Raw genomic sequence first — 55517 nt, forward strand, 5'->3', positions numbered from 1 at the left:
GCCATTCGAGGTCTTCGAACGTATGCTCGCAACCGCTTCGATACACTCAGCTTCCATTCATTAGCCCCCTGTTGCGCTTCACTCTTGAAACCGCCGGCCCTTCGATTATGTACGGCGCCGCGATGCAATGGCTCAATCCGAAAGCGTGGCTGGCGTCGCTCGCCGGAATGGGCGCCTATGCGGTTGATGGCGGCCGCATGCAGATCTTCCGCTTCGCCGCGATCTATTTTGTGATCTGCTATCTGGCGATCGCGTGCTGGGCCTGGGCAGGAACGTTTCTGCGTCAGTACCTGAACGACGCGAGGCGTGTGCGGCTGCTCAATCGTGTGATGGCGGCGTTGCTGACTGCGAGCGCCATCTACCTGCTTTACGCCTGAACCGTCACTGTCTCGTTGCGATGTTCAGCCGCGGTACTGGTATTGCCCGGGCGTAGCGGCGACAAAGCGCTTGAATTCGCGTTGCAGATGCGCCTGATCGGAGAACCCGGCTTCGAGCGCGACGTCGGCAATCATATGGCCGCGCCTCAGTTGTGCGCGGCTGTACTGGATGCGGCGATTGATCAGATACGCGTGAGGCGTCATGCCGTAGCGCTCCTTGAACGCCCGGATCAGATATGACGCGGAAAGCCCTGCCGCCGCGCAGATTTCTTCAAGTTTCAGTGAGCGGGTGCAGTGCTCGGCGATGTACTCCGCTGCGCGGACCAGCTTATGGTTGGCCTCTGCGATAGGCGCAGGCGCGGGGTTGAGCTTTTGCTGGACCTCGGAGAAAAAGGCGATGGCCCCGTCCTGCTTTTGCAGATGCTCCGCGTGGGCGTCGGTGAGGATGGCATACAGACGATTCAGCCCGGCATACAGGCGGCCATCGGTGCTCATCGTTGCCGAGAAGGGCCTGAAGTCGAGGTTCTGGCTAAAGCCCAGTTCATGCTGGAGTTGGGTAAGCCAGCGCACGTCCACATAGAGCATGCGATACGACCATGGGTGATCGCCATCCGGATTGCAGGCGTGGACCTCTTCCGGGTTCATGACGACTACCGTGCCGGCGCCGATGCGTTCGCGCACCCGGCCGTTGAGATAGATGCTGCGGCCGCCCGTCACCATGCCGATCGAGAAGGTTTCGTGCGAGTGCCTGGCGTAACAGATCCTGCGACCGTCCTGGATTGAGCGGGCCTCGACAAACGGCAGCGCATCGTCGCGCCAGAATTTCGGAGCCGAAGGATCTTTCGCCGGAAGCGTCACGCCGTTCGCCTTGATGAGAGTGGGAGTTCAGGATGGGTCACGCACACTGTACCGCATGCCCGGCAGACAGACTACCCGGCGCACTCAGACGCTAGGTACGCCCGGCCTTCGCGCGGTACACGTCCAGCCCCTTTCTCGCCTGAAGCCGGATCGCGTTTTTCAGCAAGGGCGTCCAGCCGAGCAGGGCGCCCTTGATGCCCAGCGCCTGCTGTGACCAGTTCCATAGATCAAAGGTATCGCGCTGCTCAACGATGCGGCCGTGACGAAACCGGAAGCGCGACCGGACGCGATTGACGACCGGCCGACCGCTTTGCGTGAAGATGTAGCTCGCCACCCAGTTCGCGCTCCCTGCGTCGTCAGTCGCTTCGACGTTGCTGAAGGCCACCGAAAAACCCTGCGCGCGCTGCGTGAGCATGCGCCACATATCGCCGATCTCGCTGCCACGCAGCTCGCCGAACACCGGATCGCTGAACACCGCATCGGCGGCATAGCATTCGTTCATGCCTTCGGCGTCGAGCCGCTGAAATGCGGTGTAGAAGCGCTCGATCAGCTCTGCGTTGGCATGGCTCATTGTCGATTTCCCTGGTTGGCGGAACGCGCGGTGCGCATGGTGTGCGTGCGACGTGCCGCACGTCGCAAAGGTTGCCTGCAACGGCCGTGGCTGTCCAGCGTCGCTCATCCGTGGCCCCTGCCGAACGGGTTCCTTGAGCCGATGGTTATTGCGTGAGGGGAAACCCGCCAGCCGTGAACGCCGATCACGCACATCTGTCAGGACTGGTGCCGAATGCCTCAAGATTTTCGCAGTGCAGCATCCATGATGGTTGTACCACTTTGGCACCGGCAAGCAATGCCTGGCATGATCGATATTCGGTACCCGCCAGCCGAATTCGGGAGATTCTCCCGCCCGCGTCCATTGTCAAGCGCTGCCCCGATGGACTAAGTTGGATAGTGGGCCTGCTCGCTCGCTTACGCGCGGGTCCCGACTGCGAACAATATGCCGGAGACAACGATGCATCTCAAACAAACGGCCGCGCGCATCGCGCTTCTATCGGTCATTGCGGTGATCGGGACGGGCGCGACACTAGCGCGGGGCGCCGCGCCGACCGCCTATGTCACGAGCGAAACGGCGGGTGTCGGCGTGATCGATCTGGACCAGATGACGCTCGCGAAGACCTTTCCGGTCGGCGACGACGGTCCGCGCGGCCTGAGTCTGAACGCCGACGGCACACGGCTTTTCGTCGCCAACAAGAAGACGGGTGACCTGGCCGAAATCGACACGTCGACGGGCCAGGTCACCCGACGCGTGAAGATCGGCAAAAACCCCGAGTTCGTGCGGGTGCGCGGCGGCTACGCGTACGTGACCTACGAGCCAGGCGATACAGGCGCCCCGCCATCCGCGTCAGGTGGAAAGGATGATGACGACGACGCCAACAAGCCGCCCGCGGAGATCGCCGTCATCGACCTGAAGAGCCTGAAGGTGATTCACTCGGTGAAGAGCGGGCACGAGACGGAGGGCGTCGAATTCTCGCCGGACGGCAAGCGGCTGCTCGTCGCCAACGAAGGCGACGATACGGTGTCGGTCTATCGCGTCGGCACGGGCAAGCCGTTTCGCACCGTGCAGTTGCCCAAAGGCTCGCGCCCGCGCGGTATCAGGGCCTCGCCCGATGGCATGCAGTATGTGGTGACGCTGGAGAACTCGAACAAGTTCGTCGTGCTCGATGCGGGCGACCTGAAGACGGTCAAGACCGTCGATACGAAGCTCGGACCCTACGGCGTCGCCTTCGATCCATCAGGGAAGTATTTGCTGGTGGCGGCTGCGCGCGACAAGACGCTGCAGGTGTTCGATGCGAAGACCTACGAGCACATCAGCGACGCCGCGATCGGTCAGCGCTGCTGGCACTTCAGCTTCACGCCTGACGGCACGAAACTGCTGCTCGCGTGCGGCCGGTCGAATGGAGTCTACGTACTGGACGCCACGAATTACCAGACGATCAAGCAGATCGGCGATCTGCCGCTCGCATGGGGAATCGTGACCTGGCCGCGCAGCAACGGCTCAATCGAATCACACTGACAAGGCGCGCTGCCGAAAGAAACCCGCGCGGTGTCCGGCGATACCGGCGCCGCCCGGGTTGCTACTTCCACGCATAGCGCATTCCGACCCACACACCGCGCGGCGCCCCGAGACCCAGGAACTGCTCGTTCACCGGGTTCGCGCCGTCGAACGTGTGGTTCGGACCGTTGAAGAAGTTCTCGCCAAGGATGCCGAAGGTCGAGTACTTCTTGTTCAGCAGGTTCTTGACGGTCGCGAACACCTGAAGCTGTTTCGTGACGTTGTACGTCGTATCGAGGTCGATCAGGAAGTACCCCGAGATCGTGCCGTTCACATCCTGGTTGTTTTCGTCGCCACGCGCGAAGATGCTGCCGCGGTACGTCAGGTTGGTGCCGATATTCCATTTCGCGAACGGCATGTAGTCCAGCCGCAGCTTGACGGTATTGGCTGGAATGCCGGGAATGCGGTCGCCGGATTTCACTGTGATATTGCCGTTGGCGTCCGCGCTGGAGTTGCTCGCGCTGTTCTCGGTCCATGTAGACCGGTAGGTCGCGTCGACATAGCTGTAGCTCGCGCTCACGCCAAGCGGTCCAAACTGGGTTCGACCGGCCAGCTCGAGCCCCTGCCGGCGGGTCTTGCCGACGTTCTGGAAGAACCCGAGCGTGCTCGCCGCGCCGTTGCTGCTGACGAACTGGATGTCGTCGTCGAGCGTGGTGCTGTAGATCGCGGCACTCCATGTGGTCGACTGGCCGATACGCCCGCGTGCGCCCACTTCGAAGGTCTTCGAGATCACCGGCTTCAATGCGGGATCCGCGACGAAGTCGTTGGGCAGCGAGCAGGGCGCGGCGGGGTCGGCGCAGGCCAGTTCGATGGCGGTCGGCGAGCGCATGCCTTCGTTGTAGGTGGCATAGGCGGTGAAATAGTCGGTCGGGTTCCAGTTGAAGCCGATCGCCGGGTTAAAGCGGGAGAACGTATGGTTGCCGTTGAGCAGCGGCTGCACGCCGCTCTCGTCGCTGATCACGGCTTTGGCCCAGTTGTAGCGTCCGGCAAGCGTCATCGACCATGCTTCCGTGAACGACAACGTGTTCTCGAAGTAGATGCCGTAGTTCTCGTTGCGCGTGTCGGCGTTTGTGAGCTGTTCGAACGGGCCGATGCCGACCGTCGCGCGCGCGTCGGTAAAGAACGCGTCCTGCTGGGACTGCGTGAAATGCGAGTTGGCGAGATCGGCGGCGGCGCCGAGCACCAGCTGGTTGTCCATGCCCGCGATCCGGTTCAGCAGTGTCAGTTGCAGGCTCGCGCCGTAGCTGTCGGTGACGATCACCGACTGGTCGTTGGTCGCCTGAACGGTGTCCACATTGCCGGCGCTATCGACGCTGCCGAAGTCGTTATTGACGTTGCTGCTGGTGTTGGTGTTGCGATAGTGGCGGTAATACAGGTTGCCGCTCAGTTCGACGTTCGGCGTGAAGTAGTGCTCGCCCGACAGCGTCAGATAGCCCACGCTGTTGTGGTTCGTGTCCGGATAGGTATAGGCCTGGTCACGGTTGTCGAGAAACGAACGCGGGATGGTCTGCGACCCGTTGAGCGTGTTGTCGGCGCCTCCCATCGACAGCGACACCGTCGTGTCGGAATCGTGATAGCGCAGTTTGCCGAAGGCCTGGCGCAGGCGGCTCGAATTGTGATCGGCCCAGCCATCGTCGTTCGTCACATTGGCGGTGAAGTAGTAATCGAGGTTCTGCCCGATCGCGCCACCCTGCTCGATCTGCGCGACCTTGCGGCCCCACGACCCCAGGCTCACTTCCGCGTTGCCGCCCGGGTACGCGCTGCCGTTCTTCGTCGTGATGGCGATCGCGCCGCCCAGCGTATTGAGGCCGAAACTCGGATTCGAGCCCGGAATCAGCTGCATGGTGCTGATCGCGGCCTGTGGAATGAGGTCCCAGTTCACGACGTCGCCGAACGGTTCGTTGACCCGCACGCCGTCGAGGAACACCGAGAGCCCCTGTGGCGTGCCGAGGAGCGGCGAGGCAGTAAAGCCGCGATAGTTGATGTCGGTCTGCGATGGGTTGCCCTGCGCATCGGAGATGTCGACACCGGGCAGGTTCTGCGCGAAAAACTCGGAAAGCGTGACGGGGTGCTGCTGCTCGATTTCGCGCGCGCGGAAGGTCTGCACGTTGGCCGGCACGCGTTCGAGCGGCGTGCCGACGCCGACGAGGGGCGTGGTGCCGATCACGAGAATCGGCGGCAGCTCCTGCACGGCGGCCGCGGTGGCGGTCGCGGTGGCAGATGAGGCGGCAGCGGGCGTTTCCTGCGCCCACGACACGGCGCTCACGCTGGCGAGCGCGCCGCTGAAGCACAGGCGTAGCGCAGCACGAGGCTTGATCGAATGCCTCCAGGGTGGTTTGCGCGGCTTGCTCGTCATCGTTGTCTCCTGCCGGTACATTCGCTATCGTTGCCGGTATCGGCATGAAGCTGTCGGCGCGGCTTCATCGCCTTACAGAGAGCCTCGCACAAGCTGTCGCCACTGCCACGGGAGGTTTTCCCGATTGTGCGGGGAAGCGTTCCCAAACGCCGTTTCACACGCGCCGCGCATGCGATCAAGACGGGATCGATGAGTAGAATGGCTTCGTGATGCCACCAGAATCCTCGACCCCTTCCGCTGAGGGCAACGCCCCCGCGCCCCGCTCGACGGTGTGGCGCGATCTCGCCTGCGTGGCCGCGCTCACGGTGCTTGCCGCCGTGCTCGGCGCGTTCTTCGACTTCGGCGAGCGCGTCTACCAGTGGACGCGCAGCGCCGAGCGCTTTCAGCTCGACGAACTGCCCGCTACGCTCTTCGTGCTGGCGAGCGGCCTCGCGTGGTTCGCGTGGCGCCGCTATCACGAGTCGCAGCGGGAGCTGCGTCGTGGCCGCGCGCTCGAGCAAGAGGCCGAGCGGCTCCTCGCCGACAACCGGCGTCTCGCGTCCCAGGGTATCGATACGCAGGAGAGTGAGCGTCGTCATCTCGCGCGCGAACTGCACGACGAGCTAGGCCAGTATCTGAACGCGATCTCGCTCGACGCGGCGCGCATCCGCGATCTGTCGGCGGAACGCGAGCCGGAAATCCATCGCGTTTCGCTCGCGTTGATCCAGAGCGCGCATCACGTGTACCGGGAAATCGGCGGCATGATCCGCCGTCTGCGGCCGATCGGTCTCGATGAATTCGGTTTGCCGACTGCGCTCGAACATTGCGTCGATGGCTGGCGCGAACGGTTGCCGGGCGCGTCGTTTGCGCTGACGGTGGAAGGCGATTTCTCGGAACTCACCGACACGCAGAACATCACGCTCTACCGTCTGGTGCAGGAGGGGCTCACCAACGTTTCCAAGTTCGCGCGCCATGCACGGGTGGAAATCTATCTGGTGCGTACGCCGGCTGACCCCGGCGAAATTGTCGTCACCATGGCCGACGACGGTCCGGGCACCGATCTCACGAAGCCCCGCGCGGGGCTCGGACTGATCGGCATGCGGGAGCGCGTCGAAGCCCTGGGCGGCGAATTCCATATCGCCAGCAAGCCGCAGGGCGGCTTTCTGTTTTGCGCACGCGTGCCGGTTCAGGCAGGGTTGCCGGTGCCAAGCGCGCCGAACGATCCCGCCGGGCTTGCGAAGTCGGAGAAATGAAGTCCGAGGCGATTCGCCATCTGCGCGAGTTGCACGCCGTTGTCCGCGCCGAACTTTTGCCGGATCACCGATTGATGGTTGGCGACGGTCTTCTGGCTCAATCCCAGCCGCTCCGCGATGCTCGGCAAGGTATAGCCCTGCACCAGCAGCCGCAGCACCTCGAATTCACGCGCGGAAAGCTGTCGTCCCGGCGGCCCTTCCTGAAAGGTCGCACGCAACGCGAGCGCCTGGGAGACATCCGCGCTGAGATAACAGACGCGCCGTGCGACCGCGCGTACCGCTTCCACCAGCACATCGGGGGCGCTCGCCTTGGTGACATAGCCACGCGCGCCGGCGTCGAGCGCGCGGCGCACGAAGATGGTTTCCTCGTGCACGCTGAAGATCAGCACGTGGGCGTCCGGTTCACGCGCGAGCATCCGCCGCATGGCCTCGATGCCGCTTGCACCGGGCAGCGCCAGGTCCATCACGACGACGTCGGGCTTCAATGCGCAGAAGCGTTGATAGGCGAGGGCGGCGTCACCCGCTTCACCTGCGACGCGCACATCCGGGCTCAGTTCGAGCAGGCGCCGGTAGCCTTCGCGGACCACGGCGTGATCGTCTACCAGCAGGACGGAAATACCGGCGGTGGTCATGGGCGCGCTCCTGTAGGGGCCGCATGGCGAGACTCGCTTTCGCTCCCGGATGCGGCAGCCAGCCGTCGCGAATTGGCATCGTTGCGAAACAGAACCGGGTATTCGTTCGGATGGTCGTCCGGCTTGCGCGCCGCCGCGTCCCGCACAACCTGGACCACGCGTTCGTGCAGAGGGGACTTGTCGCAGACGGGATCGGCGTTCGCGGGGTCGCCGGTCAGCAGATACGCCTGGCAGCGACAGCCGCCGAAATCGCGGGCTTTTTCCTCGCAACTGCGGCACGGCTCCTTCATCCAGCCGAAGCCGCGGAAGCGGTTGAACGCGTCGCTCTCATACCAGATCTCGCGCAACGACGTCGCGGTGACATTGGGAAACGTGAGGCCCGGCAGCGAACGTGCGGCGTGGCAGGGCAGCGCCGCGCCATCCGGCGCAATGCCGAGAAACACCGAGCCCCAGCCGTTCATGCAACGCTTCGGCCGGGTTTCGAAGTAATCAGGGACGACGAAGTAGATCGTGCAGCGCTCGCCGATCTCCTGGCGATACCGGTTCACTACCGCTTCGGCTTCCTGCAGTTGCTCTGCGGTCGGCATCAGTTGCGCGCGGTTTGTGTGCGCCCAGCCGTAGTACTGCGTGTTCGCGAGTTCCAGATACTCGGCGCCCATCGCGAGGGCCATGTCGATGATCCTGTCGACATGCGGCAGGTTGTAGCGATGCAGCACGCAGTTGAGCACCATCGGAAAGCCGTGCGCCTTGATCGACGTGGCCACGCGCTTTTTCAGATCGAACGTGCGGGTGCTGCTGAGGAAATCGTTGAGTTCCTGCGTCGAGTCCTGGAAAGACAGCTGGATATGATCGAGCCCGGCGGCCTTCAACGCATCGAGACGCGCATCGGTCAGGCCGATGCCCGAGGTGATCAGGTTCGTGTAGTAGCCGAGTTGCCGCGCCTCGCCGACCAGCACTTCGAGATCGTCGCGCAACAGCGGCTCGCCGCCGGAAAACCCGAGCTGCGCGGCGCCGAGTGCGCGCGCCTGGCGAAACACGTCGATCCATTGCGCGGTGTCGAGTTCGCGGGCGTGGTCGGTGTAGTTCACCGGGTTGTAGCAGAACACGCAGTGGAGCGGGCAGCGATACGTCAGTTCCGCGAGCAGCCATAGCGGCGGCGCGACGGTGGGCGTGACGTCGTCTGCGTGCATCGCGGTCTGCGCGAGCGGTTCGGGTGGCGTGAGGTCGGTCATGCTGTCTATTCCAGCCAGCCGCGCGTCTTCGCGTGGTCGACGAAGGTCTGCACCTCGGGTGCGAGGCCGGTTGCGTTGAACGCCTTTTCGAGGTCCGCGACGAGCGACGCCATGTCACGCGTGCCGTCGCAACGCAAGAGGATCTGCGCGGCGCTCGGGTTCAGTTTGACCATGCCTTCGGGGTAGAGCAGAACGTGGGCGTCCTGCGCCGGCTCCCATTGCAGGCGGAACAGTTTCCTGAGTTGCGGACGCCATGTGGATGACGTGTCCGCTGCCGGGTGCTCGATCGGTGCGTTGTCGTTCATGTCGGGAAGGCCTTTTCGATGGCATCCAGCATGGTCCACAGGATGTCGAGCTTGAACTGCAGGATCTCCAGCGCGCGCTCCTGCTGCTCACGCGTCCTGAAATAATCGAGCGTCACCGCGAGACCGTGCTCCACATCGCGCTGCGCGAGCGAGATGCGCGAGCGGAAGTAGGTGAGGCCAGCCGGTTCGATCCACGGATAGTGTTGTGGCCACGTCGCGAGCCGGTCGCGATGGATCTGCGGCGCGAAGATCTCGGTGAGCGACGAGCACACCGCTTCCTGCCACGGCGCACGGCGCGCGAAATTCACATACGCGTCGACGGCAAAGCGCACGCCAGGCACGACGTGTTCGAGCGACCACAGCTCGTCGCGCGTGAGGCCCACCGCATCGCCAAGCCGAGCCCATGTTTCGATGCCGCCTTCGTCGTTGCCGTTGCCGTCGTGGTCGAGAATGCGCTGCACCCAGCGGCGGCGCGTCTCCCGATCGGGGCAATTCGACATGATCGCGGCATCTTTCAGCGGAATGTTGATCTGGTAATAGAAGCGGTTCGAGACCCAGCCGCGGATCTGCTCGCGCGAAGCGCCGCCGCTGTTCATCTTCACGTTGAACGGATGATGAATGTGATAACCCGCGCCTTTCGCACGCAACTGGGTTTCGAACTCCGCACGCGTCCACGCGGGCTGCGTGGGGTGATCGCGGGCAGTGCCCGGGTTCAGGTCCGTCGAGGCCGTCTGCAGGGCGGTAGAGGGTGCGTCGATTGAGTTCACCAGCAGGTCTCCGTCAATTGAAATCACAGGTCATGGTCAGAGTTCGAACGCCATGCCATCGCAGGCAACCTCGATGCCGTGTTCGGCAAGCAGGCGCCGCTCCGGACCATCTTCGACAAGAATCGGATTGGTGTTGTTGATATGGATCAGTACCTTGCGGACACTGGGACGATTGATGGAGTCAAGCACCTCGATCATGCCGCCCGGACCGGTTTGTGCGAGATGACCCATGTCGGCAGCGGTTTTCTTCGACAGACCGAGCTTGATCATCTCGTCATTGGTCCAGCACGTGCCGTCGACCAGCAGCAGGTCCGCGTCTTTCATCGCCGCCATCACATGCGGCTCGATCTTGCCGAGTCCCGGCGCGTAAAACGCGCGCTTGCCGGACGAGGCATCGGTGAAGGTGAGACCGATGTTGTCGCCCGGTTGCGGCGCGTTGCGGTGCGGCGAATACGGCGGCGCCTTGCTCGACAGCGCCAGCGCCGCGATGTCGACGCCGGAGAGCGCAGGGATCGAAAACCCGCCAGCAAGCGGGATGGCGTGCCGTTCCACGCCGCAGTAGTGCGACAGGATCGACGTCACCGGAAAGCCGCTGCTCAGGTCCTGCCAGACGACATCGGTCGTATGGAGCGGCAGCGGCGTATCGCGCTCGCGCAGCATCAGGAGGCCGGTCACATGATCGATCTGCGCGTCGATCGTCAGCACGGCAGCGATGCCGCTGTCGCGTGCGCGACGGGCGGGTTGAAGCTCGGGGTGCGCGGCGATCTGCGCAAGAATGTCCGGCGATGCATTGACGAGCAGCCAGTCCTCGCCGTTCGCACTGACGACGATCGACGACTGCGTGCGCGGCGTCGCCTTGAGCGTGCCGCGACGCACGCCGTCGCAGTTGCGGCAGTTGCAGTTCCACTGCGGAAAGCCACCGCCTGCGGAAGAGCCGAGTACGCGGATTTTCATCGCTTATCCTTGTGATGCCTGTGATTTCCGTGATACGGCGCAGCTTTCGTCATGGCAGCATCCTCGCAAGCAGTCCGTCGCGGTCGATCAGCTGATGCTTGAGCGCCCCTGCGATATGCAGCGCGACCAGCGCGATCAACACCCAGGCGCAGACGTCATGAATGCCGAAGAACAGGCTGCGCAGACCCTTGTCGTCCCAGCCCCACTTCGGCAGCGGGATACCCCAGAAGCGCGTGCCGTACTGGTTGAACGACGAGCCGAGATAGCCCGAGAGCGGCATCACGACCATCCCTGCGTATAAAAGAACCTGCGTAGTGCGCGCGGCGGCGCGTTGCCACGCTCGCATCGGCGGCAGGGCCGGTCGTCCGACGGCCATGCGCACTACCATGCGGATCAGCACCAGCAGGAAAACCGTCATCCCGAGCGACTTGTGGAAGTTGATCAGTGTCGCCTTGAAGGGCAGGCCCTTCGGCAGTCCGACCATATAGAGGCCGACGCCGAGCATCGCGATGATGATGAGCGCGATCAGCCAGTGCAGCACGATCAGCGACGGGGCATAGCGCGCCTCGGCGTCACCTGTATCGTGCGTCGCGACCGGCGTTTGCGCAGTGTTCATGTCGTCTCCTTTTTTATCGCCAAAGCGTCTGCCTCGGACGCTTCTTAGACTCTCTGTTTGTTCCTCTCAAGTCGAGCGGGCTATCCGGTTTACCCCGGGTTTGCGGCTCGCTTTGGCCCCGGGTCCAACCAGCCCGTCACCCGACGATCAGCAGTTCGCCCCTTCCGTCTACCGCCAGGTCGCCCGCGTAACGGCGCGGCAGCGAGGTGGCGCGTAACGTCGAAAAAGGCGCAATCTCGTTCGCGAGCGAGCGCACCAGCAGCGACCAGAACACATCGAATCCAAAGCCGCCTTCGGTGAAGGTCGGCGGCAGCCTGTCGGGCGCCTGCGTGAGCAGCAGCGTGCCGCGTCGCATGCCATAACCATAGTGTGCGCCGAGTCGCCCGGCGATGCCGAGCGTGCCCGCGACGAGGCGCGAAGCGGCGCATTCGCCCGCATCGCCGCCCACCAGCACGAGGCCGCGCCGCATGCGGTCGCCAAGACGCGCGCCAACGTTGCCGTGGATCGTCAGCGTGCCGCCTGTCATGCCTTCCATGTCGCCTGGCAGCGTCCCGGCGGCGAAGTCACCGCTGTTGCCGGTGATCGTCAGGCGGCCGCCGCTCATCCCGCAACCGCTAAAGGCGCCCGCATCGCCTTCGATGCGCAATTCGCCGCCAGCCATCCGGTAGCCGGCGTAATCCCCGCACGAACCATGCAGGGTGAGGTTGCCTTCGCCGAGATGCGCGCCGAGGCGGTCGAGCCAGCGCACGTCCCCGTCGATGGCGAGCGCGGCGGTTTCGCTGTCGGCGCGCGAAATCTCGAAGAGCTCGCCTGTCAGGCAGCTTTCATTGCCTGCTGGCAGCACGATGCGCGCAATCTCCGCGACCGGGAGCGGCGCGAGCTTCGCCGGCAAAAGTGGCGACGCATCCACGCGGAAGCCGGGCGTCTGTTTCAGGCGCAACGTGATCGCGCTCATCCCGGCCTCCCCACGACATCGCCGGCCAGCTTGTGCAGATGGAAGTGATAAGGCCCGAGCTTGCCGCCGTAGTTGCCCGCGGAGATGCGCAGCACGCCCGCCCGGTTGCCCCGCCCGGCGGCAGCGGCGATGCCCGCTGTCATCGCCGCGCCGACGTCGCTGTCGGTGAGGCCGTCGATCACGATCTCCATCACACAGCCCACATCGGCAGTAAGTTCGCTTTTCTTCGACAGGCCCATGAGGGTCGGGCAGAACGCGTCGTTGGTGGACGCCATGGCGCCGGCATATTTCGAACCGACCTTGGAGCCCGAGCGAACGACGCCGCCCGGAAACGGCATGATCACATTCGGCAGCGCGCGCATTGCGTCGGCGGCGGCCTCGGCCGCGGCGAGCGCTGCGTCGAGGTCGCGCGCGAGCAGCAGCAGGTTGCCGCCGCCCACTGCCTTGACGGTGAGCGTCGTTTCCTCGCAGACGAATTCGCCATCCATCACCGGCACGCGCCAGTAGCGCGTCTGGCCGATCATTTTCGAAATCTGCCAGCCGTCGCCGAAAAACCGCAGGCCCGCCCCGAGCGACGCGCGATCGGACAACGGCGCGCGGCTCGTCGCCGGATCGATGCCGCTATAGACGGCGGTAGTCGGGCAGGTCAGCACGCATTGCCCGACGCGCCGCTCGATCTGCTTCGCCAGTTCCTTCGACGACACCGCGAACAGCAATACCGCGACACCCGGCCGTCCGTCCGGGGTTTCGCTGGGGAGAAGCGTGCGCTCGATGCCGGCCTCGCAGCCGCAGCCGATCACCGATGTCGCGAAACCGGTCAGCGACTGCGCAGCGTGATTCGCCCACACGGGGGTGTGCGCGGTGATGACGAGCCGGGTCGCTTTCATCGGAAACGCTTCCGCGAAGGTGTCGTCGATCAGGGTGCCGTTGATGTCCATGGGCCGCTCGCTCGTCAAGGGTTCGCGAAGCAGGCGACGGGCAGCAGCTTGCCACCCCGGCAGCACGCGCAGATTTCGTCGTCGCTGATGGCGGCGTGCGCGAAGTTGCCCACCAGGTTGGCGTCGCTATAGGCGCGCAGCGTCTTTTCGATCCCGCGGTCGAAGTCCGGCGATACATAGTGAATGCCGCCCCTCGGCGTTGCGACCAGCGTCCCGTCCCGCGCGACCAGCTGGCCGTCCTTGAACACATACGCGGGCGACGTAAACATCCGCTCGCGATCCGGCTCGTCGCGATAGACGGCGATATCGGCCGCCGCGCCTGCGCCGAGATGTCCGCGATCTTTCAGGCCGAGGAGCCGCGCCGGTCCGGCACGCGTGATGATCGCGATGTCGTACAGCGACAGTTCGCGCTTCAGTTCGGGCAGGGCGCTGGCGACCTGGGCTTCCGGATGGAGCTTCGCGAGCTGTTCGTCGCGAAACGTCTTGTCCATCAGCAGGCGGATCAGATGCGGGTAGCTCGTGAACGGGCCGCCGTTAGGATGGTCGGTTGTCATCGACACGCGCCACGGGTCGTTCACCAGCAGGAAGATCTCGAGGCCGATGATCCATTGCAGCGCGTTCACGTAACTCTGTTCGCGATAGCGGAACGGCACGATGCCGCAGCCGGCATCGCATTCGATGTCGCCGACGATCCACTTGCGCGGTGTCGAGAGCGGCGCGTTTTTGAACTGCATCATCGTATCGCCGGACGCGGTGACGGTTTGTCCGAAGATGATCTGCCCGACGTCGATCGACACATTCGGCCGGGCGTTGACCGCATCGGCAATCGCGCGTGCGCCTGAAGAGAATTTGCGCGGACCTTCGACGCCGTAGCTATGAAACTGGATATGCGTGAGATGGATGGGGAGGCCGTCGGCGGCGTCCATCGTGGCGATCGTCGAATCGATGTTGCCGGGCACGCCGAGATTGCTCGCATGCACATGCAACGGATGGGGCACGCGCAGTTCGGTCAGCGCGCGCGACAGCGTGCGCAGCACCTCGCGCGGCGTGATGCCGTAGTGCACGTGGGCTTCGTCGACGTCGAGCGAACGCTGGTTGAACTTGAACGCCGAGATGCCACCCGGATTGACCACCTTCACGCCGAGCGCCTTGCTCGCGCAGAGCGTCCAGCCGACGTAGTCGCGCAGACGCTCGAAGGGGTCGCGCGCGGCAAGCATCTGCAGGAACAGTTCGTCGTTGCCGAGCATCACGTAGGCGCCGTGGTCGATGATCGGCGTGTCGCCCATTTCGAGGTGCGTGTGGCGCGCGTTGGACGGCATCATCGCCGGCTCGAATGCCGCCGTGTAGCCCATTTCCGCGTAACGGTAGCCGGTCGCGAGCGTGCCCGGCGTACAGACGCCGCACGAAGGCAGACGCAGATAACGGCCCGCGCCGTCCTGCACCCCTTCGTAAGCGGAATCGCGCACAGGGTCGTTGCGGTGATCTTCTGGCAGCAGCAGGCGCGACAGGTTGGTCTTGCCGCCGCCGATGTGCGAATGCAGATCGATGCCGCCTGCCATCACGATCATCCCGGTGGCGTCGTATTCGTGATCGACGGCGCCCGCGCTGGCCGGATCAGCGACGATGCGGCCGTCGCGAACGTACAGATCGCGGCGCTCGCCGTTCACGCTGTTGGTGGGGTCGTAGAGGATGCCGCCTTTCAGCCGGGTGAGGCTCATGGCACGCTCCGCCTTGCCTGTGCGAGCCGCGAGGACAGAAGGGTCGCGATGGTGGCCACCGTCGGAAGCTCGACCTTGCGCGCGGCGAAGAGCGGTACGACGACCGATCCATCGACGCGAAACAGATGCCCGCCGCAATCGATCCCTGTTGTCGCAACCGGGATGTAGACGGCAGGCGCGCGGCAGTTGCCACCTGCAGGGCTGCGCGCAAGCGCCGGGTGCCCCAGTACGATCGCCGGCACGTCCGGATCGAGCGCCTCGGGAAGCGGCTCGGGGCCGAACGCGGAGACCCACAGCAAGGCGTCGATTGCCCGGTCCGCGAGCAGACGCGCCGTCTGATAACGGTAGGGATCGTATTCGAGCGGCGGCTCGTCGGCGCGACGGGCGGGCCTTGCGACACGCGTGCGCAGCGGGAAGCCTGACAGCCACGTGAGCGTCTGGCTGGCGCTCAATGCGCCGTCGTCGCCGCCGAGCGGGAGGCCGCCTGCGCGGGTCGTCCGGTTCACGGCCTTGATGATCCGGTTCAACGCCTCGATGAGCAGCGCCGCATGTGGACCGGGCAGCGCCGCCGGCTCGTAGACGAACGCCGTATAGCGCGAGGCCGCCACCCGTTCGATCAGCAACGGGAGTTCACGGGCGATGCCGCTGTCGTCGCGCAATGCTTCCACCGTGCGGCCTTCCAGCAGCGCCGACCAGAGCGCGAGGACATCGTAGAGGTCGGCGCCCGCGAGGATCGAACCGGTACTTGCCTCTACGACGGCGGACGCCGCCGGGTCGACCGTGCAGCCGACAAAGCACAACGCCTGCTGGCGGCTGGTTCCAGCGAGCACGCGTTCGTAAAAGCGCGGATAGCGTGCCGACGGCTGGCACGCGAACACCACCACCAGGTCGGCGCGCGTGCGGACTTCGGACAGAGTCGTGAAGAACACGCCGCGATCCTGCAGCGCGAGCGTCGAAGCGGCCTGCGCATCGCCGTGCAGATGGTCGAGGATGGCGCCGCAGCCCGAGGCCAGTTCATACAGCGAGCGCGTGCCGGCGATGTCCGTGGCGAGTCCGCCGAAGAGCGGCCGGCGCGCGTGCGACAGGATCTCGGTGGCACGGGCCAGTGCGCTATCGAGGTCGGTGTCCTGACCGTCGATGGCCGGTTTGCACGAGGCGTCGGCGGCGCCATAGAGCGCAAGCGCTGCGGCAAGCCGCGGGCAGTCGGTGGCGGGCGCGCTCAGGCTCTCATCGGCGTGTAGGGTCGCCGCGATGTCATCGCAGTGCAGCGGGCAGAAAGGGCAGGTCCAGTCGGGCGTGACGAATACCGGGGTCCCCGCTTGACCGGCGCTCGAAGAAAGAGTGGACGAACTGTGCATGGCCGCGATTCAGCAAGGACCATGCCGGATTGGCGACGCGTCGAATCTTTCGACATTGCGCGATCGGTGCACCCGAGCGCGGCGATGCGAATAGCGGGGGCATCGCAGGGAGCGTGTAACGGGCCGCATCGCTTCACGGAAAACGCACAGGTGTCGGCGCGAGCCCCGGTCGCCGCGCGCAGCACAGTTTGTGCGTCAAGCTGAAACACTGTGTCACTTGCCGGTCACGCGCTGCAACACCTCACCTTGCCAATGCCTTACGCCCCTCTCGCGCCACCCACTGGCACGGATATTGTGTGGAGCGGCTACGTACGAACAGCGGCTGGGACGTCGAGCCGTCGGTCGTGAAGCGCCGAAGCAACCAGCCACGCGGCCGCGCCGCTCTTCATGGCGGCCGCAAGGTCGGCGTGGCCGCGGATGCCGCCCGCGCCGATCAGCATGCGCTCGCCGGCTTTGGCGCGGATCGCCGAGAAGGTCTTGAGATCGGGACCTTCGTAGGCGCCCACCTGATCGAGCGTCATCGCGATGATGCGTGACGGCCACCAGGCGGTCGACTGGCGAAGCGCGGCCTGATCGGCAGCCGGGTCGGCGAGCAGCTGGCCGGCGCGATGATCGAGCGACAGGATCGGCGCGAGACCTGCTGCTTCGGCGTCGTGCAGTGCAGCAGGGTCGCGTAGCGATTCGGTGCCGAATACCGGCACGAGTGTGGCGGTGGAACAGCAGGGTGGCGCGACGGAGGCAGGCCGGATGGATTCGATGTTCGCGTGGATGCGATCGAACAGGGACCGTACCGAAGCGAAGTCGGCAAAGCCGGCGTCGAGCCAGATTTCGACGCCGAAGTGGGTTTCAGAGAGAGCGTTGCAGAGGACGGCCAGGGTTTCAGCGTGGTCGCCCGGCTGTTGGATCGCGTTGAGATCTGCGACGTACAGCGTACGTGTGCCGGAAGCGCCAAGGAGGGCACGGGCGACGGTGAGCGGATCGCTGCCGTCGCACAGCATCGACTGGACTGGCCGGTAGCGCGCCCGCTCGCCGCGCACGGCCCGCACGGCGTGGCCGTCGAGCAGATCGAGAACCGGTATCACCTGCATGGATGACTTCCCTTGATCAAGCTATTTGTCTACGAGTATCTCACCGGCGGCGGCATCGACCCGGACCTGGCTGGCGAGGGTAGCCTCGCCGATCTGAGCGCGCTCATCGTCGAAGGCCGCGCGATGCGCGACGCCCTGGTGGCGGATCTGCTCGAACTCGACGGCGTGCAGGTGAGCTTCGCCGCCTCGCGCTTTGAGCGGGTCGATCCGGCGCGTGCTCACTTCATCGCCCGGCCCGGCGAGCCGATGATGCGCTTTGTCGGGCGCGTGGCGGCCGGGCACGATTATGCGTGGATCATCGCGCCGGAGTGCGACAGCCTGCTGCTGCAACTGCACGACGTGGTCGGCGCCAAACGGTGGCTGGGTTGTACGCGGCAGGCGATCAGCACGGCGTCGAGCAAGCGGGAGACCGCCGCGTGCCTGGCCGCGCAGGGCATCGTGGCGACACCGGCGCTCCTGCCGCATGAGGCTGTGGCGCACGAAGGCAGCCGCTGGGTCGTCAAGCCCGACGACGGCGCGGGCGGCCTGGACACTTTTCTGTTCGACCACCTGGACGACGCCTGCGCCGAGTACAACGCGCGCGCGGCGGCGGGGCGTAATCCGGTGCTGCAGGAGTGGATCGAAGGAGAGCCGCTGAGCCTTTCGCTGATCTGCGGCGAGCACGGCGCCGAACTCATCAGCATCAACCGGCAGCAGATCGGCGTGGCCGAAGCCGCTGCGTCGGGTCATACGGAGCGCGTGGTCGAATTCAGCGGTGTCGAGGTCGATCAGATCGATCGTCACGGCGCACGTGGCCGTGTCCTCGAAGCGCTCGCGCAGCGTGTCGTCGCTGCGCTGCCGGGTCTCTTCGGGTTCGCCGGGATCGATCTGGTCTGGCATCCGCAGCGCGGCCCGGTTGTGATCGAGGTAAATCCCCGGTTCACGGCGGCGTATGCCGGGCTGTCCGCGCGCCTTGGGCGCAACCTCGCGGGATGTCTGCTGGCCGTTCATGGCGTGGTTCTGCCGCATCGGCCTGCCGAAGTCGCGGCAGCAGCAGACCCGGACCCTGACGCCGTGGCGGTGCGCATGTGCGGAGCATCGTCGCGATGACAGCCTCCCTTCCCGCGACGGCGGCCTGTCCGCTTCTCGATTCATCCACCGCCGGGCCGGTGTTCGGCTGGGACGTGGGCGGCGCGCATGTGAAGGTGTCGATGGTGGATGCCTCCGGTTCACTGCTCGATGTCGCGCAATGGGCCTGTCCGTTGTGGCAGGGTCTGGAGCATCTGGAACGGGTGATCGATCTTGTGTTCGTCCGCTGGCCGGATGCGCGTGCCGCCACGGCACGGCACGCGATCACGATGACCGGCGAGATGGTCGATCTGTTCGCCGATCGCGCCGAGGGGGTACGCACGCTCACGTGTGCGCTTTCACAGCGGCTCGGCCCGGGCACGCTTTTCTTCGCCGGCGCGCAAGGGTGGCTCGCGCCGTCGGCATGCGCCGACGGCTGGCGTGCCGTGGCTTCCGCGAACTGGCTTGCCACGGCCGAATGGGTGGCAACCCGCGTGGCCGATGCGTTGCTCGTCGACATCGGCAGCACCACCACCGACATCATTCCGCTCGTCTCCGGCCGGGTGGCCGCGAGCGGACGCAACGACGCCGACCGGCTTGTCAGTGGCGAACTCGTCTACCAGGGTGTCGTGCGCACGCCGCTGTGCGGCGTGGCGCACCGCATCCGTTTCCGCGACCAGGCAGCGAACGTGATGAACGAATGGTTCGCGACGACGGCGGACGTCTATCGCCTTACGGGCGAACTGTGGCCGCCGCACGACCAGCATCCGAGCGCCGATAACGGACCGAAGACCGAGGCCGCGAGCCGCGTGCGGCTCGCACGGATGATCGGCCGCGACGCCGCCGAGGCGAGCGACGCGGAATGGATGGATTTCGCGAAGCGCTGGCGTCGCGAGCAACTGGCGACCATCGCGACGAATCTCGCACGGGTGCGCGCTGCGCATCCGGCGCTATCGACCGCGCCGCTGGTCGGCGGAGGATGCGGGCGCTTCCTCGTGGCGGCGCTGGCGCAGCAGGACGGCTGCAGCTATATCGATTTCGCCGCGCTCGCCGGCGTTGGGCAGGCGGGTGCGGAATCCCGTGAATGGATCGCGACCTGCGCGCCAAGTGTGGCGGTCGCCTTGCTGGCCGTGGCGGGCGCACGGCTCGACGTGCAGCGGGTTGCTGCGTCGGATCGACCAGCCGGGTAGCGGGTCACGTCATGGAGCGCGGAACGGAACGAATCACAGTGGGCCCGCGGAGCAAGGGTCTGTCGACGGGGTCGAACTGTAGCGAGGACAACGGTCATGTGGGTGGTGAAAATCGGCGGAAGCCTCAGTCACGACCCATTGCTGCGCGAATGGCTGACGCAGCTTTGGGAGCTGGGCGGGGGGCGGGTCGTGATCGTCCCGGGAGGCGGCGATTTTGCGGACAAAGTCCGGCAGTACCAGAGCGAGTGGCGCTTCGACGACCTCGCGGCTCACAACATGTGCCTGCTGGCGATGACACAGTACGCGATCCTGATGCAGGGCGTGCTGCCCGAACTGATGCTGGCGGCGAACGAGGATCGCATCCGCCGCGCGTTGCGTGAGGGCCGGGTGGCCGTCTGGGTGCCGACCGGCCTGATGCGCGACACGCCCGACAGCATGACCAACTGGGACACGACCTCGGACAGCCTCGCGGCGTGGCTGTCGACGACGCTCAATGCCGAGCGTCTGATGGTCGTGAAGTCGTGTCCGGTGGACGCGGGTATGCCGCTCGAAACGCTGGCGGAGACGGGCGTGCTCGATTCAGGATTCGTCAACTATGTGAGCGAGGCGAACTATGTGGTCGAGCTCTTCAACAAGGGCGACGTGGGCCTGATGCGAGACCGGCTGCTGCATGTGCCTGTTGCGTAGTCCGTCGCCCTTAAGCCCTTAAGCCCTTAAGCCCGCATACCCTGAACCGCAAGCACGGGCGGGCAACGCGAAGACCTAAGTCACGCGAGCTTCGTGCGGCGCGTGATGCAACGCTTCCGCCCATTGCGCGACGTTTTTCGCGCTGAGACGTGCAGTGCGTCCTTCGTCGCACAGCGCCGTGCGAAAGCCCGCGAAGTCCGGCGCGAGTGAGTGGATCTGCCCAAGTTGCGCCCACCCCAGCGACCCCGCGACACCCGTCATCGCGCCGTGTGCGCCGATCAAAACCAGGCAGTGCGCGAGCGTCGGCATGTCGACGCAATCGAACAGCGTGCGGCCGTTCTTGCTCGCCGTATCGAACACCACGCCGGCAAAGCCGAGCCTGGCGGCGTAGTCGACCAGATCGGCATCAATCCCTTCGTCGCTCAGCAGCACCGGCACCACGGCCGCCGGCAGGCCCGCCAGATGCGCGAGACAGCGACGCGCAGCCGGCCCCGGCGTCACGCCGACCTTGACGTAATCGACGCCCGCGTCGCTCACCCGGATCACCCGCGCGGCGATGTCGTCGAGCGCCTCGGTCGGCACGTCGCCGATCGTTGCGCTGATCGGCTTGACCGGGTAGTGCGCCCGCAGCGCGAGGACGATCCGCGCGATCTCATCGACCGGCATGCCGCCGAGCGCGCCGTCGTCCGGCTCCTTCAGGTCGATGATTTCCGCCCCTGCCTGCGCGGCGTCGAACGCTTCATCATGCGAGCGGACGCTCGCGAGCAGTGCGGTCATGTCAGTCTCCGGAACGGATGGTTGATCGGGCGGCGTCGATGAATGACGCCGTCAGGCGGCTTGCGATGGATTCGACGGCTGGCTCGACAGCGCGGCGTCCGCGCGATAACGCGCGATCGCCGCCATGATCCAGTCCCACGCGATACGTTCATTATCGCCGGCGGTCTTGTCGACGGCGATCTGCAGGTACGCAATCTCGCGATCGATCTTGTCGGCGGGCAGCATGAAGAGCCGGCTCACGAGAATCGCGCCTTCGACCACGGCGGCCTGCGCGCGATTGAAACCGGCAAACGGCGCATGCATTTCCCGATGCACGCATTTCATCCGCAGAACGGGCCGCTCGCCGCTGTCGCGCAACTCGTCGAGTTCCAGCTCCGTGTGCGCGAGCGCGCCGTCGAGTCTCACACCGAAGACGCGGCTTGCGGGCAGCGTGGGCCAGTCCCACTTCAAGCCCGTGACACAGCCGGCGAACACGCGTACGTCAGTCGTGAAATTGATCACGGCGGCACGGGTTGCGAGGATATTGTCGAGCGTGGCGGAGGGGCGAAACGGGGCGAGGATGGCGCGCTCCTCTTCGAAGCGCACGCCCATCGGAGCAATATGGGGCCGGCCATCACGCGCCGCAGTCGTAACGATCGTTTCGTGAATCATGGCGGGGAACGCTGGTTACTGCGGCGTGCTACTAGCCGGCAAATTTCGCTAGCGATTAACAACGAACCGCACGGCAGCCGCCCGTGGCGGCTCGTGCGGGATTAGCGGGTTGCGATATACATCGTGATTTCAAAACCAAAACGCATATCGGTATAACTCGGTGTCGTCCACTGCATAGTCACCCTCCACGGTTGTAACAACGGTTTGAGCCTTCGCAGCCCCACACCCTCAAGAGACGCCGAACCGCGTTAGCGCCCTGTGTCACGCAAGCGTCATGCCAGATTGCGCAGATTGAAGCAGACACAGGAGACATCGCTGGCTTACACGGATTACTGTCGCGGAAACGCAGCAAAGTGTTTCACCATCATACGAGCTTTTCGTTTCTGTGCACGACTGTATCGACACACTGGATAAGGGATCGTTTAGGTCTCACAAAGTAAATCGTGAATTCCCTTCGAGAGGGGGCGCGCCTACATTGCAGAAACAGCGCAGCCACTCAGCAACCGGACGCAGGCAGCCTTCCTGATATGGCGGCGGCCAGTTCTTCACTCTCGAGGACACGACATGAACGACAACAGCCAGGCCGCCGTCGAGCCGGCACGCAACGCGGCCGATCCGCGTTCCCGCTATGCGGCGGGCGTCATGAAGTATCGCGAAATGGGCTACTGGCAGCCGGATTACGCGCCAAAGGATACTGACGTGATCGCGCTCTTTCGCATCACGCCGCAGCCCGGCGTCGAACCTGAAGAAGCCGCCGCTGCGGTTGCCGGCGAATCGTCCACGGCAACGTGGACCGTGGTCTGGACCGATCGGCTCACCGCATGCGACATGTACCGCGCGAAGGCGTATCGCGTCGAACCGGTGCCGGCATCGAACCCCGCCGAGCCGCAGTTCTTCGCCTACATCGCCTATGAACTCGATCTCTTCGAAGAAGGCTCGGTCGCGAACCTCACAGCGTCGATCATCGGCAATGTGTTCGGCTTCAAGCCGCTGAAAGCGCTGCGACTGGAAGACATGCGCATTCCGGTCGCCTACCTGAAGACCTTCCAGGGGCCGCCAACCGGCATCGTGGTCGAGCGCGAACGGCTCGACAAGTACGGGCGGCCGCTGCTCGGCGCGACGGTCAAGCCGAAGCTCGGGCTCTCGGGCAAGAACTATGGAAGGGTCGTCTACGAAGGGCTGAAAGGCGGCCTCGACTTTCTGAAGGACGACGAGAACATCAATTCGCAGGCATTCATGCACTGGCGCGACCGCTATCTGTTTTCGATGGAAGCGGTGAACCGGGCGCAGGCGGAAACCGGCGAAGTGAAGGGCCATTACCTCAACGTGACCGCCGGCACGATGGAAGACATGTACGAGCGCGCCGAATTTGCCAAACAGCTGGGCTCATGCATCGTGATGATCGATCTGGTGATCGGCTGGACTGCGATCCAGTCGATGTCGAAATGGGCGCGCCGCAACGACATGATCCTGCATCTGCATCGCGCGGGACATGGCACCTATACGCGGCAACGCAATCACGGCATCTCGTTTCGCGTCATCGCGAAGTGGCTGCGCATGGCGGGCGTGGATCATGCGCATGCTGGCACCGCGGTCGGAAAACTCGAAGGCGATCCGCTATCCGTGCAGGGCTACTACAACGTATGCCGCGCGTCGCATAACGAGGTCGATCTGTCGCGCGGCATCTTCTTCGAGCAGCCCTGGGCGGGTTTGCGCAAGGTGATGCCGGTCGCGTCGGGCGGCATCCATGCAGGGCAGATGCATCAGCTCATCGATCTGTTCGGCGACGACGCGATCCTGCAGTTCGGCGGCGGCACGATCGGCCATCCCGCCGGGATTCAGGCCGGTGCGGTGGCCAATCGCGTGGCGCTCGAGACGATCGTGAAGGCGCGCAACGAAGGCCGCGACATCGTCAACGAGGGGACTGACCTGCTGGAGGCCGCGGCGCGCCACTGCACGCCGCTCAAGCAGGCGCTCGATACCTGGCGTGACGTGACGTTCAACTACGCCTCGACCGATACGCCGGACTTCGCCGCCACGCCTACCGCGGCTTGAGCTACATACAACTCCACTGTCGAACGAGAGGTCTGCCATGCGAATCACCCAGGGCACGTTTTCGTTTTTGCCGGAACTGACCGACGAGGAAATCGGCCTGCAGATCGCCTACGCCTTGCGCCAGGGCTGGGCATGCTCGGTCGAGTTCACGGACGACCCGCATCCGCGCAATACGTACTGGGAGATGTGGGGCCTGCCGATGTTCGACCTGCACGACGCTGCGGGCGTACTGCAGGAGGTCAATGCATGCCGCAGGTCGTATCCGGAACACTACATCAAGGTCAATGCATTCGATTCCGTGCGTGGCTTCGAGACGATGCGGCTCTCGTTCATCGTCAACCGGCCTGCTGTCGAACCGGGCTTCCGGCTCGAACGGCAGGAGGCAGAGGGGCGCGTGCAGCGTTACAGCATGAAGAGCTATGCCAGTGACCGGCCAGCGGGCGAGCGCTATGCGACCCGTAGTTGAATCGGGATTCGAACAAACGGTTTGGATGAACATCCAGGGAGATAACGATGTCCGTCGATGCTTCACTCGACCTGCCGATGCACGAGCGGGCGGAAGTGCCGGAAAGAGAGGAAGGAGCGCGCGCGCCCAACGGGTCGCGTGTCGATCTTGTCGGCCTCTTCCGCGAGTCGGGCATCGGCGATGTGCTGGCCGAGCTCGACCGCGATCTGGTTGGCCTCGCGCCCGTGAAAACGCGCATCCGCGAGATTGCCGCTCATCTGCTCGTCGAGCGGGCGCGCGAGACGCTCGGCATCGTGAGCGGCGCGCCGACGCTGCATATGTGTTTTTCCGGCAATCCCGGCACCGGCAAGACGACCGTCGCGCTGCGCATGGCGGAGGTGCTGCACAGGCTTGGCTATATCCGCCGCAATCATCTGGTTTCGGTGACGCGCGACGACCTTGTCGGCCAGTACATCGGCCACACGGCGCCGAAGACGCGCGACGTGCTCAAGCGGGCCATGGGCGGCGTGCTCTTCATCGACGAGGCGTACTACCTGTATCGCCCCGAGAACGAGCGCGACTACGGTCAGGAAGCCATTGAAATCCTGCTGCAGACGATGGAGAACCAGCGCGGCGATCTCGTCGTGATTCTGGCGGGCTACGAATCGCGCATGGAAACCTTCTTTCAGAGCAACCCGGGCTTTCGTTCGCGGATCGCGCACCACATCACGTTTCCCGACTTCGACGCCGTCGAGTTGCTGACGATCGCCGAACGCATGCTGGCGACGATGCATTACCGCCTCGACGCTGAGTCGCGCCAGGCATTCGCCGATTATCTCGACCGCCGTATCCGTCAGCCGAACTTCGCGAATGCGCGCTCGGTGCGCAACGCGCTCGACCGCGCCCGCCTGCGCCAGGCAAACCGCCTGTTCGCCGACGCGATGGGAGGCGCTGGCGCCGCCGATGCCGCGACGCTGACCCTGCTGTCCGCCACCGATATCCGCGCGAGCCGTGTGTTCGGCGACACCCCGCCGCCCGGGCCGGCTTGATTGCTGAATTGACCGTTTTGAGGAGATCGCCATGCAGGACGGACGAACCACGCTTTCGAAGTTCCTCATCGACACGCTTGACCGCAAGTCTTCTCCGGTCGCGGCAAGCGGGCTGTCGGCCTTGCTTATCGATGTCGCCGCGTCGATCAAGACGATCTCGGCAGCGCTCACGAAGGGGGCGCTCGGCGGCAACTACGGCTCGGCGGAAACCGTCAACTCGCACGGCGAGGAACAGAAGAAGCTCGACATCGCCACCAACGACATCTTCCTGCAGCACTGCGAGTGGGACGGCTTGCTCGCGGGCATGGTGTCGGAGGAAATGGACGAGGTCTACGCGATTCCCGACACCTGGCCGCGCGGTGAATACCTGCTGGCGTTCGATCCGCTCGACGGCTCGTCGAATATCGACATCAACGGCGTTGTCGGTTCGATCTTTTCGGTGCTGCGCGTGACGGGCGAACCGCACGACGCCGGCGTGAGCGACGCAGCGTTTCTCAGGCCCGGCCACGAACAGGTGGCGGCCGGCTACGCGATCTACGGGCCGTCGACGATGCTCGTCCTGTCAGTGGGTAACGGCACGCACGGCTTCACGCTGGAGCGGGACGTGGGCAACTTCGTGCTGACGCATTCCGATATCCGCATTCCCGAGGACAGTTGCGAGTTCGCGATCAACGCGTCGAACGAACGCTTCTGGGAGCCGCCCGTGCGACGCTATGTGCAGGAATGCAAGGACGGCCGCAGCGGTTGCCGCACGAGCGACTTCAACATGCGCTGGATCGCGTCGATGGTGGCGGAAGTGCATCGCATCCTGATGCGCGGCGGCGTCTTCATGTACCCGCGCGATTTCAAAACCCCGGCGATGGAAGGGCGCCTGCGGCTCCTCTACGAAGCGAGCCCGATGAGCTTTCTGGTCGAGCAGGCGGGCGGCCTCGCGATCACCGGACGCGAACGGATTCTCGATGTGGTGCCGCGCGCGCTGCATCAGCGAGTGCCAGTCATTCTCGGGTCGAAGAACGAGGTGGCGCGCATCGGCCGCTATCACAGCGAGTATGACCGTGGCGCGGACAAGCCGTATACATCGCCGCTCTTCAACGAACGCTCGCTGTTCCTGCCGGAAGCGCCGGCCTGACGGGCGCGTGAAGCATCGCGGACAGAGGCGACGCGGGCACTGCGTACGCATTACGCACGCACTACGCACGCGTGAACAAGAGGATCAGGGAGACAGCCCCATGTCAGTCAAACATCCGATCATCGCGGTGACCGGCTCGAGCGGCGCCGGCACGACGACCGTCATGAAAAGCTTCACCCACATCTTCCGGCGCGAGCGCATCAACGCGCAGATCGTCGAAGGTGATGCCTTCCATCGTTACGACCGCATGGGCATGCGCGAGGCGCTCAGGCAGAGCGAGCGCGACGGCGTGCTCAATTTCAGCCACTTCGGCCCGGAAGCGAACCTGCTTCAGGAACTGGAGTCTTTGTTCGCGAGCTATGGCGAAGCGGGTGCGGGCAAGTTTCGCCGCTACGTTCACGATGACGCCGAGGCGGCCGCATACAAACAGGACCCGGGCACGTTCACCCCCTGGCTGGATATCGCCTCCGGCACCGACCTGATGTTCTACGAAGGCCTGCACGGCGCAGCGGTGACCGACAAGGTCGATATCGCGAAGCACGCGGACCTGCTGATCGGTGTGGTGCCGATCATCAATCTCGAATGGATCCAGAAGCTGCATCGCGACCAGACGATGCGCGGCTATTCGCATGAGGCGGTCGTCGACACGATCCTGCGGCGCATGCCGGATTACGTGAACTACATCTGCCCGCAGTTCTCGCGCACGCACGTGAATTTCCAGCGCGTGCCGACCGTGGATACGTCGAATCCGTTCACCGCTCGCGAAATTCCGCAGCCGGACGAGAGCTTCGTCGTGATCCGCTTTGCGCGGCCGAAGGGCATCGATTTTCCCTACCTGCTGACGATGCTGCACGACTCGTTCATGTCGCGGCCGAATGTGATCGTCGTGCCGGGCGGGAAGATGGGTCTCGCGATGCAGCTCATCTTCACGCCGATGATCCTGCAACTGATCGACCGCCGCGCGCGGGCGTGACGGTGAACAGGCCCTAAGCATCACCCAGGAATCAATCGAAGGAGCGAACGATGGCTTTCATCGCATTGCGTCAGTTGCTGGACCACGCGGCGGAGCATGGCTATGGCGTGCCCGCGTTCAACGTCAACAACATGGAGCAGATCCAGGCGATCATGCAGGCCGCCGAGTCGACCCGTAGCCCGGTGATCCTGCAGGCTTCGGCGGGCGCGCGCAAATATGCGGGCGAGCCGTACCTGCGCCATCTCGTGCTTGCGGCACTTGAGGCGCATCCCGATCTGCCGGTCGTGCTGCATCAGGATCATGGGGCGAGCCCGTCGGTGTGCCAGCAGGCGATCCGCTCCGGGTTTACGTCGGTGATGATGGACGGTTCGCTGCTGCCCGACCAGAAAACGCCCGCGGCCTACGAATACAACGTCGACGTGAGCCGCCGCGTGGTCGAGGCGGCGCATGCGGTCGGCGTGTCGGTGGAAGGGGAGCTTGGCTGCCTCGGCTCGCTCGAAACCGGCCATGCGGGCGAAGAGGACGGCGTCGGCGCCGCAGGCAAACTGTCGCGCGAGGATCTGCTGACCGATCCCGAGCAGGCCCATGCGTTTGTCGAAGCGACCGGCGTCGATGCGCTCGCGATCGCCATCGGCACGTCGCACGGCGCGTACAAGTTCAGCCGCCAGCCGACCGGCGACATCCTCGCCATCGACCGGATCGTCGAGATACATCGCCGGCTGCCTGAGACGCATCTGGTGATGCACGGCTCGTCGTCGGTGCCGCAGGAATGGCTCGCGACGATCCGCGAGTACGGCGGCGAGATTCCCGCCACCTGGGGTGTGCCGGTGGAGGAGATCCAGCGTGGCATCGCCAACGGCGTGCGCAAGGTCAACATCGACACCGACATCCGCCTCGCGATGACCGGTGCAATGCGGCGCGCGCTGGCGTCCTCGCGCACGGAATTCGATCCACGCCATGCGTTGAAGGCGGCCACGGCGGCGGCGCGCGATCTGTGCATCGAGCGCTTCGAGGCGTTCGGCTGTGCCGGCCAGGCCGATACGATCAAGCCGCTGTCGCTCGACGCGATGGCGCGCCGTTATCACTGAGACCGGATTGAGGACGCCCGGCTTCTGCCGGGAAGGAGAACACGATGCGGGACTTTCTGATTGCGCCTTCGCTGCTTTCGGCCGACTTCGCGCGGCTCGGCGACGAAACCGCTGCGGTGGTGGCGGCCGGCGCCGACTGGGTGCATTTCGACGTGATGGACAACCATTACGTGCCGAACCTGACGGTCGGCCCCCTCGTCTGTGCGGCATTGCGGCCGCACACGGAGGCGCCCCTCGATGTGCACCTGATGGTGAGCCCGGTGGATGCGCTCGTCACGGCGTTCGCCGAAGCGGGCGCCGACGTGATCAGCTTTCATCCGGAAGCGTCGCAGCATGTGCACCGCACGATCGCGCTGATCAAGGCATCGGGTGCACGGGCGGGGCTCGCCCTGAATCCGGCCACGCCGCTCGCGGTGCTCGATCATGTGCTGGAAATGCTCGATGTGGTGCTGGTGATGTCGGTGAATCCGGGCTTTGGCGGCCAGGCGTTCATTCCTGGCACGCTGCAAAAGCTTGCCGCCTTGCGCGCACGGGTCGATACCGTCATTGAGCGCACCGGGCGGCCGCTCCTGATCGAAGTCGACGGCGGGGTCAGGCAGTCGAACATCGCGGAGATTGCGTGGGCGGGCGCCGATGTGTTCGTCGCGGGTTCGGCCGTGTTCGGCGCCGACGACTATGCCGCGGCGATCGGCGCGATGCGCGCCGAACTGGCCTCCGTGAACGATCGCGTGCCGGAGCGTATGCTCGCGGATTGAGACGGCAACCTTCGGCCGTCGATTTCAGGAGCGAAGCATGGCTACGGAATCTCCCACGGGTGAACTGGGCGTCGCCGCGCCCGCGTTCTCGCTGCCTGCCACCGACGGACGGACCTTGACGCTGGACGATGTGCGAGGCGAGCACGGTCTCGTGGTGGTGTTCATGTGCAACCACTGCCCGTATGTACAGGGCGCATTGCCGCATCTCGTGCGCGATGCGCGCGAACTGGCGAAGCTGGGTGTCGGCGTGGTCGGCATCAGTTCCAACGACGCCGCCACGTATCCGGACGATTCGTTCGAGCGGATGGCATGGCTCGCTGCCGATTTGAGTTTGCCGTTTCCTTACCTGTACGACGAAACGCAGCAGGTGGCCCGTGCCTACGGCGCGGTGTGCACGCCGGAGTGTTTCGGCTTCGATGCCGGTCTGCGGTTGCGCTATCGGGGGCGGGTCGATGCCTCGCGCAAGGAGCCGCTTGAAGATGCGCCGCGCGAACTCTTCGATGCGATGCGGGAGATTGCGCGGGCGGGAGTGGCGCCGGAGCCGCAGTGTCCGGCTTTTGGCTGTTCGATCAAGTGGAAGATGGGCTAGGGCCTGTTCACGCTAATAACGGGCTTGCGCTGGCCGCCAGAAGGGCCGAGCGCAAGGATTGCGACGAAGCGAATACTCGATGTATTCGCGAGGAGCATGACGCGGCGATCGGCCCTTCTGGCGGCCAGCCCCGCGAAGGATTTTTTAATCAGGGGAACGTGCCTTTCCGCCCGCATTGCGGCGTCGGGCGTCGCTTGTTTGGCTCGGCCAAACGGCGCTCCTTCCTCCTTGCACTGCGGGCGGAAAGGCACGTTCGCAAGCCCGTTATTAGCGTGAACAGGCCCTAGGGCACGTTCGCAAGCCCGCTATTAGCGTGAACAGACCCTGGGCGATCAAGGCGTGATGCGCGAAAGGAGATTCAGCGCTTCTTCTTTACCGTCGTGCCCGGTGCCTGCCATGCGCTGAGATCCTGCTCGGGCCGGTCCACCTCGCAGCCCCAGTCCAGCGGCTGATCCTGATCGAAGCGCTTGCCGAGCTGCCACGCGATTTCGGCGCGGGCAAGCTGAACGCCCATATAGAACGCGTGTCCGCCGTCGTTTTCCAGCTTCAGCCCCGGATACAGCGCAAACGGGTCCAGCGCGGTCTGATGTCCATCGCGGTTGTACACGTGGATACCGTCCGCTGCGACCTGCACGCGGAAATTCGGATCGCGCACCGCCCCGGCAAGTTCTTCGATTTCGCGGGCGTCGTACGGAAAAGGCCGCTTCGCATGCAGCGCGGAGAGGTCGCCCGAAATGCCTTTCGGCAACACCTGTGCCTCGCGAGCCGCATGCATCACACGCCTTGCGAGGTCGGCTTCGCGCACGGCACGCCGCGCATGCAGACTGACCGACGTAGTCAGTACCGCACTGACCCGCAACTCGGCCGCCATGCCAAGCAGCAGCGCGTTGATTCCGCTCGTATCGGCCTCAGTCAGCTCCGTCACGTTGCCGATCCCCATCATGATGCCGATCTCCGGATAGCGCTCGCGCAACGCGACATAGCGCGCGATCGACGCGGCCAGCCCAAATGGAATCGGATCGAGAATCGGATCGGCGAGAAAGGCGCGACCGCGTTGCGTCATTGCGTCGATGGCGGCATCCAGCGAGGCCGGATCGCGCGGCTCGCGCGCGACGAGGATCGGCGTCGACGGAACCTCATCCGCGATCCACAGCGTATCGACGTTCAGGCTCATCAGGTAGTCGGCGCCTGCGCGGCCGCCGCGCACGAGTTCAGCCGTCTGCATCGAGTCGACGCTCACCCGATAGCCCTGCGCCTTGAGCAGCTTCACCGCGTCTTCGAGATGCGGAAACGGCGTTTCCGGCAGACAGCCGATGTCGATCACATCCGCGCCCTGATCGGCATAAAGCCGTGCGCGCGCCGCGATGCCGTCGAGATCGAGCCGCGGCGCATCGACGATTTCCGCGAAGATGTCCGTCTCATAGCGCGACAGATCGAAGTGCTGCGCCTCGCGGCCGAAGAACTGCGGCAGATCCTTGACCTCTTCGGGCCCGCGTTCGACAGGTACGCCATAGTGCTCACTCAACGCGTCGAGATCGCCGCGGCAGCGGCCGGGGACGATCATTCTGGCCGCATTGAGCGGCAGCGGTACGCGCCGGCGCACCAGCTCGGCGGTCATCAGACCTGCGACCTGCAGCCCGATTTCGCGGACCTCCCACGTGAAGGGAGGCACGACCCCCGAGGAACTTCCCTCGCTGGGGGCGATGCCTTCCAGCACCTGCTTCAGGCTTTTTTCGGCCAGTCTGCCGGTCAGGAAGACGATGTGGTCCATGCGAGCTTGAGGTCTGCCAGCCGTTGGTCGAGTGCCGCTCTCAGTTCGTCGAGCGAACGCGCTACCGTCGTGTGTTCGATACGCGTGAGCCGCTCGACGTTGTCGAGTTCGATCGTGCGGGGACGCACCTCGACCCATTCGTGCGGACTTTGCGTAATCACGCTCGGTGCCGTGTCGCATGCGAAAACGATGCCCGGTATGCATTGCTTGCCGGCCTGCGCGTACAGGTTCGTCGGCAGCGTGTCGGAGATCCCGTATGCGCACTTCGCGACCGTGTTGCTCGTCGCGGGGGCGATCACGACGGTGTGGTATTCGCCGGTGTACAGCATGCCGACCGGCACGCTGCTCGCACTGTTGTCGCGCATCACCCGGAAATGTTCACGTAGTTTCGGCACGGTCCAGCCATAGAGCGGCAGCACTTCCTCGCCTGCCGCGGACAGAAACAGGTCCACGCCCGGCAGTTGCCGCGCCATGTCGATCGATTCCTCGAGCATGTGGCCCGAGCCGGTCACGCACCACGCGAACCGCGCGTCGGGCTTGAACTCGCCGAGCCGCCGGGCGGGCGTGGGGGTGCTCATGCCTCGGGCGATGAGTCCGATCCGTCGTGCGACAGCCGGATGTGCAGTCGGTGCATCTTCCGGTATAGCGTGTTGCGGCTGATGCCCAGGCCCTTGGCGACGTTGCTGACGTTCCAGCGATGCTCGTCGAGAAGCGCCAGCACGGTCTCGCGCTCCTTCAGCTGGATCGCGTTGAGGGCCGAGGTGTCGGCGTCGTCCGCGAGATGCGCGGGCTGAACCATGCAGGATATGCCCGATGGGCGGGTAGCCGTGGACACACCCGTGCCATGCACGATCTCGGCGGGCAGATGCGAGCAGCGAATCTCCGCGCCGTCGCACAGGGCGATTGCCATCTGCAGTACGTGACGCAGCTGACGGATGTTGCCCGGCCACGCATAGCTCAAAAGCGCGTGCTGGGCCTCGGCGCTCAGTGTGGGCGGATCGTCCGATTCGCTTTCGAGGATATGCTGCATCAACGCGAGCGCGTCGACCCGGTCACGCAGCGCGGGCAGGTTCAACTCGATGCCGTTGAGCCGGTAATACAGGTCTTCACGGAACTGGCCTGTCTGCACGAGTTCCATCAGATTGCGGTGGCTCGCGCTGATCAGCTGGAAATCGACCTTGATGGTGTTTTCCGTGCCGAGCGGCGTCACCTCGTGTTCTTCCAGCACGCGCAACAGACGCGCCTGCAGCGCCATCGGCATATCGCCGATCTCGTCCAGAAACAGCGTGCCGCCGTTGGCCTGCACGATCTTGCCGCGCCGGCCTTCACGCTGCGCACCGGTGAACGCCCCGGCGCGGTAGCCGAACAGTTCGCTTTCGATCAGGTTCTCCGGCAGCGACGCGCAGTTGACCGCGACGAACGCACCGGCGCAGTTCGGGCTGATGCTGTGCAGCGCAGTCGCGAAGACTTCCTTGCCGGTGCCGGTTTGCCCTTTGAGGATGATCGGAATCTTGCGCTGGATCACGCGTGCGGCGAGCTGGATCTGCGAGGCCATGCCCGGATCGCCGAATTCCAGATGCGACAGCTTGTCGAGGCGGCTGGTCTGCTCGCGCGTATCGCGCTGTTTGACGGTTCTGTTGCGCGCCACAGGCGAGATATCGCGCACGGTGGGGTCGGTCATCAGGATGCGCGTGGCGCTCGTCGCGGCGTCGCGCGGCGTTTGCGCAACGAGGAAAAAGCGGTTGTTCGCGTTCGCGCTGTAGACCGTCACCGGATGGAACGAGCCGCGTATGCTGCGCGCGATCATGTCTTCGAGCGACGAATTGAAGGCTTCTTCGATGCGCTTGCCCACCAGTTCGGTATGCGAGCGGAAGTCGAGCTGGAACAGCGCGCTGCGGCTGGCGGCCAGCACCACGCCGCTGTCGCTGACCGCGAGCTTGCCTGCATGCAGCGTGCTCACGAATTCAGGGCGGCTATGGAAGTGGATCATGTTCGCGTGGCGGTAGCGCGCATCGATCAGGCGGTTTTCGATCATCTGCCGCGACATGCCGACGAGCACGAGCGAATGCTGCTGCAGGAGCTTCGAGCGGCTCGTGACATCGAGTACGCCGGCGACGACACCGCGATCGTCGAAGATCGGCGCCGCCGAGCAGGTCAGCGACGTATAGCGCGAATAGAAATGCTCGTGCTGGTAGACGGCCAGGCAGTCACGTTCGACGAGACAGGTGCCCATGCCGTTCGTGCCTGCTTCACGCTCGCTCCAGAGCGCGCCCACGCGCAGCCCGTCCGCGCCAATCGCCTCGCCGAACGGCACCGAGGAAACCTGGTGCACGATCACGCCTTCCGCGTCGACCAGCACGACCGCGAGTTCAGGGTCGGCGAGCTGTTGATACAGCGTGGTCATTTCGAGCTTCGAGCAGGCGATCAGATCGCTGGCCGCTTCGCGGCGTGCCGCGAGTTCCTGCTGCGTAAGTATCGGCGGTGTCACGAAGCGGGCCGGATCGAGACTGAACTCGTTCAGGCATCGCGCCCACGACTGGGCCACGGAATCGCTGGTGGGGCGGGTGGCCAACTGGTGGTTGACGGTACTGAGCACTTCCCGGACATGTGTATTGATGTCAGCAAGCGACGGCATGGAGCGTTGTCTCCGTTGCGTCCGTTATCCGTGTACGACGTTTCGTGAACGGTTGCGGCGCATATATGTGTTTGTTCCCCCTCGGGCGCTGCGTTTTATAGGAGCACGCATGCGCTGCAATCGGGCCGCCCCTTGATCTGGAACGGACTTCGGGTCGGGCACAGACTCTCCCAAAACTCTACAACCGATGGCGCTGGTATTCAATCAATAGTCGAATGAATGGAGCATTTGAGCCCGGATTTTGCTTTGCTGTGCCACAACCTTCGCGGGACGAATGAAAATGCCCACGTGTTGCGAATTCGGGACACTATGTGCATGGGAAGACGCCCCTGTTCAATCTGCCAGCCTGGCCGCCACGCGGCGGAGGACCCCATGGACCGTTTCGATGCGATTCACCACAACGGCTTTTCCGCGGTTTCCGCCGCTTCCGATGCGGCAATGCAGCACGCTGTATTCGATTCTTCCGCCGGGCAGGCGAGCCGTGCGCCGATGGATATTGTGTATATCGAAGGATTCACGGGGCAGACCGTGATCGGCATCGATCATGGCGAATTGCACGCGCCTCAACCGGTGCGCATGAGTCTCGCAATCGGCGTGCCCGCGATTCGAGCCTGCGCGACCGATCGCATCGAAGATACGATCAACTATGCTGCAGTGCGCGAAGCCTTGCATGGGCTGCTTGCATCGCACGGCACCCAATTGCTCGAGGCGCTTGCAGAAAAGGTGGCGCAACTGCTGATCGCGGATTTCGGTGCGCACTGGGTGCGCGTTTCGCTTGCCAAGCCCGCCAAATTCGATGACGTCGAATCAGTGGGCGTGCTCATCGAGCGGCGCCGCGATGAAACCCGTGCTGTCTATGCGACGTGTGCTTCGCTTGGGGAAGGGCTGATTCCGAACTGAGATCCGGCGGGTTTCACACAGGCGGCAAATGGCAAACAAGGAACGGCAACGGCGCGACGGATCGCGCCGTTCCTGTCGTTGTCATCCGGCGCTAACGCCCGCCGGTCACTTCACCGCAGGCGCGGCAGTTGCAGCCTGTTTGGCGACGCCGCAGACACGGTACGCTTCGGCCTGCAAGGTAAGGAACTTCTTCGTCTGTGCCTTCGCGCGATCGACCCGGAACTCGGCGCCGCCCTCACCGCCGAGCGTGGCGTATTTCGCAAACGTCGACTGTTCGACGAAATCGTCGTAAGGCAGCACCTGCGCAATCCGGTCGATGACGCATGAGCATTTGTAGACGTTGACGAAGTCGTGCCCGTTGTCGTCCATGCAGCTGAGCACGTATTCGACGCGCCCCTGCGTCGGATAGTCGTGACCTTGCGCCGGGTTGCCACCCGCGGGGGCATCTTCCGCCACCGCCAGCGGTGCAGCCAGCGCAAGGCAGGCGAATACCAGCAACGCGCGACATCCTGGAGTCATGCCAGTGCCTCCATTGGGCTGCGATAGTCGATTGGGACGAGGCGTGCGTGAAGCCGCCTCAGTTGGGCGCAAACGGATGCGCGGCCGTGGCCTTCTTCGCCACCACTTCCGCCGCATTCGGCTCGCCCGCTACCGCGCGCTGGATCGCTTCGCGCGTGGCCTTGTAGTTGAACTCCTGGATCTTCTTGTCGTCATCGGCCTGCCAGTGAATGAAGACGCCGACGCAGACGAACAGGTCGTCGGCCTCGTCTTTCGGGATCGTCCCGTCTTCGACACTGTCCGCTACCGCCAGTGCTACGGCGTGCTGCGCAGGGCCGAACATCTGCACGGCCTGCTTGGCGCCCTTGATCGTCACCTTGTTGAACAGGATGGTATTGGGCTTGGTGAGCAGGTTCGGCGCAACGACGGCCAGCAGCGATGTAAAGCCGTCCTTGTTGTTGGTCAGCGCGTGGCAGAAGGCTGTCTCGGCAGCGGAGCCGCGCGGACCGATGATCAGGTCGATGTGGGCGACCTCGTTGCCGTCGCCGACCAGCGACTCTCCTACCATGACGCGGTTGATCTTGGCCATGCTGTTCCTCCAGTGAATGGATATTCGATGTATCGGACTGCGGTCAACTCGCGACGCCGTGAGGACGGCCGCGCAAGAAACGAATGAGCGGACTGCCTAACCCTGGTGTTCCTAACATGTTCCGTGCCAGAGTCAGATGCGCGTCGCCGGCCGACCCGTTTGAGTTCGTTCCAGCAGGTTCGCAACGAACAGGGTCGCGACCGTGAGATCTGCGCTCGTGCCAGGATTGATGCCGCGTGCCTTTAGCCCGGTGTCCCATGCGGACAGACGCAGCGCGTCGGGGACTTCCGCGGGACGGGCGAGCGCTCTGCGCCATTCTTCATGCCAGAGGCGCGCTTCGCGCGTGACACTTTGCGCCACCGTCTCACCGTGCTTGCGCACAATGTGCGAATCGGGCCAGCGGCCGAGAAACGTCAGAAACACATCGAGCGTCACGATGGCATCGGGCGTACGGGATGGCCACCCGCGCACGGCAGCGAGGCCTGTGTCGAACACATCGCTAAAGCCGTTCGCGTACTGGCGCGCAATGCTGTCGCGGAAAGCGGCCAGCGTCATCGCGGCGCGCAGGTCGACGGTGGGCGCTGCGTGGACGCTTTGCTCGGGCGCATCGGAGAGGCCGCCAGGATTCGCGAGCGCAATGGCGCGATAGGCGGCGCGGGCGTCGTCGAGATCGAGGCGGGCGAGGACGCGTTCGGTGGCCGCATGCCACGTGGCGGCCGTGGCAGCGCAGCCAGGTTCGTCGAGCGCTGCGGCGAGCGGCCCGGCGAGCAGCACGATGCCGAGATTGGTATTGCAGCCAACGGCCTCGCGGGTGCGCGTCACCGCGTCGAGAATGCGCGCGCCCGCGGGCGCACCCTGTACGAAGAGCGCGCCTGCCGCCGCCTCGGCACTTTCGATGAACTGCGCGGACGTCATGCCGTGTCCCGCGCTATGGACGCTGACGTTGCCCGGTTTTGCCGCTTCGACGTCGAGGCGGCAGGCATGCAGGAAGGCCTCGCGCGCGTCGGCGAGGAGCGGATTATCAGCTGCCTGCATGGCCACCTGCCAGGGGCAGCGCGACCGCCGGCGCGCAGGCCGCCGCGAGCTTGCGGTCCAGCAGGTCATCGACCAGCGCCGCGGCGATATCGAGTTGGGTCACCGATTGCAGTCCGCGCCACGCGGCAACGCCGTTGACTTCGAGCACCAGCGGGCGGGTGGCGTCGTCGGGATCGGGAATCAGGTCGACCCCGGCGTAATCGAGACCCAGCGCGCGGGTCGCACGCACAGCGCTAGCGGCGAGCGGGTCGTCCAGCGTCGCGGGCTGGCAGGCCGCGCCCTGCGCGAAATTGTGAATCCAGCCCTTGCCGCCGACGCGCCGCATCGCGGCCACCGCGCGTCCTCCGATCACGAGCACACGCCAGTCGAAACCGGCGCGCCCGCCATCGACATAGCGTTGCAGATACGCGACCTGCTGGTAGGTGCGCAGCGACGGCAGCGGCATCAGCGTACCGCCTGCAGTACCTGTGCTGCCACGTGTGCCGAGCCGCCGCAAGCCTTTGCCCTGTGATCCGAACAGCGGTTTGAGGACGACCTGGCGGCCAGCCGCCGCCTCGCGCATCAGTACGCGCTGGGCAAACGCAGTCGATTCGCCGGCCCATGTCGCGGGCGTCGCGATACCGTGAAGGTTGAGCAGAAAGCTGGTCATCGATTTGTCGACACTGCGCTCGATCGCGCGCGCGTCGTTGTACACCGGCACGCCACATTCGCGCAGCGCGTGCAGGATGCCGAGCCGCAGCGTGACCTGCTCGAACGTGCCGCCGGCGATGCCGCGCACGAATGCCGCGTCGGGCAGTGTATGGCCGAAACCGGGCAGGGCGAGGCCGTACGGCGCCCAGGTGGTGTCGATGCGGCAATCGGCGAGATCGACGCAGCGCGCCTCGACGTCCCGCGCGCGGAAGGCTTTTCTCAGGCGCGACGTATGCCAGCCGGTTTCGTCGGTCATGATCGCGATGCGCAGGCCGGCGGCGGGCGGCGTCCCGATCATGGCGCACCCCATTGGGCTTGCAGGAGCGCCGCATCGACTTTCCCGCCGTGATACGTCGCACCGCTTTCGAGGCTGCTGATCCACACTTCGGCGGGCGCGAAGAGCGCCGGGTCGATCTGGTAGAAGTCGTAGTTGAAGGCGGTGAAGATATCGGCGAACGGCCGGCCGTAATCGCGCGCATTCGACGACGGCAGTTCAGCCGCGAGGCGTCGTGCGACGGCATCGTGTTGCACCGTCAGATGGACGCGGCCGCCGTACAGGATGGCGTCGTTGGTGCGTCCCATCGCGGCGATGCCGTCGGGCGCGGGCGGTGGCAGGGGAGCGCAGCCGCTTCCTTCGACAACCTCCGCCAGATCCACGCCAAGCACATGCGTCTTGTGCAGTGCAACCTCGACGACCCGTGCCACGACCTGCACCGTCCCCGCGACAGAATGTGTCGGCGTGACAATCAGCGTGAGCCGTTCGGGCGCGAGCCCGCAATCGTTCACGACCTTGTCGACGATGACCTGCGGCGGCAGGCGGTCGACTTCCAGCACCAGCGCGCCATGATCGTGGCGGTCGCGGTAGCCGAGTTCGGTGAACAGATCCTCCTTGCCAGCGAGCGCGCGCGCCGGGCCCGAACCCAGCGAGAAAAACTTCTTGCCGCCGGTCTGTTCCTTTGTCGCCGACAGGCTCCAGCCCGCGTACTGGCTGCCGAGGCAGGCAAGCACCGGCCACGATGTCTGGACGTCGATCATGACGGGCCAAAGAGGCGTGTTTTCCGCGCTCATGCGCGTGCTGACGCGGCCCAGACCGCCCATGCAGATGCGCGCGATCAGCACGCCGGCGTCGAGGCTGCCGGGCGCGTCCACGCCTGCATCGGCAATCACGGTTCCGGCTTCAGTGCGGGAGATGGCGATGCGCAGGCTCGCGGCTTCGTCAACGAGTTGCGTGACGAGCCGTTCGCTGAGCGCGTTCACGCTGAGGAGCGGCGCTTGCGCGATATCGGAGGTGTCAGCCGGGGAGGGTGATGACGTCATGGCAGCGCTGGTGGCAGGTGTCAAGGCATTGCAAAAGGCGCGCGTGCTGCAGTTCCAGCGCGTCGCGGACGGCGTCGATGGCGCGCGCGATAACGACCAGCGTGCACACCGGCTGTCCCGCCTCGATGCGCGTGCCGGGTTGCGGCACGTCGCGGCAGACGGGGTCTGCAAGGCAGGCATCGCTGAATGCGGGCGATACGGTGAACGCGTGCGGGGCGAACAGGACGCGCTGGCCGGCGCGAAGCGCGGCGCGTGGCGGGCCTTCACGCGGCAGCCGGCCATGCAGACAGGCATCGATGTGGCAGGCGAGCAGTCCACGCGGCCACACGTCGGGCCAGACTGCTTCGTAAAGCGCCATCGTGGACGAAGGACGCGCATTGATCTCCAGTACCCGAATGTCATCGCCGTCGAGCAGGAAATCGATGCTGTTGATCCCCGTCAACCCCGTGCGCGCGACGATCGCGCGAATCGCCGCACTTAACTTCGCGACCACCTCAGCGGATAGATCGACAGGGCCGATCGAGCCCGTGTGCACAAAAGGCAGGTTGCCCATCGTCGACGTGAGCTGTTCCGCGAGGCCGATCACGGATGCCTGCAAACGGGCGCCGACGAAGAGCGCAGACATCGGCCGCCCTGCGCCGATGCGTTGAAAATATGTCTGCGCGGACGACGGCCAGGGAGACTGCAGGGTGGCCAGTTCGATATGCGTTCCACCGCAGCCGTCCGCGCGCTTGACGAGCCAGCCGTCCGGCTGAGCGGGGCGGATAAACGACACCTCGGGATGCGCGATGTCGAGTTCATCGAGCAGCGTGAAAAAGCGCCGTGGGTCGCGCACGGCCGCCGTGGCCCCGGCGCTGTTGCCGATGAAGCGCGGCAGATGGGGCGCTTCGGACAGCGCCTGCGCGAGCGGCTCGAGTCCGCTGCCGACGATGAAGCCCAGCATGTGCGGCACGCGTGCGGTGCGTTCAAGCGCGTCGATCAGGCGCTCGAGATCGACAGCGAGGCCGTCCCCGCGGCCGATGTCGAACCATAGCCCGGCGTGCTGCCGCGTATCGCGGTCGCCGAAAATATCCATCGCGACCACGTTCAGACTCGCCCGCGCGGCAGACTGCGCGAGCATCCGCGCCGACAGTCCGACGACCGCGACGAACGGCGCACGCGAAAACGCGGGGTACGCGGGTTTCATGGCCGGACTCAGCGACATGGCAGCGGGGGCGCGAGCGGAGCGGCCTCAGGCATGGCCGGAAGTGATTTCGCGCGCTTCGTCGAAGGCTTCGAGGAAGCCGAGATAGACCGGCTTGCCGCCCGTGCGCATTCGCACGAACAGCCGATGCTCGACCTGATACTTGACGTTGCCGATCGCGAGTGCGCCGATGCCGATGGCATCGGATCGCTTCGCGGCCGCCAGCGGTTTGCCGTCGTCCATCACGTTGACACCCGCGATCCCTTCGGGCGGCACAGCGTTGACGTCGGCGGCGATCAGCAGGTGCTTCGCGTGCGCGAGATCGGTGGCGCTCATCACCTGCACGCCGGCCGCCGCGGTCGCGAAGACGATCTCCGCGTGCGTCAGCGCCGCGAGCAGTTCATCGGGCGTGCCAGTGGCCACGCCCGTCGTCGCGATGTCGAAACGGCGATTGATCTCGTCGCTGACCTGCGTCGCGCGGGCGCGATCGCTATGGCTCGCGATGATCACCTCGGCGCCCAGCGATGCCGCCATCGCCGCCGCCACGCGGCCCACCGCGCCCGTGCCGCCGAGAATCAGCACGCGCTTGCCGCCCAGTTCCGCGTGGTGTTCCTTCTTCAGGTGGGATTCGACCAGTGCGACCAGCGCCGCGGCCGTCGTGTACGAGCCGCTCGGGTCCGCGAAGACGGAGACCTCGAAGGGCGGCACCATCGCCTGGCGGGCGAGGTCGAGCATGTCGGCGGCGAGCATCACGTCGCGCCCGCCGATGAAAATGCCGGTGCGCGATACGCCCTTCGGTCCACGCGAGAAGATCGCGTCCTGGGTCAGCTGGACGACGCTGTCCCGGCCGACGTTGCAATACGGCACGACGATCTGATAGCCGGCGTCGGCGGCCATGTTGACGTCGAACGGGCTCATCTGCGGCGTGGCCGTGAGCATGTGCAGGATATAAGGCCTTTCGGTGGCTTCGGGCATGGCAATAGGCTCGTATAGGCTCGTTTCAGGTTGGCATCCGGCAAGACGGAACGTGCTTCGCGGGATGCGGTCCGCGTGCCGTGCGGCAAGGGCGCTCGCTGCGTTTCATCCGGCGTCCACCCCGAATTTCTGCAACTCGACGGCGCGCGGCGTGGCGCCACGATTGCGGCCGGTGACGATCGAACACACGATGCCGGGCTTGCCCCGCGTCGCTTCCTGCGCGGTTGCGAGCGCGCGGGCGGCATCCGCCGCACCCGGCACGAAGGCGAACCCGGTCGGTCCCCAGGACGTCTGCCCGATGCCGGCCGTCTGCCGGCTGGCCACCGCTTCGAGCGCGGCCGCGACAGCCGGGCTCGTGAAGACGCCGCCTTGCACGGGCGCAAAGTATTCGCCGATGGTCTGCTGCATTTCGGTGATGCCGTCGGCGAAGGCGTCGAAATCGCTTTGCGCGACGCCCGGCAGGATACGCATCAGCACGAGATGACAGAGATGGGCTGCCAACGCCTGCGGGAACGGCGCCAGCGAAGCCAGGCCGCGCCGCTCGTCGTCGCCGTGCAGCCCTTCGCGGGTCGTGTCGTCGACCAGCAGAATGCGCCACGCATCAGGGAACGGGTGGCGGCACAGGAGCGGCGGCACGCTTGAGCGCAGCGTGCCGCCTGCGTCCACGACATGGCCGGGGCCGCCGTCGACCAGCAGGCCGCCGTAATCGAAGCCGAGCATGCCAATGCCGGAGCGCTTGCCGCGGCCGAGCAGTTGTGCAATTTCCGCTCCCGACGCAGACCGCCCGGCGAGGCTCGCAAAAGCGGCGCCGACAGCGAGCGCGAGTTGAGTGCCCGAGCCTAGCCCGCTGTGGGCGCGCGGTGCGCGCAGCAGTTCGAGCTCTATGGGCGGGCCGCCCCAGGCCGCCTGCAACTGTTCGAGATAGCGTTCGATGCGCGCGCGTTCCGCGTCGGTCCGCGTGCCCTCGACGCGCGTCTGTTCCGCGATTCGCATGGTGATCCGCGTGCCGCGTTCGTCGATGGTAAGGCCCACGCTGCCGAAGGGACGCCCGAGCGAGCCGTTCGGATCGAGAAAGCCCAGATGCAGGCGTGCGGGCGCTTCGACCGTCACGGCCGACAGCGGCGCGAAGCTACCGGAAGGGATCTGCATCGCGAGCGTTCCTCGTTCGCTGGTTCACGGCCGTGACGCTGCACGGTCCTGGCGAGGCTGCGCCAGCGCGCGTCCCGCGTGCGCCGGCAAGCTGTCCAAGGCAAGAGCCATACCAGATGCCTGTAACGTGATCACAGCGGAACATGCGCGCGATTGCGCAGTCCGGTTCAGGTTTTCGGCGCGTCGTACTTGATATAGCGGAAGCGCTGGTCGTCGGCGGGCGTGCCTTCCAGCGGACCGCCTTCGCGGCCAGGCTGCCACTGGATGACCTCCTCGATCTTCGTCGCGAGTGCGAAGTCCTTGTCGGTGATGCCTTTAGCCGAATGCGTTTTCAGCTTCACGACGACGAATGCATACGAGACAGTCAGGTCCGGATGGTGCCAGGCCGCTTCCGCCAGATGGCCCACGGTGTTGACCACCATCAGCGTGCCCTTCCAGCTTTCGGTCCTGTATTTGCGGCGCAGCCACCCCTCTTCCAGATACCAGTGCTGTAGCGGACCGGTCAGGCGCTGCTGGATCTCCTCGTCGGAATAGACCTTTTCGGGTTGAGTCATGGCAGGGCCTCCACATCGTCGGGTTAAACGTAAGGTAAGGCTGGCGCAGGCACTGCACCAGTGTCGTCACGCCCGCGGTGACGCGGCTTCGCGCAAACGCGTCCTTGACGGGCCACGGCGCGAGGCTCCACGTATTTCCTGTTGTGTTGTGTTGCGTCGCGACATGGCAGGGCGGCTACGCCGTATGCGGGTGAGCAATCCGCCGCGGGCGCGGTATCGTATTTGACACAGTATGTGTCGTAATCCGAATGATCGTGTCTCCGATCCGGACAATCCAGTCTTTATTTTGCGAGGCGTGGCCGACACCTGCGCCCGGCACGGCACATTCCGGCATGGAATATGCAAACGCTCTTTGCACGCATGAGCTTGGCAATGAATCAGGCGAAGCATGGTCGTTACCCGCATCGGACAGGCGCGTCCGGTGCGAGACGGTAGCGCGGTCATTCCCGAGTCGGACAGCTTCATCCAATCTGGAGGAGACATGAACTTACGCACCCTGGTTCTCGGACTGGCGGTGGTCGCGGCGACGGCCCTGAATTCCTTTGTTGCTCAGGCCGATTCACAACTCGACACGCTGATCAAGAACCCATCGAACTGGGCAGCTCAGGCGGGCGATTACGCGAATCACCGCTATAGCCCGCTCAAGCAGATCAATGAAAACAACGTCGGCAAGCTGCAGGTCGCCTGGACCATGTCGACTGGCGTATTGCGCGGTCACGAAGGCTCACCGCTCGTCATCGGCGACACGATGTTTATTCACTCTCCGTTTCCTAACAAGGTCATTGCCATCAATCTGAAGGACCAGACGTTCAAGTGGCAATACGAACCCAAGCAGGACGCGCAGGTCATTTCCGTGATGTGCTGCGACACGGTCAACCGGGGTCTCGCCTACGGTGACGGCAAGATCTTCCTGCAACAGGCGGATACGAAACTCGTCGCGCTGAATGCCCAAACCGGCGAAGTCGTCTGGACTGCCCAGAACGGCAATCCAAAGGCCGGCGAGACCAATACCAACGCGCCGCACGTGTTCGGCGACAAGGTGTTGACCGGGATCTCCGGTGGCGAATTCGGCGTGCGCGGCCGGCTCATCGCGTACGACATCAAGACCGGCAAGGAGGTCTGGAAGGCCTACAGCACGGGACCGGACAACGAGATGCTGCTCGATCCTGACAATACGATGACTTGGTCGGACGGCAAGATGGTGCCGGTCGGCGCGGATTCGTCGCTGAAAAGCTGGAAGGGCGATCAGTGGAAACTGGGCGGCGGGACGACCTGGGGCTGGTACGCGTGGGATCCCAAGCTGAACCTTATCTACTACGGCACCGGCAATCCGGGTACATGGAACCCGACACAACGCCCCGGTGACAACAAGTGGTCGATGTCGATCTTCGCGCGCGACCTGAATACCGGCAAGGCGAAGTGGGTGTATCAGATGACCCCGCACGACGAATGGGACTACGACGGGGTCAACGAAATGATCCTCTCCGACCTGCCCATCAACGGCAAGACGGTCCCGGCAATCGTGCACTTCGACCGCAACGGCTTCGGCTACACGCTGAATCGCGAAACCGGTCAACTGCTCGTCGCGAGCAAGTACGACCCGGCGGTGAACTGGGCGGACAGCGTCGATGTGAAGACCGGGCTGCCGGTCCGCAACGCAAGCTATTCCACGCAGAAAGCCGGTCCTGATCACAACGTGAAGGGCATCTGCCCGGCCGCGCTCGGTTCGAAAGACCAGCAGCCGGCGGCCTTCGATCCGGCCTCGAAACTGTTCCTCGTGCCGACCAATCACGTCTGCATGGATTACGAGCCGTTCGAGGTGGAATACGTATCCGGTCAGCCGTTCGTGGGCGCGACGCTGTCGATGTATCCGGGCCCGAACGAAAACGGCGCGATGGGTAATTTCATCGCGTGGGATGCGTCGAAGGGCAAGATCGCCTGGTCGAAGCCGGAGAAGTTCTCGGTGTGGTCCGGCGCGCTTGCCACCGCAGGCGGCATCGCGTTCTACGGCACGCTTGAAGGCTACATCAAGGCGGTCCGTATCAGGGATGGCAAGGAACTGTGGAGGTTCAAGACGCCGTCCGGGATCATCGGCAACGTGTTCACGTATGTGTACCAGGGCAAGCAGTACGTCGGTGTTTATTCCGGCATCGGCGGCTGGGCTGGCATCGGCATGGCGGCGGGTCTCGAGAAGCCGACGGAAGGCCTTGGCGCGGTCGGTGGCTATCGTGAACTGGCGAAGTACACCGCGCTTGGCGGCACGTTGTTCGTGTTCGCCATTCCCGGTGAGAAGGGCTGAATTGCCGGACGGCAGGCAGCCGGCAACAGGTGCTGAAGACGACCGTCACGCTTGACGCTCCAGTCGCGGGGCGGCGGGCGGCGTCTTCGGCCTTGCAGTGTTTGAACGTTGTTTCGTTTCGCATGACGCTGCGCTCAAAGCCACGCTTGAGCGCAGCGTGCGCAACCCATAACCCGATGGAGACGAATGCATGAAAGGCCGATCACTTTTGCCACTCGCGATTGCACTGTGTGCGCTGCCCGCAGCGTATGCCCAGACCAGTGCCGGGCAGATGAAGCCGGTAGCCTACCAGGTCGTCGATGGCAACAAGGTCGACAACAACACGCTGCAGGGCTGGAGAACGTGGCGCGCGCTTGCCTGCGAACGGTGCCACGGAGCGAAGCAGGAGGGGCTCGTCGGCCCGTCGCTCGTCGATGCGTTCAAGACGCTCGACAAGAACGAGTTTCACCGCACGGTGTTCGGCGGACGCGTGGACAAGGGCATGCCCGATTTCAGCTCGAGCACGATGATGCAGAAGAACTGGGAAAACCTGTATGCGTATCTGAAGGGACGCTCCGATGGCAAGATCAACCCCGGCGACCTGCAGGCCATCGATGCGAAATGACGTTCGGGCCTGAGCCTTCGTCCGTATTGGTGATCTTCGCCGCTCATTGCATCCAGCGCCCGCGCCCTGTTGTTTCGGAGGTATCGATGTCTGATCGCAATGCAAGTCTCGCCAGATTCGTCCGCGCGCTCGCCGCGCTATGCTGCGCCGCTTTCGCGGCCCACTTCGCTTACGCCGATCCGGCGTTGCCCAACAACGACGGCGCCGACGGCGTGCTGCGTGTCTGCGCCGACCCGAACAACATGCCCTTGTCGAACAGCAAGGGTGAAGGCTACGAAAACCGTATCGCGAGCCAGATGGCGAGCGATTTCGGCTACAAGCTGGAATACACGTTTTTCCCGCAGCGCATGGGTTTCGTCCGGCGCACGCTGCGCGACAAGGTGCCCGATACCGGGAACTTCAAGTGCGACCTGATCATCGGCGTGCCGAAGGGCTATGACCTGACCGCGACCACACGGCCCTGGCTGCATTCAACCTATGCGATGGTCTTCACGAAGCGGCCCGAGTTGGCGAACATCAAGACGCCCGACGATCTGCTGAAGCTTCCACCTGAAACGCTGCACAAGCTGCGCTTCGGCATCTTCTCGCAGACACCTGCCGTCGACTGGCTGCTCGGCCATAACCTGATCGAGCAGGCTGTCTCGTACCAGGCGCAAAGCGGCGACCCGGCGGCCTTTCCCGGCGAGATGATCGAACACGATCTGGCAGCGGGCAATGTCGATGTCGTGTTCCTGTGGGGGCCGATCGCGGGTTACTTCGCAAAGCGTGCCGGCGACAGCGTGAGGCTCGTGCCGTTTCCGCCGACCCCGGGCATCCGCTTCGATTACGAGATTTCGATGGGCACCCGCTACGGTGAGAAGGCCTGGAAGGACAAGGTCGACCAGTGGATCGGCTCCAACCAGGACAAGATCGACAAAATCCTCACGAGCTATCAGGTGCCGATCCTGCCGGTTGCCGGCGCGACGGCCGCATCGCAATGAAGCGAGGGTTGCGGCTCGACGCGAGGCGCGGCGTGCGCATCGCGGCGGCGCTTGGCACACTCTGTCTCACAGGCATCGCGGGCATCGCGGGTGTTCCGGGTTGCGTGGGCGTGAGCGTCGCCGCTTCCACGGCGGGTGACGAGATCGCGCCGGCCGAGCGGCTCATTTTCATGACGACGCATCTGGATGGCGTCGAACCGCAAACGGAGCTGGATTACGCGGTCGACTTTTCCGGGCCGCCAGTCAAGGTGACCGACACGGTTCGCGTGCTGGTGTTGAGTCCGGGCAACGGCAAGGGTGATGCGCGGATTACTGATCGCACCGGCAAGGTGGAGGTGCCGGGCGAGGGGTTGCCGTGCAATCCGGTCATTCTCTATTTTCTCGAGCACGATATCGCTGAAATGGAGCAGTTGACGGGCGGTCAACGGCGTTATTTTCAGCGTCGCGTGCGCCTCGCGCTCGCGGCGGGACCGCCGCTTATGCCGGTCGTCGCACAGAGTGGCGGCAAGACCGTGAAGGCGCAGAAGATCGTGATCCAGCCCTACGTCGACGATCCCAACGCCGCGCGTTTCGCGCAGTACACGGGCAAGCGCTATACGTTCCTCATCGCCGATGCCGCCGTGCCGGGCCGTGTCATGCAGATCCGCACCGAAGTGCCGGGCGCGGGCAACGATTTCGCACACCCGTTGCAGACTGAAACGTTGACCTTCGCTGGTGCGCTGCGCAGCCTCGCGCCCGGCAAGCCGGGAGGGCCGCCGCCCGTCAAGTCGCCGCAGGCGCCACGCGCCAGCCGCTGAGAAGGCGCGTCTCGCACCTATGCCTTTCCTATCGCAACGTGGCCGCGCATCGTGAACTTCATCCGCTCGCTGACATTGCGCCAGTTGCAGATCTTCGTGGTCGCGAGTCGCTATCCGAGCTTTGCGCGGGCGGCCGAAGAACTGCATCTGACACAGCCGGCGGTGTCGATGCAGATCCGGCAACTCGAAGAGGCGATCGGACTGCCACTCTTCGAGCGTGTCGCGCGCAAGCTCGCGCTGACGGAAGCGGGCGAGCGGCTGTCGCATCACGCGAGCCGCATTCTCGGCGAGATCAAGGATGCCGAGGACGCCATGACCTCGCTCACGCAGGCCGATAGCGGTTCGATTGCCGTGAGCATCGTCAGCTCCGCCACCTACTTTGCGCCGAAACTGCTCGCGCTGTATTCGCAGCAGTATCCGAAGGTCGACGTGCGCTTCTCGGTCGGCAACCGGGAAACGCTGCTGCGTCTGTTGCAGGACAACGCCACCGACCTCGCGATCATGGGCCGTCCGCCGCCCGAACTCGGCACGACGGCCGAGCCGCTCGCCTGGCATCCGCACGTGATCGTCGCGCCGCTGTCGCATCCGCTGTGCGGTGCCCGCCGCTTCGATCTGCAGGAGCTGGCGGGCGATACCTTCCTGCTGCGTGAACCCGGCTCGGGCACCCGCGCGGTGGTGGAACACACGTTCCGGCAGCATCTGTTCGTACCGGCGCGCACCGTGACGCTCGGCAGCAACGAGACGATCAAACAGGCCGTGATGGCCGGCATGGGGGTGAGCCTGATTTCGCTGCACACGCTGGCGCTCGAGTTGCGCACCGGCGAGATTGCGCTGCTCGATGTGAACGGCACACCGATCGAACGCACCTGGCAACTCGTGCATTCGCGTTCGAAGCAGTTGTCGCCGACCTGTCTCGCGTTTCGACGCTTCCTGCTCGAACATGCCGAACCGTTCCTCGAGAGCGAATATTCGCGCTTTTCGTTGCGGCCCTCGAAGCGCGCGGCCCTCAAGCAGGACGGCACGGGGGCAATCGATACGGGCGCGAGGAGATGACCTGCGTGGCCCGGCGTGCGCTGCGGCATCTCTTGCTGGCCGCGGGGCTGCTGGTGGCGTTTGCCGCGACAGCACATGCCGTCACCGCGCTGAAGGTCACGCAGATCGTGCCGGGGCTTTATGTGCATCGCGGACACGACGACGTCGCGACGCGCGCCAATGGCGGCGATATCGCCAATATCGGTTTTATCGTCGGGCGGCGCTGCGTGGCCGTGATCGATACGGGCGGGACGGCAGCCGAAGGACGCTCGCTGCGTGCCGCGATCCGCGCGGCGACGCCGCTGCCGGTCTGCTATGTGATCAACACCCATATGCATCCGGATCACATCCTCGGCAATGCGGCGTTCAGGGGCGATCGTCCGCAAATTGTCGGCAGCGCTGCGCTCGCCGAAGCGGAAGCGTCGCATGCCGAGAGTTATATGCGCGTCCTGCATCGCGAACTGGGCGCGCTCGCGGACGGCAGCGAAATCATTCCGCCGACGCTTGCTGTGAACGGCAGCATGACACTGGACCTGGGCGGGCGCGTATTGAAGCTTCAGACATGGAAGACGGCGCATACGAACAACGACCTGACGGTCTACGATGAGAGTAGCGGCACGCTGTGGCTCGCGGATCTGCTGTTTGTGCAGTGCATTCCCGTCATCGACGGCAGCGTGACTGGCTGGCTTGCCGATATCGCGACGATTCGCCAGATGAACCCACGCCGGGTGGTGCCCGGCCACGGGCCGATCGATACGCCCTGGCGCGACGCACTCGACGCCGAGGAAGCGTATCTGTCAGCGCTGGCGCGGGATGTGCGTGCAGCAATCAGGGCGGGGAAGACGATGCAGCAGGCGGTCGATACGATCGGGCTCGACGAGCGCAAGAAATGGCGCCTCTTCGATATCTATCACCAGCGCAATGTGACTGCAGCGTATGCTGAACTCGAGTGGGACCAGTAGTGGGGGAAGGACGGAGGGACATCATGATTACTACAGGAGCGACCAGGCGGGCGGTATTGCGAGGTTTGCTCGCGGCGGGCGGAACACTGGCCCTGCTGGCTACGTTTGCGATCCATCCTGCGCATGCGGCGCAGCCCGGCGATGACCCGGACAAAAATGCCCGCTGGCAGGACTTCCGGGAAGGGATGTTCAAGGGCCGGCCAGTCGATACGCACGGCGACGCCGTGATCAAGCTCGACGCGCCCGCGCGTGCCGCTGACGCAGCCGTGGTGCCGATTGCGATTGCCGCGCAGTTTCCGCAGACGCCATCGCGATACATCAGGAAGCTCTACCTGTTCATCGACGAAAACCCTGAGCCGTATGGCGGCTCGTTCGAGTTCACGCCGGACTCCGGCCTCGCGAGCCTCGAGACGCGCGTGCGTGTCGAGGACTACACATTCCTGCGCGTGATCGCGGAGACCAACGACGGGCACCTGTACAGCGCGGTGCGTTTCGTGAAGGCATCGGGCGGCTGTTCGGCGCCCGCCGGCAAGGACGATGCTGCCGCCGAAGCGGATGCCGGCCTCGTGCGTCTGCAACCGCAAGGCAGGACGGTGTTCGGCAAGCCGCAACTCGTGCAGCTGATGGTCCGGCACCCGAACCGCACCGGCATGGCGATGAACCAGGTGACGCGGCTGTATTCGTCGGCGTACTTCATACGCAAGGTGCAGGTGACGTATGCGGACAAACCCGTGATGACCGCGAACGTCAATTTTTCGATCAGCGAGAACCCGAATTTCCGCTTTTACTTCACGCCGCGCGCGAATGGTGATCTGAAGGCGCACATCGAGGACACGAAGAACCGGCAGTTCGAGGCTCAGGTTGCGATCAGCTCGCAGCCTGGCGCACAACAAACCTCGTCGACGACGCCTTGATGCGAATACGGTGGAAAGCGGCAGCGAGGGGCAGGGCTCCGGCTGTGATCGCGATGCTGATGCTGATGCTGGTGACCTCTGCCCGGCCCGTGTGTGCGGGGCCCGGCGACATGCCGGTGCCGGTCGCCGTGGCGCAGGGCGTGTACGTGATGCAGGGCAGCGGCGATGCGGTGGCGCCGGCCAATCGCGGCATCGTCGCGAACAATGGTTTTATCGTCGGCGCGAGTGGCGTGACCGTCATCGATACCGGCTCGTCATATCGATACGGACGCGCGCTGATCGAGGCGATCCACAAGGTCACGCCGTTGCCGATCGAACTCGTGATCATCACGCATCAGGCTGCGGAGTTTGTGTTCGGCGCATCAGCGTTCCGCGATCAGGATGTGCCGATTCTCGCGCACAGGCGCACGGCGGAACTGATCCGCGAGCGCTGCGCGATCTGTCTCACGAAGCTGCGCCGCACGCTGGGCGAAGAGGAAATGGCCGGTTCGCGCGTGACCGTGCCCGATCGCACGGTGGACGGCTCGACGCAGATCGAGTCGGGCGGTCGTCAGCTCGCGTTGCTGCATTTCGGCCCGGCAAGCACCCCCGGCGATCTGGCCGTGCTCGACACGTCGACCGGGGTGCTGTTTGCCGGCGGCCTTGTCAGCGTCGGGCGGATTCCCGAGTTGCGCAACGAAAACATTCCGGGCTGGCTCGACGCGCTGCAGCGCCTGCAGGTCACGGATGCGCGCATCGTCGTGCCGGGCTTCGGGCCGCTCGTAGAGAAGCAGGACGTCGCGCAGACGGGCGTGTATTTGCGGCAGCTGGATGCGGGCGTAAGGCGCGCCTACGAGGCCGGTGTCGGCCTCACGGAGGCGATGCGCAGCGTGCAGGTGCCGGACTTCAGCCGCTACAAGCTCTATGCGGTGGCACAGCCGCAGAACGTGCAGCGTCTGTATCTGCAACTGGAAAACCAGTGAGGTGGTGAGCGTCGATGCCACGCGCGATTTCGTGGCGGGAAAGGCCGATGAATGAGCGAACGCGCGACACCTGCATCACGCGGCTTTTTGCAGCGGTTTCAGTTCAACGTCCAAGGAGGCAACATCATGGCAAAACTCGTCGTGCTCTATAAAAACCCGGCCGATCCGTCGGCATTCGACGACTACTACTTTTCGACCCACGTGTACCTCGCGAAGAAGCTTCCCGGGCTGCAGCGCTATGAGGTCAGTTCCGGGCCGGTGAAGGACCTGCAGGGGCAATCGGCGTATCACCTCATCGCGACGCTCGAGTTCCCTTCATCGGAAGCCGTCAAGGAGGCGTTAGGCTCACCCGCAGGCAAAGCCGCTGCGGGCGATCTGGCCAATTTTGCTCAGGCAGGCGTGGAAATGTTCGTCATCGAAACGAAGGTCGTTTGAACCCTCGCGCCGCCGTGCGGGTCGCTGTCGCGCGATATCGCGCGCGCTTCGACGCGTGGCCTGGGGCGCTTTTGCGAACGCGCCTTGCCTGCGCGCCTCGTGGTTCTCAGGGCGCTGCCGCCACCACGCCGACACTCGCACCGACCACGAACAGGGTGCCGAGGAGTTGCAGCGCCGTCATCGGCTGATGCAGCACGACAAAGCCGGCAAGCGCGCCGATCGCTGGCTCGACGCTCATCAGGATGCCGAACGACGAGGCCGGCATATGGCGCAGCGCGACCATTTCCAGCGCGTACGGCAACAGGGGCACCAGCACCGCGAGACCGGCAGTCGCCGCGAGCTGTGCGAGCGGCAGGTGGCCGCCGCTTTGCAGAAGCCCGAAAGGCGTTGCCGCGATGGCCGCCGCGATCAGTGAAACCGACAGCCCTTCGAGGCCGCTGAACATCGCGCCGGTCTTCTTCATCAGCACGATATAGACGCCCCAGCCGGCGGCGGCGCCAGATGCAAGCAGGACGCCGAGCGGTTCACCGACCCAGCCCGCGCGATCGTGCGCGAGCAGCAACACGCCGGCGAGGGCCAGCAGCGGCCAGAGCAGCGCACGCACGCGGCGCACGCCGATCGTGGCGACCGTGAGCGGCCCGAGGAAATCGATCGCAACGGCGAGCCCAAGCGGAATGCGCTGGATGGCGAGAAAGAAGCAGAGGGTCATGACGGCCATCGCGACACCCAGCACGCCAGCGGCAAACCAGTGCTGGCGCGAATAGGTGCGCACCTTGGGACGCACGATCAGCGCCAGCACGACCGCCGCCCAGCCAAGCCGCAGCCAGGTCGTGCTGAACGAGCCGAACGCATTCATCGTCGGCGCGGACAACGCCGCGCCGAACTGCACGCTCGACATCGACAGCACGCACAGCAGGGCCGCATTGCCGGCTGCGCGCCCCGACTTCGGCCCCGTCGGGGCAGTCTCGGGCTGTGGACTGGCGGCGGCCGGAACCGGAGTCTCGACCAGGGTCGTCTGTTTCATGTTGCTTTCCATGCGGCCGGTTTTGCGGTCGTTCGGGGTCTCGGGTGACGCCATCATAGCGGGCTACATCGAAATAAAATAAGCTGATATTTCTTATGGGCATATCAGGAACGTTAATAATGCGAGACCTCGATAGCACTCTGTTGCGCGCCTTCGTCACCGTGGCGGAGACCGGCGCAGTCAGCGCCGCCGCGATTCGCCTTGCGCGGACGCAGGCGGCGATCAGCATGCAGTTGCGAAGGCTGGAGGACGACCTTGGGCAGCGCCTGCTCGACCGCTCGCCGCGCGGCGTCCAGTTGACCGAGGCCGGACATCTGCTGCTGCCGTACGCACACACGATACTCGGCGCAGGCGCCGATGCGCGGCGCGCGCTGAGCGCGGGGCAGGTGGCGGGCACGGTGCGTCTGGGCATGCTCGAAGACATTGCGGTGGGTCGTCTGCCGCGCGCACTCAGGCGGTTTTCCGCGGCGTATCCGCAGGTCGCGCTGGAAATCGTCGTCGATAGCAGCGCGGCACTGTCGGCCCGGCTGGCCGATGGCGAACTCGATCTGCTCGTGGGCGATCCGGCGATCGTCGCAGCACCGCCGCTCATGACGTGGACGCAGCCGTTGTACTGGGTCGGCGCCCGCGGCTTCGTTGCGTCGCCCGACACGGCGCTCTCGATCGTCGCGTTCGGCGGCAGCTGCCTGTGGCAGCAGCAGGTGCTGACGATCCTGCGGCGTGCCGGGATCGCCTGGCGGGTGGTGTGTACCAGCACCAGCCTGCCGGCCGTGCAGTCGGCGGTCGAGGCGGGGCTGGGGGTGTCCGTGCTGCTCGAGGGCAATATCCGCCACGAATCGATGCGCGTGCTGGGCCGCAACGACGGCTTGCCGGATCCGCCCACCGCGGACCTGGGACTCTTCACGCGCGCCGCGCCACACGCGCAGGCTGCCGCCGTGCAGACGTTGCAGACTTTCTTGTGTGAGGAACTGAATATTGGGTTGCCGGAGGGGCGGTTGGCTGAGACCTCGGCCGTGACGTTTTAGACCTCGATCTGAGCATGTGAAGCCAGGATCCGGCGAAGCGCGGTCATGGCCATCCGCCCTATGCCATTCGGTCAGGATTTGCGCGCGTCCAGCGACGTGTGAAAATACACACGACTACACACTTTTCTTGATTTTCTTTGATCGGTGTGTAGAATTACACACAAGACGTACGGAGGCCTGATGAATTCATCAATGCTCATCCGGATGCTCGAAGAAGATGGATGGAGAGAAGTGCGGGTTACGGGCAGCCACCATCACTTTAAACACTTTTGGAAAAAGGGCCTGGTGACGGTTCCGCATCCGAAAAAGGACCTTCCGGTCGGGACGGTAAAGAGCATCCTGAAAAGCGCCGCCCTTGATTGAGCGGTAGTTTTCACCAACACAGGGTGCATTCGTAAATCGTAGCGGAGAATCAGTAATGGAATTTCCCATCGCTGTCCATAAGGACGATGGGAGTGTCTATGGAGTGACTGTGCCGGATATTCCGGGCGTCCATTCCTGGGGCGACACCATCGATGACGCAATCAGAAACGCAAAAGAAGCAATCGTCGGCCATGTCTCAACCCTGGTTGAACTCGGTGAGGACGTTGGCTTTACGTGTTCCACTGTGGAAGAACTGGTGGCAAAGCCGGAGTATGCAGGGGCTGTATGGGCTCTTGTCGATGTCGATCTGTCACGGCTCGATTCAAGGCCGGAACGGATTAACGTGAGCCTGCCACGGTTTGTATTACATAAGATCGATGCTTATGTTGAGGCTCGTCATGAAACCAGGAGCGGGTTTCTTGCGCGTGCAGCCCTGGAGGCGTTAGCGCATAGCTGACTCGCTCTCAAGGGAACGTAATGGATTGAGGCACGTGATGCATGTGAGGCCCGCTCAGGCGGGCCTTGCTTTATCCGGGACACGCCGCAGCGCTACCATGACGTCAGATGAAGCGGGATCTAACCGTCCGGCGGTTTCAAGGTTGGTCCACGCGCGCTTCGAGGCGCTCAGTCCGCTTCTGCCGCTGGCTTTTGATTGCAAGCCAGAAATCGATCTTCCGGCGCCAGCTGGAACCCTGTCGTTTCCCGTGATCCTGCCGCCCGATCAAGCAGGCGGTGCAGACTTCATGTACTGTATGGGTGTACAGTATGGGCCGACAGTCTGCCGACCCTAACCCCTCTGTGTTTATCTGACCCGTTCGTATGCGATGGCGGGTTTCAGGGCTGGGAACCGGTGTGGACATCACGCTATAACCAACTGATTCGAAAGCACAAAT

57 protein-coding genes and 1 pseudogene (1 of these 58 running past the window's edge) are annotated in these 55517 nt (G+C 64.7%); 28 read left to right on the forward strand and 30 right to left on the reverse strand.

What is annotated here, in order from left to right; translation table 11 throughout:
• Nucleotides 1-95: 95 nt before the first annotated feature.
• Nucleotides 96-377, forward strand: a pseudogene (locus tag P3T23_RS35545) (LysE family translocator); the annotation flags it as partial.
• 24 nt (nt 378-401) lie between these two features.
• On the opposite strand, the gene P3T23_RS35550 reads toward P3T23_RS35545, so the two are convergent.
• Entirely contained in the window at nt 402-1235 is an 834-nt protein-coding gene (locus P3T23_RS35550) for an AraC family transcriptional regulator (protein WP_429320741.1), read from the reverse strand.
• 91 nt (nt 1236-1326) lie between these two features.
• Complete coding sequence (locus P3T23_RS35555) at nt 1327-1806, reverse strand: nuclear transport factor 2 family protein (RefSeq protein WP_429320742.1); 480 nt, start codon at nt 1804-1806, stop codon at nt 1327-1329.
• 423 nt (nt 1807-2229) lie between these two features.
• Between P3T23_RS35555 and P3T23_RS35560 the strand changes: the two genes are divergently transcribed.
• Nucleotides 2230-3306: a beta-propeller fold lactonase family protein gene (locus tag P3T23_RS35560; protein WP_429320743.1), complete on the forward strand. Its 1077-nt coding sequence runs from the start codon at nt 2230-2232 to the stop codon at nt 3304-3306.
• A 61-nt stretch (nt 3307-3367) separates the two neighbouring features.
• Here P3T23_RS35560 and P3T23_RS35565 read toward each other — a convergent pair whose 3' ends face one another.
• Nucleotides 3368-5701: a TonB-dependent receptor gene (locus P3T23_RS35565; protein ID WP_429320744.1), complete on the reverse strand. Its 2334-nt coding sequence runs from the start codon at nt 5699-5701 to the stop codon at nt 3368-3370.
• 209 nt (nt 5702-5910) lie between these two features.
• On the opposite strand from P3T23_RS35565, the gene P3T23_RS35570 reads away from it, so the two are divergent.
• Nucleotides 5911-6933, forward strand: coding sequence for an ATP-binding protein (locus tag P3T23_RS35570; protein WP_429320745.1), 1023 nt, complete (start codon nt 5911-5913; stop codon nt 6931-6933).
• On the opposite strand, the gene P3T23_RS35575 is transcribed toward P3T23_RS35570, so the two are convergent.
• From P3T23_RS35575 to P3T23_RS35625, 11 genes are all read right to left on the reverse strand, one after another.
• Nucleotides 6867-7565 carry a response regulator gene (locus P3T23_RS35575; protein ID WP_429320746.1) on the reverse strand — a complete coding sequence of 233 codons (699 nt, stop codon included), beginning with the start codon at nt 7563-7565 and terminating at the stop codon, nt 6867-6869. The genes P3T23_RS35570 and P3T23_RS35575 overlap by 67 nt on opposite strands.
• Entirely contained in the window at nt 7562-8797 is a 1236-nt protein-coding gene (pqqE, locus tag P3T23_RS35580) for a pyrroloquinoline quinone biosynthesis protein PqqE (RefSeq protein WP_429320747.1), read from the reverse strand. Before pqqE ends, P3T23_RS35575 begins: the two co-directional genes overlap by 4 nt.
• Before the next feature lie 5 nt (nt 8798-8802).
• Nucleotides 8803-9102: a pyrroloquinoline quinone biosynthesis peptide chaperone PqqD gene (gene pqqD, locus P3T23_RS35585; RefSeq protein ID WP_429320748.1), complete on the reverse strand. Its 300-nt coding sequence runs from the start codon at nt 9100-9102 to the stop codon at nt 8803-8805.
• Nucleotides 9099-9839, reverse strand: coding sequence for a pyrroloquinoline-quinone synthase PqqC (pqqC, locus tag P3T23_RS35590; protein WP_429320820.1), 741 nt, complete (start codon nt 9837-9839; stop codon nt 9099-9101). Before pqqC ends, pqqD begins: the two co-directional genes overlap by 4 nt.
• A 66-nt stretch (nt 9840-9905) precedes the next feature.
• Entirely contained in the window at nt 9906-10823 is a 918-nt protein-coding gene (pqqB, locus tag P3T23_RS35595) for a pyrroloquinoline quinone biosynthesis protein PqqB (RefSeq protein WP_429320749.1), read from the reverse strand.
• Between the two features lie 49 nt (nt 10824-10872).
• Nucleotides 10873-11439, reverse strand: coding sequence for a cytochrome b (locus tag P3T23_RS35600; protein ID WP_429320750.1), 567 nt, complete (start codon nt 11437-11439; stop codon nt 10873-10875).
• A gap of 136 nt (nt 11440-11575) precedes the next feature.
• Nucleotides 11576-12394 carry a formylmethanofuran dehydrogenase subunit C gene (locus P3T23_RS35605; protein WP_429320751.1) on the reverse strand — a complete coding sequence of 273 codons (819 nt, stop codon included), beginning with the start codon at nt 12392-12394 and terminating at the stop codon, nt 11576-11578.
• Nucleotides 12391-13332, reverse strand: a complete 942-nt coding sequence (gene fhcD, locus P3T23_RS35610; RefSeq protein WP_429320752.1) for a formylmethanofuran--tetrahydromethanopterin N-formyltransferase — start codon at nt 13330-13332, stop codon at nt 12391-12393. The genes P3T23_RS35605 and fhcD overlap by 4 nt, the downstream gene beginning before the upstream one ends.
• A gap of 14 nt (nt 13333-13346) precedes the next feature.
• The gene (locus P3T23_RS35615) at nt 13347-15050 is read right to left on the reverse strand and encodes a formylmethanofuran dehydrogenase subunit A (RefSeq protein ID WP_429320753.1); all 1704 of its coding nucleotides are present in this window, start codon (nt 15048-15050) and stop codon (nt 13347-13349) included.
• Complete coding sequence (locus P3T23_RS35620) at nt 15047-16408, reverse strand: formylmethanofuran dehydrogenase (RefSeq protein ID WP_429320754.1); 1362 nt, start codon at nt 16406-16408, stop codon at nt 15047-15049. The genes P3T23_RS35615 and P3T23_RS35620 overlap by 4 nt, the downstream gene beginning before the upstream one ends.
• 305 nt (nt 16409-16713) lie before the next feature.
• Nucleotides 16714-17496: a HisA/HisF-related TIM barrel protein gene (locus P3T23_RS35625; protein WP_429320755.1), complete on the reverse strand. Its 783-nt coding sequence runs from the start codon at nt 17494-17496 to the stop codon at nt 16714-16716.
• A gap of 12 nt (nt 17497-17508) precedes the next feature.
• On the opposite strand from P3T23_RS35625, the gene P3T23_RS35630 reads away from it, so the two are divergent.
• The 3 genes from P3T23_RS35630 to P3T23_RS35640 all read left to right on the forward strand — a co-directional run bounded on the left by P3T23_RS35630 (nt 17509) and on the right by P3T23_RS35640 (nt 20420).
• On the forward strand, nt 17509-18585 hold the full coding sequence (locus P3T23_RS35630) for an ATP-grasp domain-containing protein (protein ID WP_429320756.1): 1077 nt from the start codon (nt 17509-17511) through the stop codon (nt 18583-18585).
• Nucleotides 18582-19733, forward strand: a complete 1152-nt coding sequence (locus P3T23_RS35635; RefSeq protein WP_429320757.1) for a hydantoinase/oxoprolinase family protein — start codon at nt 18582-18584, stop codon at nt 19731-19733. Before P3T23_RS35630 ends, P3T23_RS35635 begins: the two co-directional genes overlap by 4 nt.
• A gap of 96 nt (nt 19734-19829) precedes the next feature.
• A complete protein-coding gene (locus P3T23_RS35640; protein ID WP_429320758.1) occupies nt 19830-20420 on the forward strand; it encodes an aspartate kinase in 591 nt (196 codons plus the stop codon).
• 75 nt (nt 20421-20495) lie between these two features.
• On the opposite strand, the gene P3T23_RS35645 is transcribed toward P3T23_RS35640, so the two are convergent.
• The 3 genes from P3T23_RS35645 to pqqA form a co-directional block, all read right to left on the reverse strand.
• On the reverse strand, nt 20496-21197 hold the full coding sequence (locus P3T23_RS35645) for a (5-formylfuran-3-yl)methyl phosphate synthase (protein WP_429320759.1): 702 nt from the start codon (nt 21195-21197) through the stop codon (nt 20496-20498).
• 51 nt (nt 21198-21248) lie between these two features.
• Nucleotides 21249-21848 carry a DUF447 domain-containing protein gene (locus P3T23_RS35650; protein WP_429320760.1) on the reverse strand — a complete coding sequence of 200 codons (600 nt, stop codon included), beginning with the start codon at nt 21846-21848 and terminating at the stop codon, nt 21249-21251.
• Nucleotides 21849-21949: 101 nt separating this feature from the next.
• A complete protein-coding gene (gene pqqA / locus P3T23_RS35655) occupies nt 21950-22024 on the reverse strand; it encodes a pyrroloquinoline quinone precursor peptide PqqA (RefSeq protein ID WP_013342881.1) in 75 nt (24 codons plus the stop codon).
• A gap of 388 nt (nt 22025-22412) precedes the next feature.
• Between pqqA and P3T23_RS35660 the strand changes: the two genes are divergently transcribed.
• From P3T23_RS35660 to P3T23_RS35695, 8 genes are all read left to right on the forward strand, one after another.
• Nucleotides 22413-23903, forward strand: coding sequence for a form I ribulose bisphosphate carboxylase large subunit (locus tag P3T23_RS35660; protein WP_429320761.1), 1491 nt, complete (start codon nt 22413-22415; stop codon nt 23901-23903).
• 37 nt (nt 23904-23940) lie between these two features.
• Entirely contained in the window at nt 23941-24369 is a 429-nt protein-coding gene (locus P3T23_RS35665) for a ribulose bisphosphate carboxylase small subunit (protein WP_429320762.1), read from the forward strand.
• 77 nt (nt 24370-24446) lie between these two features.
• Entirely contained in the window at nt 24447-25397 is a 951-nt protein-coding gene (gene cbbX / locus P3T23_RS35670; RefSeq protein WP_429320821.1) for a CbbX protein, read from the forward strand.
• 31 nt (nt 25398-25428) lie between these two features.
• Nucleotides 25429-26526, forward strand: a complete 1098-nt coding sequence (locus tag P3T23_RS35675; RefSeq protein ID WP_429320763.1) for a class 1 fructose-bisphosphatase — start codon at nt 25429-25431, stop codon at nt 26524-26526.
• 100 nt (nt 26527-26626) lie between these two features.
• Nucleotides 26627-27499 (forward strand): phosphoribulokinase, encoded by an 873-nt coding sequence (locus tag P3T23_RS35680; RefSeq protein WP_429320764.1) that lies wholly within the window; start codon nt 26627-26629, stop codon nt 27497-27499.
• A 50-nt stretch (nt 27500-27549) separates the two neighbouring features.
• A complete protein-coding gene (gene fba / locus P3T23_RS35685) occupies nt 27550-28587 on the forward strand; it encodes a class II fructose-bisphosphate aldolase (protein WP_429320765.1) in 1038 nt (345 codons plus the stop codon).
• Nucleotides 28588-28631: 44 nt separating this feature from the next.
• On the forward strand, nt 28632-29342 hold the full coding sequence (gene rpe, locus P3T23_RS35690; RefSeq protein ID WP_429320766.1) for a ribulose-phosphate 3-epimerase: 711 nt from the start codon (nt 28632-28634) through the stop codon (nt 29340-29342).
• A 37-nt stretch (nt 29343-29379) separates the two neighbouring features.
• Nucleotides 29380-29931 carry a thioredoxin family protein gene (locus P3T23_RS35695; protein WP_429320767.1) on the forward strand — a complete coding sequence of 184 codons (552 nt, stop codon included), beginning with the start codon at nt 29380-29382 and terminating at the stop codon, nt 29929-29931.
• Nucleotides 29932-30289: 358 nt separating this feature from the next.
• On the opposite strand, the gene P3T23_RS35700 is transcribed toward P3T23_RS35695, so the two are convergent.
• From P3T23_RS35700 to P3T23_RS35710, 3 genes are read right to left on the reverse strand one after another with little or no spacing between them, the layout of a single operon-like run.
• On the reverse strand, nt 30290-31702 hold the full coding sequence (locus P3T23_RS35700; protein ID WP_429320768.1) for a DUF6513 domain-containing protein: 1413 nt from the start codon (nt 31700-31702) through the stop codon (nt 30290-30292).
• Nucleotides 31681-32280: a flavoprotein gene (locus P3T23_RS35705; RefSeq protein ID WP_429320769.1), complete on the reverse strand. Its 600-nt coding sequence runs from the start codon at nt 32278-32280 to the stop codon at nt 31681-31683. Before P3T23_RS35705 ends, P3T23_RS35700 begins: the two co-directional genes overlap by 22 nt.
• A complete protein-coding gene (locus tag P3T23_RS35710; RefSeq protein ID WP_429320770.1) occupies nt 32277-34337 on the reverse strand; it encodes a sigma-54-dependent Fis family transcriptional regulator in 2061 nt (686 codons plus the stop codon). Before P3T23_RS35710 ends, P3T23_RS35705 begins: the two co-directional genes overlap by 4 nt.
• 372 nt (nt 34338-34709) lie before the next feature.
• Between P3T23_RS35710 and P3T23_RS35715 the strand changes: the two genes are divergently transcribed.
• Nucleotides 34710-35237 (forward strand): dihydroneopterin aldolase, encoded by a 528-nt coding sequence (locus P3T23_RS35715; RefSeq protein ID WP_429320771.1) that lies wholly within the window; start codon nt 34710-34712, stop codon nt 35235-35237.
• 105 nt (nt 35238-35342) lie between these two features.
• On the opposite strand, the gene P3T23_RS35720 is transcribed toward P3T23_RS35715, so the two are convergent.
• From P3T23_RS35720 to P3T23_RS35760, 9 genes are all read right to left on the reverse strand, one after another.
• Entirely contained in the window at nt 35343-35756 is a 414-nt protein-coding gene (locus P3T23_RS35720) for a hypothetical protein (protein ID WP_429320772.1), read from the reverse strand.
• Nucleotides 35757-35814: 58 nt separating this feature from the next.
• Nucleotides 35815-36324, reverse strand: coding sequence for a formaldehyde-activating enzyme (fae, locus tag P3T23_RS35725; RefSeq protein ID WP_429320773.1), 510 nt, complete (start codon nt 36322-36324; stop codon nt 35815-35817).
• Between the two features lie 132 nt (nt 36325-36456).
• The gene (locus tag P3T23_RS35730; RefSeq protein WP_429320774.1) at nt 36457-37359 is read right to left on the reverse strand and encodes a triphosphoribosyl-dephospho-CoA synthase; all 903 of its coding nucleotides are present in this window, start codon (nt 37357-37359) and stop codon (nt 36457-36459) included.
• Nucleotides 37346-38347 (reverse strand): ATP-grasp domain-containing protein, encoded by a 1002-nt coding sequence (locus P3T23_RS35735; RefSeq protein WP_429320775.1) that lies wholly within the window; start codon nt 38345-38347, stop codon nt 37346-37348. Before P3T23_RS35735 ends, P3T23_RS35730 begins: the two co-directional genes overlap by 14 nt.
• The gene (gene mch, locus P3T23_RS35740) at nt 38344-39366 is read right to left on the reverse strand and encodes a methenyltetrahydromethanopterin cyclohydrolase (RefSeq protein WP_429320776.1); all 1023 of its coding nucleotides are present in this window, start codon (nt 39364-39366) and stop codon (nt 38344-38346) included. Before mch ends, P3T23_RS35735 begins: the two co-directional genes overlap by 4 nt.
• The gene (locus P3T23_RS35745; protein WP_429320777.1) at nt 39341-40552 is read right to left on the reverse strand and encodes an ATP-grasp domain-containing protein; all 1212 of its coding nucleotides are present in this window, start codon (nt 40550-40552) and stop codon (nt 39341-39343) included. The genes mch and P3T23_RS35745 overlap by 26 nt, the downstream gene beginning before the upstream one ends.
• Nucleotides 40553-40597: 45 nt before the next feature.
• Nucleotides 40598-41524, reverse strand: coding sequence for an NAD(P)-dependent methylenetetrahydromethanopterin dehydrogenase (locus tag P3T23_RS35750; RefSeq protein ID WP_429320778.1), 927 nt, complete (start codon nt 41522-41524; stop codon nt 40598-40600).
• A 105-nt stretch (nt 41525-41629) separates the two neighbouring features.
• The gene (locus P3T23_RS35755) at nt 41630-42673 is read right to left on the reverse strand and encodes a beta-ribofuranosylaminobenzene 5'-phosphate synthase family protein (RefSeq protein WP_429320779.1); all 1044 of its coding nucleotides are present in this window, start codon (nt 42671-42673) and stop codon (nt 41630-41632) included.
• Nucleotides 42674-42840: 167 nt separating this feature from the next.
• Nucleotides 42841-43227 carry a 4a-hydroxytetrahydrobiopterin dehydratase gene (locus P3T23_RS35760; protein ID WP_429320780.1) on the reverse strand — a complete coding sequence of 129 codons (387 nt, stop codon included), beginning with the start codon at nt 43225-43227 and terminating at the stop codon, nt 42841-42843.
• A gap of 481 nt (nt 43228-43708) precedes the next feature.
• Between P3T23_RS35760 and P3T23_RS35765 the strand changes: the two genes are divergently transcribed.
• From P3T23_RS35765 to P3T23_RS35805, 9 genes are all read left to right on the forward strand, one after another.
• Nucleotides 43709-45526, forward strand: coding sequence for a methanol/ethanol family PQQ-dependent dehydrogenase (locus tag P3T23_RS35765; RefSeq protein WP_429320781.1), 1818 nt, complete (start codon nt 43709-43711; stop codon nt 45524-45526).
• A gap of 190 nt (nt 45527-45716) precedes the next feature.
• Nucleotides 45717-46130: a c-type cytochrome gene (locus tag P3T23_RS35770; protein WP_429320782.1), complete on the forward strand. Its 414-nt coding sequence runs from the start codon at nt 45717-45719 to the stop codon at nt 46128-46130.
• Between the two features lie 86 nt (nt 46131-46216).
• The gene (locus tag P3T23_RS35775) at nt 46217-47110 is read left to right on the forward strand and encodes a substrate-binding domain-containing protein (RefSeq protein WP_429320783.1); all 894 of its coding nucleotides are present in this window, start codon (nt 46217-46219) and stop codon (nt 47108-47110) included.
• Nucleotides 47107-47907: a hypothetical protein gene (locus tag P3T23_RS35780; RefSeq protein WP_429320784.1), complete on the forward strand. Its 801-nt coding sequence runs from the start codon at nt 47107-47109 to the stop codon at nt 47905-47907. Before P3T23_RS35775 ends, P3T23_RS35780 begins: the two co-directional genes overlap by 4 nt.
• Before the next feature lie 51 nt (nt 47908-47958).
• Entirely contained in the window at nt 47959-48960 is a 1002-nt protein-coding gene (locus P3T23_RS35785) for a LysR substrate-binding domain-containing protein (protein WP_429320785.1), read from the forward strand.
• 5 nt (nt 48961-48965) lie between these two features.
• Nucleotides 48966-49901, forward strand: coding sequence for a quinoprotein relay system zinc metallohydrolase 2 (locus P3T23_RS35790; protein WP_429320786.1), 936 nt, complete (start codon nt 48966-48968; stop codon nt 49899-49901).
• Nucleotides 49902-49924: 23 nt separating this feature from the next.
• Nucleotides 49925-50815 (forward strand): quinoprotein dehydrogenase-associated SoxYZ-like carrier, encoded by an 891-nt coding sequence (locus P3T23_RS35795; protein WP_429320787.1) that lies wholly within the window; start codon nt 49925-49927, stop codon nt 50813-50815.
• 53 nt (nt 50816-50868) lie between these two features.
• On the forward strand, nt 50869-51777 hold the full coding sequence (locus P3T23_RS35800; protein WP_429320788.1) for an MBL fold metallo-hydrolase: 909 nt from the start codon (nt 50869-50871) through the stop codon (nt 51775-51777).
• Nucleotides 51778-51903: 126 nt separating this feature from the next.
• The gene (locus P3T23_RS35805; RefSeq protein ID WP_429320789.1) at nt 51904-52212 is read left to right on the forward strand and encodes an EthD family reductase; all 309 of its coding nucleotides are present in this window, start codon (nt 51904-51906) and stop codon (nt 52210-52212) included.
• 106 nt (nt 52213-52318) lie between these two features.
• On the opposite strand, the gene P3T23_RS35810 is transcribed toward P3T23_RS35805, so the two are convergent.
• A complete protein-coding gene (locus P3T23_RS35810; RefSeq protein ID WP_429320790.1) occupies nt 52319-53236 on the reverse strand; it encodes an EamA family transporter in 918 nt (305 codons plus the stop codon).
• Between the two features lie 119 nt (nt 53237-53355).
• Between P3T23_RS35810 and P3T23_RS35815 the strand changes: the two genes are divergently transcribed.
• The 4 genes from P3T23_RS35815 to uvrA form a co-directional block, all read left to right on the forward strand.
• Complete coding sequence (locus P3T23_RS35815) at nt 53356-54261, forward strand: LysR substrate-binding domain-containing protein (RefSeq protein ID WP_429320791.1); 906 nt, start codon at nt 53356-53358, stop codon at nt 54259-54261.
• A 180-nt stretch (nt 54262-54441) separates the two neighbouring features.
• On the forward strand, nt 54442-54624 hold the full coding sequence (locus P3T23_RS35820; protein WP_429320792.1) for a type II toxin-antitoxin system HicA family toxin: 183 nt from the start codon (nt 54442-54444) through the stop codon (nt 54622-54624).
• A 55-nt stretch (nt 54625-54679) separates the two neighbouring features.
• Nucleotides 54680-55081: a type II toxin-antitoxin system HicB family antitoxin gene (locus tag P3T23_RS35825; RefSeq protein ID WP_429320793.1), complete on the forward strand. Its 402-nt coding sequence runs from the start codon at nt 54680-54682 to the stop codon at nt 55079-55081.
• A gap of 435 nt (nt 55082-55516) precedes the next feature.
• Nucleotide 55517: a 1-nt sliver of an excinuclease ABC subunit UvrA gene (uvrA, locus tag P3T23_RS35830; RefSeq protein WP_429320794.1), read on the forward strand. It continues 5882 nt past the right edge of the window; a 1-nt sliver of its 5883-nt coding sequence is all that appears in the window; only part of the start codon is in view: it crosses the right edge, with 1 base visible at nt 55517; the stop codon falls past the right edge of the window.

This window comes from Paraburkholderia sp. GAS448 (assembly GCF_050435685.1).
Taxonomy (GTDB): domain Bacteria; phylum Pseudomonadota; class Gammaproteobacteria; order Burkholderiales; family Burkholderiaceae; genus Paraburkholderia.

Coding starts and splice junctions, on each gene's coding strand:
- P3T23_RS35620 (WP_429320754.1), bottom strand. CDS start 16,408: ATGCACAGTTCGTCCACTCTTTCTTCGAGCGCCGGTCAAGCGGGGACC.
- P3T23_RS35735 (WP_429320775.1), bottom strand. CDS start 38,347: ATGATCGGGACGCCGCCCGCCGCCGGCCTGCGCATCGCGATCATGACC.
- P3T23_RS35555 (WP_429320742.1), bottom strand. CDS start 1,806: ATGAGCCATGCCAACGCAGAGCTGATCGAGCGCTTCTACACCGCATTT.
- P3T23_RS35805 (WP_429320789.1), top strand. CDS start 51,904: ATGGCAAAACTCGTCGTGCTCTATAAAAACCCGGCCGATCCGTCGGCA.
- P3T23_RS35820 (WP_429320792.1), top strand. CDS start 54,442: ATGAATTCATCAATGCTCATCCGGATGCTCGAAGAAGATGGATGGAGA.
- P3T23_RS35625 (WP_429320755.1), bottom strand. CDS start 17,496: ATGCAGGTGATACCGGTTCTCGATCTGCTCGACGGCCACGCCGTGCGG.
- P3T23_RS35565 (WP_429320744.1), bottom strand. CDS start 5,701: ATGACGAGCAAGCCGCGCAAACCACCCTGGAGGCATTCGATCAAGCCT.
- fba (WP_429320765.1), top strand. CDS start 27,550: ATGGCTTTCATCGCATTGCGTCAGTTGCTGGACCACGCGGCGGAGCAT.
- P3T23_RS35660 (WP_429320761.1), top strand. CDS start 22,413: ATGAACGACAACAGCCAGGCCGCCGTCGAGCCGGCACGCAACGCGGCC.
- fhcD (WP_429320752.1), bottom strand. CDS start 13,332: ATGGACATCAACGGCACCCTGATCGACGACACCTTCGCGGAAGCGTTT.
- P3T23_RS35770 (WP_429320782.1), top strand. CDS start 45,717: ATGAAAGGCCGATCACTTTTGCCACTCGCGATTGCACTGTGTGCGCTG.
- P3T23_RS35745 (WP_429320777.1), bottom strand. CDS start 40,552: ATGAAACCCGCGTACCCCGCGTTTTCGCGTGCGCCGTTCGTCGCGGTC.
- P3T23_RS35720 (WP_429320772.1), bottom strand. CDS start 35,756: ATGACTCCAGGATGTCGCGCGTTGCTGGTATTCGCCTGCCTTGCGCTG.
- P3T23_RS35695 (WP_429320767.1), top strand. CDS start 29,380: ATGGCTACGGAATCTCCCACGGGTGAACTGGGCGTCGCCGCGCCCGCG.
- P3T23_RS35815 (WP_429320791.1), top strand. CDS start 53,356: ATGCGAGACCTCGATAGCACTCTGTTGCGCGCCTTCGTCACCGTGGCG.
- fae (WP_429320773.1), bottom strand. CDS start 36,324: ATGGCCAAGATCAACCGCGTCATGGTAGGAGAGTCGCTGGTCGGCGAC.
- pqqD (WP_429320748.1), bottom strand. CDS start 9,102: ATGAACGACAACGCACCGATCGAGCACCCGGCAGCGGACACGTCATCC.
- P3T23_RS35755 (WP_429320779.1), bottom strand. CDS start 42,673: ATGCAGATCCCTTCCGGTAGCTTCGCGCCGCTGTCGGCCGTGACGGTC.
- P3T23_RS35560 (WP_429320743.1), top strand. CDS start 2,230: ATGCCGGAGACAACGATGCATCTCAAACAAACGGCCGCGCGCATCGCG.
- P3T23_RS35800 (WP_429320788.1), top strand. CDS start 50,869: ATGCTGATGCTGATGCTGGTGACCTCTGCCCGGCCCGTGTGTGCGGGG.
- P3T23_RS35635 (WP_429320757.1), top strand. CDS start 18,582: ATGACAGCCTCCCTTCCCGCGACGGCGGCCTGTCCGCTTCTCGATTCA.
- P3T23_RS35700 (WP_429320768.1), bottom strand. CDS start 31,702: ATGGACCACATCGTCTTCCTGACCGGCAGACTGGCCGAAAAAAGCCTG.
- cbbX (WP_429320821.1), top strand. CDS start 24,447: ATGCACGAGCGGGCGGAAGTGCCGGAAAGAGAGGAAGGAGCGCGCGCG.
- P3T23_RS35710 (WP_429320770.1), bottom strand. CDS start 34,337: ATGCCGTCGCTTGCTGACATCAATACACATGTCCGGGAAGTGCTCAGT.
- pqqE (WP_429320747.1), bottom strand. CDS start 8,797: ATGACCGACCTCACGCCACCCGAACCGCTCGCGCAGACCGCGATGCAC.
- rpe (WP_429320766.1), top strand. CDS start 28,632: ATGCGGGACTTTCTGATTGCGCCTTCGCTGCTTTCGGCCGACTTCGCG.
- P3T23_RS35640 (WP_429320758.1), top strand. CDS start 19,830: ATGTGGGTGGTGAAAATCGGCGGAAGCCTCAGTCACGACCCATTGCTG.
- P3T23_RS35575 (WP_429320746.1), bottom strand. CDS start 7,565: ATGACCACCGCCGGTATTTCCGTCCTGCTGGTAGACGATCACGCCGTG.
- P3T23_RS35780 (WP_429320784.1), top strand. CDS start 47,107: ATGAAGCGAGGGTTGCGGCTCGACGCGAGGCGCGGCGTGCGCATCGCG.
- P3T23_RS35810 (WP_429320790.1), bottom strand. CDS start 53,236: ATGAAACAGACGACCCTGGTCGAGACTCCGGTTCCGGCCGCCGCCAGT.
- P3T23_RS35570 (WP_429320745.1), top strand. CDS start 5,911: ATGCCACCAGAATCCTCGACCCCTTCCGCTGAGGGCAACGCCCCCGCG.
- P3T23_RS35615 (WP_429320753.1), bottom strand. CDS start 15,050: ATGAGCCTCACCCGGCTGAAAGGCGGCATCCTCTACGACCCCACCAAC.
- pqqB (WP_429320749.1), bottom strand. CDS start 10,823: ATGAAAATCCGCGTACTCGGCTCTTCCGCAGGCGGTGGCTTTCCGCAG.
- P3T23_RS35675 (WP_429320763.1), top strand. CDS start 25,429: ATGCAGGACGGACGAACCACGCTTTCGAAGTTCCTCATCGACACGCTT.
- P3T23_RS35680 (WP_429320764.1), top strand. CDS start 26,627: ATGTCAGTCAAACATCCGATCATCGCGGTGACCGGCTCGAGCGGCGCC.
- P3T23_RS35750 (WP_429320778.1), bottom strand. CDS start 41,524: ATGCCCGAAGCCACCGAAAGGCCTTATATCCTGCACATGCTCACGGCC.
- P3T23_RS35645 (WP_429320759.1), bottom strand. CDS start 21,197: ATGACCGCACTGCTCGCGAGCGTCCGCTCGCATGATGAAGCGTTCGAC.
- P3T23_RS35705 (WP_429320769.1), bottom strand. CDS start 32,280: ATGAGCACCCCCACGCCCGCCCGGCGGCTCGGCGAGTTCAAGCCCGAC.
- P3T23_RS35775 (WP_429320783.1), top strand. CDS start 46,217: ATGTCTGATCGCAATGCAAGTCTCGCCAGATTCGTCCGCGCGCTCGCC.
- P3T23_RS35825 (WP_429320793.1), top strand. CDS start 54,680: ATGGAATTTCCCATCGCTGTCCATAAGGACGATGGGAGTGTCTATGGA.
- mch (WP_429320776.1), bottom strand. CDS start 39,366: ATGACGTCATCACCCTCCCCGGCTGACACCTCCGATATCGCGCAAGCG.
- P3T23_RS35600 (WP_429320750.1), bottom strand. CDS start 11,439: ATGAACACTGCGCAAACGCCGGTCGCGACGCACGATACAGGTGACGCC.
- P3T23_RS35605 (WP_429320751.1), bottom strand. CDS start 12,394: ATGAGCGCGATCACGTTGCGCCTGAAACAGACGCCCGGCTTCCGCGTG.
- P3T23_RS35665 (WP_429320762.1), top strand. CDS start 23,941: ATGCGAATCACCCAGGGCACGTTTTCGTTTTTGCCGGAACTGACCGAC.
- P3T23_RS35760 (WP_429320780.1), bottom strand. CDS start 43,227: ATGACTCAACCCGAAAAGGTCTATTCCGACGAGGAGATCCAGCAGCGC.
- P3T23_RS35730 (WP_429320774.1), bottom strand. CDS start 37,359: ATGCAGGCAGCTGATAATCCGCTCCTCGCCGACGCGCGCGAGGCCTTC.
- P3T23_RS35650 (WP_429320760.1), bottom strand. CDS start 21,848: ATGATTCACGAAACGATCGTTACGACTGCGGCGCGTGATGGCCGGCCC.
- P3T23_RS35795 (WP_429320787.1), top strand. CDS start 49,925: ATGATTACTACAGGAGCGACCAGGCGGGCGGTATTGCGAGGTTTGCTC.
- P3T23_RS35715 (WP_429320771.1), top strand. CDS start 34,710: ATGGACCGTTTCGATGCGATTCACCACAACGGCTTTTCCGCGGTTTCC.
- P3T23_RS35765 (WP_429320781.1), top strand. CDS start 43,709: ATGAACTTACGCACCCTGGTTCTCGGACTGGCGGTGGTCGCGGCGACG.